Origin of the sequence: Microbacterium lacus, from assembly GCF_002812805.1 — a bacterium.
Lineage (GTDB): Bacteria > Actinomycetota > Actinomycetes > Actinomycetales > Microbacteriaceae > Microbacterium > Microbacterium lacus_A.
The window spans coordinates 280,419-326,028 of sequence record NZ_NMUM01000023.1; the positions used below are offsets into that span (position 1 = coordinate 280,419).

The 45,610-nt window shown below is 67.5% G+C and carries 53 protein-coding genes (1 of these 53 running past the window's edge); 41 read left to right on the plus strand and 12 right to left on the minus strand.

Going from position 1 to position 45,610, the window contains the following annotated elements:
• The 4 genes in view from CGU34_RS09160 to CGU34_RS09175 are tightly spaced (at most 15 nt apart) and all read left to right on the plus strand, a layout consistent with a single transcriptional unit that may run on beyond the window.
• On the plus strand, positions 1 to 149 hold the end of the coding sequence (locus CGU34_RS09160; protein ID WP_036296350.1) for a YraN family protein. It extends 214 nt beyond the left edge of the window; only the last 149 of its 363 coding nucleotides appear in the window; its start codon lies off the left edge, out of view; it ends in the stop codon at positions 147 to 149.
• Positions 146 to 1,672, plus strand: coding sequence for a YifB family Mg chelatase-like AAA ATPase (locus CGU34_RS09165; RefSeq protein WP_036296348.1), 1,527 nt, complete (start codon positions 146 to 148; stop codon positions 1,670 to 1,672). The genes CGU34_RS09160 and CGU34_RS09165 overlap by 4 nt, the downstream gene beginning before the upstream one ends.
• Positions 1,669 to 2,943, plus strand: coding sequence for a DNA-processing protein DprA (gene dprA / locus CGU34_RS09170; protein WP_232711613.1), 1,275 nt, complete (start codon positions 1,669 to 1,671; stop codon positions 2,941 to 2,943). The genes CGU34_RS09165 and dprA overlap by 4 nt, the downstream gene beginning before the upstream one ends.
• 15 nt (positions 2,944 to 2,958) lie before the next feature.
• Complete coding sequence (locus CGU34_RS09175; protein WP_100813903.1) at positions 2,959 to 3,909, plus strand: tyrosine recombinase XerC; 951 nt, start codon at positions 2,959 to 2,961, stop codon at positions 3,907 to 3,909.
• Between the two features lie 127 nt (positions 3,910 to 4,036).
• Here CGU34_RS09175 and CGU34_RS09180 read toward each other — a convergent pair whose 3' ends face one another.
• Positions 4,037 to 4,585: a murein hydrolase activator EnvC family protein gene (locus CGU34_RS09180; RefSeq protein ID WP_036294374.1), complete on the minus strand. Its 549-nt coding sequence runs from the start codon at positions 4,583 to 4,585 to the stop codon at positions 4,037 to 4,039.
• 326 nt (positions 4,586 to 4,911) lie between these two features.
• On the opposite strand from CGU34_RS09180, the gene rpsB reads away from it, so the two are divergent.
• The 9 genes from rpsB (at position 4,912) to CGU34_RS09225 (ending at position 11,768) form a co-directional block, all read left to right on the plus strand.
• On the plus strand, positions 4,912 to 5,895 hold the full coding sequence (gene rpsB / locus CGU34_RS09185) for a 30S ribosomal protein S2 (RefSeq protein ID WP_036294325.1): 984 nt from the start codon (positions 4,912 to 4,914) through the stop codon (positions 5,893 to 5,895).
• Positions 5,896 to 5,986: 91 nt separating this feature from the next.
• Positions 5,987 to 6,814 (plus strand): translation elongation factor Ts, encoded by an 828-nt coding sequence (gene tsf, locus CGU34_RS09190; RefSeq protein ID WP_100813904.1) that lies wholly within the window; start codon positions 5,987 to 5,989, stop codon positions 6,812 to 6,814.
• 119 nt (positions 6,815 to 6,933) lie between these two features.
• Positions 6,934 to 7,653 carry a UMP kinase gene (gene pyrH / locus CGU34_RS09195; protein WP_036294332.1) on the plus strand — a complete coding sequence of 240 codons (720 nt, stop codon included), beginning with the start codon at positions 6,934 to 6,936 and terminating at the stop codon, positions 7,651 to 7,653.
• Positions 7,654 to 7,706: 53 nt separating this feature from the next.
• The gene (frr, locus tag CGU34_RS09200; protein WP_036294335.1) at positions 7,707 to 8,261 is read left to right on the plus strand and encodes a ribosome recycling factor; all 555 of its coding nucleotides are present in this window, start codon (positions 7,707 to 7,709) and stop codon (positions 8,259 to 8,261) included.
• 14 nt (positions 8,262 to 8,275) lie between these two features.
• On the plus strand, positions 8,276 to 9,298 hold the full coding sequence (locus CGU34_RS09205) for a phosphatidate cytidylyltransferase (protein WP_198517730.1): 1,023 nt from the start codon (positions 8,276 to 8,278) through the stop codon (positions 9,296 to 9,298).
• Positions 9,295 to 9,951, plus strand: coding sequence for a DivIVA domain-containing protein (locus CGU34_RS09210; protein WP_081766083.1), 657 nt, complete (start codon positions 9,295 to 9,297; stop codon positions 9,949 to 9,951). Before CGU34_RS09205 ends, CGU34_RS09210 begins: the two co-directional genes overlap by 4 nt.
• Positions 9,952 to 10,168: 217 nt before the next feature.
• Positions 10,169 to 10,765: a lytic transglycosylase domain-containing protein gene (locus tag CGU34_RS09215; protein WP_232711614.1), complete on the plus strand. Its 597-nt coding sequence runs from the start codon at positions 10,169 to 10,171 to the stop codon at positions 10,763 to 10,765.
• A 5-nt stretch (positions 10,766 to 10,770) separates the two neighbouring features.
• Entirely contained in the window at positions 10,771 to 11,052 is a 282-nt protein-coding gene (locus tag CGU34_RS17380) for a hypothetical protein (protein ID WP_036294344.1), read from the plus strand.
• Positions 11,049 to 11,768 (plus strand): alpha/beta hydrolase, encoded by a 720-nt coding sequence (locus tag CGU34_RS09225; RefSeq protein WP_081766084.1) that lies wholly within the window; start codon positions 11,049 to 11,051, stop codon positions 11,766 to 11,768. The genes CGU34_RS17380 and CGU34_RS09225 overlap by 4 nt, the downstream gene beginning before the upstream one ends.
• Positions 11,769 to 12,160: 392 nt before the next feature.
• On the opposite strand, the gene CGU34_RS09230 is transcribed toward CGU34_RS09225, so the two are convergent.
• On the minus strand, positions 12,161 to 13,213 hold the full coding sequence (locus tag CGU34_RS09230) for an AI-2E family transporter (protein ID WP_036294350.1): 1,053 nt from the start codon (positions 13,211 to 13,213) through the stop codon (positions 12,161 to 12,163).
• A 171-nt stretch (positions 13,214 to 13,384) separates the two neighbouring features.
• Here CGU34_RS09230 and CGU34_RS09235 point away from each other — a divergent pair, with 171 nt between their 5' ends.
• A complete protein-coding gene (locus CGU34_RS09235; RefSeq protein WP_198517732.1) occupies positions 13,385 to 15,271 on the plus strand; it encodes a glycosyl transferase in 1,887 nt (628 codons plus the stop codon).
• Positions 15,268 to 16,236 (plus strand): tetratricopeptide repeat protein, encoded by a 969-nt coding sequence (locus CGU34_RS09240; protein WP_036294356.1) that lies wholly within the window; start codon positions 15,268 to 15,270, stop codon positions 16,234 to 16,236. Before CGU34_RS09235 ends, CGU34_RS09240 begins: the two co-directional genes overlap by 4 nt.
• A gap of 125 nt (positions 16,237 to 16,361) precedes the next feature.
• Here CGU34_RS09240 and glgB read toward each other — a convergent pair whose 3' ends face one another.
• The 3 genes from glgB to glgX form a co-directional block, all read right to left on the minus strand.
• Positions 16,362 to 18,524: a 1,4-alpha-glucan branching protein GlgB gene (gene glgB / locus CGU34_RS09245; RefSeq protein ID WP_036294359.1), complete on the minus strand. Its 2,163-nt coding sequence runs from the start codon at positions 18,522 to 18,524 to the stop codon at positions 16,362 to 16,364.
• A complete protein-coding gene (locus tag CGU34_RS09250; protein WP_051512833.1) occupies positions 18,521 to 20,488 on the minus strand; it encodes an alpha-1,4-glucan--maltose-1-phosphate maltosyltransferase in 1,968 nt (655 codons plus the stop codon). The genes glgB and CGU34_RS09250 overlap by 4 nt, the downstream gene beginning before the upstream one ends.
• 178 nt (positions 20,489 to 20,666) lie before the next feature.
• Positions 20,667 to 22,748, minus strand: coding sequence for a glycogen debranching protein GlgX (gene glgX, locus CGU34_RS09255; RefSeq protein ID WP_036294367.1), 2,082 nt, complete (start codon positions 22,746 to 22,748; stop codon positions 20,667 to 20,669).
• Positions 22,749 to 22,850: 102 nt separating this feature from the next.
• Between glgX and CGU34_RS09260 the strand changes: the two genes are divergently transcribed.
• From CGU34_RS09260 to CGU34_RS09275, 4 genes are all read left to right on the plus strand, one after another.
• Positions 22,851 to 24,050: a cysteine desulfurase family protein gene (locus CGU34_RS09260; RefSeq protein WP_036294370.1), complete on the plus strand. Its 1,200-nt coding sequence runs from the start codon at positions 22,851 to 22,853 to the stop codon at positions 24,048 to 24,050.
• A gap of 110 nt (positions 24,051 to 24,160) precedes the next feature.
• On the plus strand, positions 24,161 to 25,294 hold the full coding sequence (gene mnmA, locus CGU34_RS09265) for a tRNA 2-thiouridine(34) synthase MnmA (RefSeq protein ID WP_100813907.1): 1,134 nt from the start codon (positions 24,161 to 24,163) through the stop codon (positions 25,292 to 25,294).
• 274 nt (positions 25,295 to 25,568) lie between these two features.
• A complete protein-coding gene (gene ligA / locus CGU34_RS09270) occupies positions 25,569 to 27,755 on the plus strand; it encodes an NAD-dependent DNA ligase LigA (RefSeq protein WP_373457218.1) in 2,187 nt (728 codons plus the stop codon).
• A 46-nt stretch (positions 27,756 to 27,801) separates the two neighbouring features.
• Entirely contained in the window at positions 27,802 to 28,293 is a 492-nt protein-coding gene (locus tag CGU34_RS09275; RefSeq protein WP_036294389.1) for a DUF4262 domain-containing protein, read from the plus strand.
• A gap of 14 nt (positions 28,294 to 28,307) precedes the next feature.
• On the opposite strand, the gene CGU34_RS09280 is transcribed toward CGU34_RS09275, so the two are convergent.
• The gene (locus CGU34_RS09280; protein ID WP_036294392.1) at positions 28,308 to 30,011 is read right to left on the minus strand and encodes a long-chain-fatty-acid--CoA ligase; all 1,704 of its coding nucleotides are present in this window, start codon (positions 30,009 to 30,011) and stop codon (positions 28,308 to 28,310) included.
• 68 nt (positions 30,012 to 30,079) lie between these two features.
• Here CGU34_RS09280 and gatC point away from each other — a divergent pair, with 68 nt between their 5' ends.
• The 6 genes from gatC to CGU34_RS09310 all read left to right on the plus strand — a co-directional run bounded on the left by gatC (position 30,080) and on the right by CGU34_RS09310 (position 35,730).
• Entirely contained in the window at positions 30,080 to 30,379 is a 300-nt protein-coding gene (gene gatC / locus CGU34_RS09285) for an Asp-tRNA(Asn)/Glu-tRNA(Gln) amidotransferase subunit GatC (RefSeq protein ID WP_036294395.1), read from the plus strand.
• On the plus strand, positions 30,376 to 31,899 hold the full coding sequence (gatA, locus tag CGU34_RS09290; RefSeq protein WP_100813908.1) for an Asp-tRNA(Asn)/Glu-tRNA(Gln) amidotransferase subunit GatA: 1,524 nt from the start codon (positions 30,376 to 30,378) through the stop codon (positions 31,897 to 31,899). Before gatC ends, gatA begins: the two co-directional genes overlap by 4 nt.
• On the plus strand, positions 31,899 to 33,401 hold the full coding sequence (gene gatB / locus CGU34_RS09295) for an Asp-tRNA(Asn)/Glu-tRNA(Gln) amidotransferase subunit GatB (RefSeq protein WP_100813909.1): 1,503 nt from the start codon (positions 31,899 to 31,901) through the stop codon (positions 33,399 to 33,401). The genes gatA and gatB overlap by 1 nt, the downstream gene beginning before the upstream one ends.
• Before the next feature lie 119 nt (positions 33,402 to 33,520).
• Positions 33,521 to 34,780 carry a DNA polymerase IV gene (locus CGU34_RS09300; RefSeq protein ID WP_100813910.1) on the plus strand — a complete coding sequence of 420 codons (1,260 nt, stop codon included), beginning with the start codon at positions 33,521 to 33,523 and terminating at the stop codon, positions 34,778 to 34,780.
• A 52-nt stretch (positions 34,781 to 34,832) separates the two neighbouring features.
• Positions 34,833 to 35,153 carry a hypothetical protein gene (locus tag CGU34_RS09305; RefSeq protein ID WP_036294406.1) on the plus strand — a complete coding sequence of 107 codons (321 nt, stop codon included), beginning with the start codon at positions 34,833 to 34,835 and terminating at the stop codon, positions 35,151 to 35,153.
• Positions 35,128 to 35,730, plus strand: coding sequence for a hypothetical protein (locus CGU34_RS09310; protein ID WP_100813911.1), 603 nt, complete (start codon positions 35,128 to 35,130; stop codon positions 35,728 to 35,730). Before CGU34_RS09305 ends, CGU34_RS09310 begins: the two co-directional genes overlap by 26 nt.
• Positions 35,731 to 35,788: 58 nt before the next feature.
• Here the strand turns inward: CGU34_RS09310 and CGU34_RS09315 are convergent, their stop codons facing one another.
• The 5 genes from CGU34_RS09315 to CGU34_RS09335 form a co-directional block, all read right to left on the minus strand.
• Positions 35,789 to 36,307, minus strand: a complete 519-nt coding sequence (locus CGU34_RS09315; protein WP_100813912.1) for a DUF2017 family protein — start codon at positions 36,305 to 36,307, stop codon at positions 35,789 to 35,791.
• On the minus strand, positions 36,304 to 36,609 hold the full coding sequence (gene clpS / locus CGU34_RS09320) for an ATP-dependent Clp protease adapter ClpS (protein WP_100813913.1): 306 nt from the start codon (positions 36,607 to 36,609) through the stop codon (positions 36,304 to 36,306). The genes CGU34_RS09315 and clpS overlap by 4 nt, the downstream gene beginning before the upstream one ends.
• Positions 36,600 to 36,950: a metallopeptidase family protein gene (locus tag CGU34_RS09325; RefSeq protein ID WP_036294415.1), complete on the minus strand. Its 351-nt coding sequence runs from the start codon at positions 36,948 to 36,950 to the stop codon at positions 36,600 to 36,602. Before CGU34_RS09325 ends, clpS begins: the two co-directional genes overlap by 10 nt.
• Positions 36,951 to 37,096: 146 nt before the next feature.
• A complete protein-coding gene (locus CGU34_RS09330; RefSeq protein ID WP_100813914.1) occupies positions 37,097 to 37,492 on the minus strand; it encodes an ImmA/IrrE family metallo-endopeptidase in 396 nt (131 codons plus the stop codon).
• Positions 37,493 to 37,507: 15 nt separating this feature from the next.
• Positions 37,508 to 37,945 carry a hypothetical protein gene (locus CGU34_RS09335; RefSeq protein ID WP_100813915.1) on the minus strand — a complete coding sequence of 146 codons (438 nt, stop codon included), beginning with the start codon at positions 37,943 to 37,945 and terminating at the stop codon, positions 37,508 to 37,510.
• A 163-nt stretch (positions 37,946 to 38,108) separates the two neighbouring features.
• Between CGU34_RS09335 and CGU34_RS09340 the strand changes: the two genes are divergently transcribed.
• The 16 genes from CGU34_RS09340 to CGU34_RS17200 all read left to right on the plus strand — a co-directional run bounded on the left by CGU34_RS09340 (position 38,109) and on the right by CGU34_RS17200 (position 43,923).
• Positions 38,109 to 38,354 (plus strand): helix-turn-helix domain-containing protein, encoded by a 246-nt coding sequence (locus tag CGU34_RS09340; protein WP_100813916.1) that lies wholly within the window; start codon positions 38,109 to 38,111, stop codon positions 38,352 to 38,354.
• Positions 38,351 to 38,572 carry an excisionase family DNA-binding protein gene (locus CGU34_RS09345; protein WP_100813917.1) on the plus strand — a complete coding sequence of 74 codons (222 nt, stop codon included), beginning with the start codon at positions 38,351 to 38,353 and terminating at the stop codon, positions 38,570 to 38,572. The genes CGU34_RS09340 and CGU34_RS09345 overlap by 4 nt, the downstream gene beginning before the upstream one ends.
• Complete coding sequence (locus tag CGU34_RS09350; RefSeq protein WP_100813918.1) at positions 38,569 to 38,748, plus strand: hypothetical protein; 180 nt, start codon at positions 38,569 to 38,571, stop codon at positions 38,746 to 38,748. Before CGU34_RS09345 ends, CGU34_RS09350 begins: the two co-directional genes overlap by 4 nt.
• Before the next feature lie 444 nt (positions 38,749 to 39,192).
• Positions 39,193 to 39,471 (plus strand): hypothetical protein, encoded by a 279-nt coding sequence (locus CGU34_RS09355; RefSeq protein ID WP_100813919.1) that lies wholly within the window; start codon positions 39,193 to 39,195, stop codon positions 39,469 to 39,471.
• Positions 39,468 to 39,767 carry a hypothetical protein gene (locus CGU34_RS09360; protein ID WP_100813920.1) on the plus strand — a complete coding sequence of 100 codons (300 nt, stop codon included), beginning with the start codon at positions 39,468 to 39,470 and terminating at the stop codon, positions 39,765 to 39,767. Before CGU34_RS09355 ends, CGU34_RS09360 begins: the two co-directional genes overlap by 4 nt.
• Positions 39,764 to 39,961, plus strand: coding sequence for a hypothetical protein (locus tag CGU34_RS09365; RefSeq protein ID WP_100813921.1), 198 nt, complete (start codon positions 39,764 to 39,766; stop codon positions 39,959 to 39,961). The genes CGU34_RS09360 and CGU34_RS09365 overlap by 4 nt, the downstream gene beginning before the upstream one ends.
• A 505-nt stretch (positions 39,962 to 40,466) precedes the next feature.
• Positions 40,467 to 40,595 (plus strand): hypothetical protein, encoded by a 129-nt coding sequence (locus CGU34_RS17535; protein WP_269800299.1) that lies wholly within the window; start codon positions 40,467 to 40,469, stop codon positions 40,593 to 40,595.
• Positions 40,592 to 40,747 (plus strand): hypothetical protein, encoded by a 156-nt coding sequence (locus tag CGU34_RS17185; RefSeq protein ID WP_198517733.1) that lies wholly within the window; start codon positions 40,592 to 40,594, stop codon positions 40,745 to 40,747. Before CGU34_RS17535 ends, CGU34_RS17185 begins: the two co-directional genes overlap by 4 nt.
• Positions 40,748 to 40,774: 27 nt before the next feature.
• Entirely contained in the window at positions 40,775 to 41,425 is a 651-nt protein-coding gene (locus tag CGU34_RS09375) for a hypothetical protein (protein ID WP_100813923.1), read from the plus strand.
• Positions 41,422 to 41,832 carry a hypothetical protein gene (locus CGU34_RS09380; protein ID WP_100813924.1) on the plus strand — a complete coding sequence of 137 codons (411 nt, stop codon included), beginning with the start codon at positions 41,422 to 41,424 and terminating at the stop codon, positions 41,830 to 41,832. Before CGU34_RS09375 ends, CGU34_RS09380 begins: the two co-directional genes overlap by 4 nt.
• A 471-nt stretch (positions 41,833 to 42,303) precedes the next feature.
• Entirely contained in the window at positions 42,304 to 42,702 is a 399-nt protein-coding gene (locus CGU34_RS09385; protein WP_157811268.1) for a hypothetical protein, read from the plus strand.
• A complete protein-coding gene (locus tag CGU34_RS09390; protein WP_100813926.1) occupies positions 42,686 to 42,958 on the plus strand; it encodes a hypothetical protein in 273 nt (90 codons plus the stop codon). Before CGU34_RS09385 ends, CGU34_RS09390 begins: the two co-directional genes overlap by 17 nt.
• The gene (locus CGU34_RS09395) at positions 42,955 to 43,230 is read left to right on the plus strand and encodes a hypothetical protein (protein ID WP_100813927.1); all 276 of its coding nucleotides are present in this window, start codon (positions 42,955 to 42,957) and stop codon (positions 43,228 to 43,230) included. The genes CGU34_RS09390 and CGU34_RS09395 overlap by 4 nt, the downstream gene beginning before the upstream one ends.
• Positions 43,227 to 43,397 carry a hypothetical protein gene (locus CGU34_RS17190; RefSeq protein ID WP_198517734.1) on the plus strand — a complete coding sequence of 57 codons (171 nt, stop codon included), beginning with the start codon at positions 43,227 to 43,229 and terminating at the stop codon, positions 43,395 to 43,397. The genes CGU34_RS09395 and CGU34_RS17190 overlap by 4 nt, the downstream gene beginning before the upstream one ends.
• Entirely contained in the window at positions 43,394 to 43,600 is a 207-nt protein-coding gene (locus tag CGU34_RS17195; RefSeq protein ID WP_198517735.1) for a hypothetical protein, read from the plus strand. Before CGU34_RS17190 ends, CGU34_RS17195 begins: the two co-directional genes overlap by 4 nt.
• Positions 43,597 to 43,923 (plus strand): ATP-binding protein, encoded by a 327-nt coding sequence (locus CGU34_RS17200; protein ID WP_198517736.1) that lies wholly within the window; start codon positions 43,597 to 43,599, stop codon positions 43,921 to 43,923. Before CGU34_RS17195 ends, CGU34_RS17200 begins: the two co-directional genes overlap by 4 nt.
• 136 nt (positions 43,924 to 44,059) lie before the next feature.
• Here CGU34_RS17200 and CGU34_RS09405 read toward each other — a convergent pair whose 3' ends face one another.
• On the minus strand, positions 44,060 to 45,529 hold the full coding sequence (locus CGU34_RS09405; protein ID WP_036294992.1) for an IS1182 family transposase: 1,470 nt from the start codon (positions 45,527 to 45,529) through the stop codon (positions 44,060 to 44,062).
• Between the last annotated feature and the right edge of the window lie 81 nt (positions 45,530 to 45,610).

A 45,610-nucleotide genomic window follows, 5' to 3' on the forward strand; every position in this document is an offset into this window, starting at 1 on the left:
AGTTCGCGCGCCTGCATCGTCTGGCGATCGCGTGGATCATCGCTCACCCGGGTTCCGGGTGGGGACGCAGCATCCGCATCGACGCGATCGGCATTGTCGGCGACGATCCCGCGACGGGAACACTCGAGCACCTCGAGGCGCTCCGATGACCATTGCGCGCACGTGGTGCGTCGCGCTCAGCGGCATCGACGGATCGCTCGTCGAGGTCGAGGCAGACCTCTCGAGCCAGCTTCCGGAATTCCGGCTCATCGGACTGCCCGACAAGGCCCTCGGTGAGGCACAGCTGCGGGTCCGGAATGCCACGGCGAACTGCGGAATGCCTTTGCCCGCGCGCCGGCTGACGGTCAACCTGTCTCCCGCCAGCCTTCCGAAACACGGATCCGGTTTTGATGTCGCGATCGCGGTTGCCGCGCTTGCAACGGCTGGAGGTTTTGATGCGGCGTCGCTCGCCGAGACGGTGCACCTCGGCGAGCTGGGGCTCGATGGCCGCCTGCGGCCCGTGCCCGGGATACTGCCGGCGGTGTTGGCGGCTGCCCGGGCAGGCATCCGGCGTGTGGTCGTGCCCCACGCGAACGCTGACGAGGCACGACTGATCGATGGTGTCGAGGTGCGCGGGGCGGTCTCGCTCGCCGACGTGGTCCGATTGCACGGTGTCGATGCCCCCGAGTTGAATCTCGAGCCGGTGCCGCGCGCGGCAATGCCGGTGGCCGTGAACCGTTCTCCTGAGCTCGCCGAGGTGGTCGGGCAGCGTGAGGCCGTCGAGGCCCTGATCGCCGCCGCGGCCGGCGGCCACCATCTCTTGATGTCTGGTCCGCCGGGGGCCGGCAAGACGATGATCGCGGAGCGCCTGCCGGGCATCCTTCCTCCGCTCGATGACGCCGAGGCTCTCGAGGCCGCGGCGCTTCGCTCGCTGTCGGGCGAGGCGATCGATGCGCTCAGCCGCATCCCACCCCTCGAGGCACCGCATCACAGCGCGTCTATGGCTGCGCTGGTCGGAGGAGGCAGCAGGCTGGTCCGTCCGGGGGCGATCGCCCGGGCTTCGGGCGGCGTTCTGTTTCTGGACGAGGCTGGTGAATTCCCGGCATCCGTTCTGGATGCGTTGCGGCTTCCGCTCGAGAAGGGTGCGATCACGATTCACCGCTCGGGGGTGTCCGCCACGTTCCCCGCGCGGTTTCAGCTGGTGCTCGCGACCAACCCGTGTCCGTGCGGGAATCACGGCGTACCGGGTGGGGCCTGCACGTGCCCTCCCCAGGCGATCCGCCGCTATGTCGGGCGACTCTCAGGCCCGCTGCTGGATCGAGTCGACATCCGCTTCGGGCTGATGCGGGTGTCCCGCGTTCCGGGGCTTGCCGAGGCTGGCACGATCTCGACCGCGGTCGCGCGGGAGCGAGTGGCCGAGGCCCGTGACCGCGCCCAGCGACGTCTCAGCGATACGCCCTGGCAGACGAACGCGCAAGCGTCGGGGGCATGGTTGCGTCAGGGTCCCCTCGCCCTCGCGCCGGACTTGCGTCGCCCTCTCGACACCGCGCTGCAACGCGGGGCGCTGACACTGCGCGGCTACGATCGCACGCTCCGGGTTGCTTGGACTCTTGCCGACCTCGGCGGGCGCGACCGGCCCGCGCTCGAGGACATCGGGCGGGCCCTGTTCCTCCGTAAGGGGGTGAATGCGTGAACCTCGAGCTACCCGACCGCGTGGATGATCGCCGTGCTCAGCTCGAGGGAATCGTTCCCGCAAGGTTGGCGGACGAGGATGTTTCGGATGCGTGGGCGCGGGCGATCTGGAGCCTCATCTCGGAACCCGGCGACGGTGTCGCGGGCCACTTGGTCGCTGCCCTCGGGGCTGAGGAAGCGTTGCGCGAGATCCGGTCCCAGGCATCCGCTCGGAGGGGACCGCGGTCATTGGCGCTGACGGCGGGACTCAAACGGTGGTTACCTCGTTTGAACGGCATAGCGGTGGAAGGCATGTTCAGGACAGCCCGGTTCGCCCGTTTGCGAGTCCTGACGCCGGAGGATGCCGACTGGCCGCGTGGCCTGGCCGATCTCGGTGCCCACGCCCCGCTGGTGCTGTGGGTGCGCGGCGCGGGGATCGCGCTGTCCTCGGCAGGTCCGCGCGTGGCGCTGGTGGGGGCCCGAGCATCCAGTGCCTACGGCGAACTCGTCGCCGCGGACCTCGCGGCGGATCTCTCTGACCGCGGCGTATGCGTTGTTTCTGGGGCCGCGTTCGGGATCGACGCGGCGGCCCATCGCGCGACGCTCGGGACGGGTGGGGCCACGATTGCCGTCCTGGCGGGGGGTGTAGATCGGCCTTATCCGTCGCGGCACTCCGACTTGATCGCGCGAATAGCGGAACGAGGCGCGGTTATCGGAGAGATCGCGCCGGGCGCCGCGCCGACCAAATCCCGCTTTCTTGAGCGCAACAGAGTCATCGCCGCAATGTCGGACGCGACGGTCGTCGTTGAGGCAGGTTGGCGGAGCGGATCGCTCAACACAGCGGGTCACGCCGCGGCCCTCGGGCGCCCCCTCGGCGCGGTGCCCGGTCCGATCACCTCCGCTACTTCGGCGGGCTGCCATCGTTTGCTGCGTGAGTTCGACGCGACATGCGTGACCTCGGTTGCGGACATCATCGAGTTGACCGGCTGGGCGACGAACACCGCCCGCTCCGCGGCGCAGGGCGAGGCGGGCGGACGGGTAGCCGGCGGCGGGGGGCCGGAAACGACTGGGGCGGGGATGGTCTCGACCGCAGGTGGATCACTCGGCGCGGACACGAACGTGCTCGAAGCGGTCGGTACCCGCGCGCGGCGATCCAGCGATGAGATCGCGCGACGAGCGGGATTGGTCCCGGCACAGGTCGAGGCTCAACTCGGTCTGTTCGAGCTCGAAGGGCTCGTTGTGCGGGAGGACGGTGGCTGGCGGCGTGCCGCCGCACGCGGGGACCGGGGATGAGCGCATGCTGGATTCGTGGACTGGCATGAGGCATCCGAGGCGTTCGACACGCATCTCCGGACCGTGCGCCGTCTTTCGCCCGCGACAACGCGGGCCTACCGCTCGGACCTCCGAGACCTGATCGAAGTCGCGCTGATGACCGGTGTGCAGACGCCCGCCGAGACCGACCTCGAACTGCTCAGGGAATGGCAGGGGCAGGCGAGTGAACGCGGCGACGCGCGCGCCACCCTCGCGCGTCGCACCGCGGCCATTCGGGCGTTCTTCGCATGGGCACTCGAAACGGAGATCGTGACGCAGGACCCGAGCCTGCGTCTCGTCGCCCCGAAGCGCGGCCGCACCTTGCCGACCGTGGCGACAGCCCCGGCCGTGGCCGAGATGCTCGACGGGCTGCACACTCTCGCGGCCGGTGGCGACCCGCTACCGCTGCGTGACCGGGCGATGCTCGAACTGCTCTACGGTGCGGGCATTCGTGTGTCCGAGTTATGCGGCCTGGACGTCGGTGACCTCGACCTCGACCGAGGCACGGCTCGCGTGCTCGGCAAGGGATCGAAGGAACGCGTGGTGCCATTCGGTGCTCCCGCGCGCCGCGCGATCGACGCCTACCTCACGGCGGGACGTCCCGGGCTGGTGGTGGAGCGCGGGGGCGCTGGCGCGGCCACGACGGGAGGCCCGGAAACGCGAGGGAGCGGCAGCGCGCTGTTCCTCGGCTCGCGCGGGGGCAGGATCTCGCCGCGGGCGGTGTACGCCGTCGTGTCGCACAGACTGGCACCTGCCCTCGGCGTCGAGCACGTCGGCCCGCACGCGCTTCGGCACTCCGCCGCGACACATCTGCTGGACGGTGGCGCAGACCTGCGGACCGTGCAAGAGATCCTCGGGCACGCGAGCCTCGGCACGACCCAGATCTATACGCACGTCTCGAGCGAGCGGCTCCGCGCCGCCTACCGCCTGGCGCACCCGCGCGCGTAGGGATTCCGGTCGCTGAGCTCGTCGAAGCGACCAGCCGGGGTCGGGCTGGTCACTTCGACAGGCTCAGTGACCGGGTTGGGTCGTCAGTTCGACGGGCTCAGTGACCGGGGCGCTCAGTGTGACCGGTTCACCCGGCGGCGTAGGGAAGGAGCACGGCACGGGGCATCGCCCCCAGCAGGACGAGCGGGTTCAGATACTCCCCGTCCATGCGTGCGCCGAGGTGGAGCGTCCCGGGCGTCGCGTGCCCACCGGCCGCCAGCAACCCGACCACCTCACCGCGCAGCACCCGCTCGCCGGCTGCCACAGTCGCTTCGACCGGTTCCAACGTCGAGACGATGCCGCCGCCGTGATCGATCGTCACAACAGCCCGGTCGACCACCCGGCCCGCGAAGGCCACGACACCGTCGTCGGGAGCGCGGACGGATGTCTCGCCCCGCACCACGATGTCGATGCCCCGGTGGCCCGGGCCATAGGCGTGCGCGGGCGCCACGAAGTCCCGGACGATTGCGAACGGCGGCGCCACCGGCCACGACCAAAGATGCGCACCGTCACGGCCCGTTCCGCCATTCCCCCTCTCGTCGGCCAGCGCGGCGGGGCCGAGCGAGCCCGCGAGCAGCACCGTGGCGAGGACGACCGCGACAGCCCGCGCGAAGCGGAAACGTGCGGCACGAGGCATCCGATCAGCATGCGTCCCGCAGGGCAGCGTCGCCCGTCGTTCACCGATGTCGGGGGAGATCACGCGCCGTTCGGATGCGGGGGAGGAGCCGTGTGCGAGGGCCACCATGTCGCTGTCTGCGGCTGATACACTGGCAGAGCACCTCGTTTACGGGGTGACTTCGCGTGCCCAGAGCGCTGCGATCCGAGGATCGCGCGTGGCACACCCTCCCCACGGTCCCGCCTTACGGCGGGTGGGAGTGTGCCGGGCACCAGGCCCGTCGCCCAACCGGAGCGACGAATCACAACCGCAAGAGGCACCGCGTAGTGCCAAGACAGGAGTCGGCCATGGCCGTCGTTACCATTCGCCAGCTGCTCGATTCGGGCGTGCACTTCGGACACCAGACGCGTCGGTGGAACCCGAAGGTGAAGCGCTTCATCCTCACCGAGCGCAGCGGCATCCACATCATCGACCTGCAGCAGTCGCTGTCGTACATCGACAAGGCGTACGACTTCGTCAAGGAGACGGTCGCCCGTGGCGGCACCGTGCTCTTCGTCGGCACGAAGAAGCAGGCCCAGAGCGTCGTCGCCGAGCAGGCGACCCGTGTCGGCCAGCCCTACGTCAACCAGCGTTGGCTCGGCGGTCTGCTCACCAACTTCCAGACGATCTCGAAGCGTCTTGCTCGTATGAAGGAGCTCGAAGAGCTCGACTACGAGGTTCCCGCGAACAGTGGCTTCACCAAGAAGGAACTGCTGATCAAGAAGCGCGAGCTCGACAAGCTGCACAAGTCGCTCGGCGGAATCCGCAACCTGACCAAGACGCCCTCGGCGATCTGGGTCATCGACGCCAAGCGCGAGCACCTCGCGATCAACGAGGCAAAGAAGCTCGGCATCCCCGTGATCGGCATCCTCGACACCAACGCCGACCCGGACGAGTTCCAGTACCCGATCCCCGGTAACGACGATGCGATCCGCTCGGTGGGCCTGCTCACCCGCATCATCGCCGACGCCGCTGCCGAGGGTCTGATCCAGCGCCACCAGCCCTCGGGTGAGGCCGAAGCGGCCGAGCCCCTCGCTGACTGGGAGCGCGAGCTGCTCGAGCAGGCTGCTCCCGAGCAGTCCTCCGCGGACACCGCGAAGGTCGCCGAGCTCCCGCTCGCCGCGGCCATCGCGGGCGAGCTCGTCGCCGACGAGCAGGCCATCGAGGGCGGTTCCGCCGCTGACGCCGAAGGCGCCGCCGGTCACGACCAGACGATCGCCGAGGCCGCGGGTCTCGACGCCGCTGATGTGAAGGCCGCCGAAGACGCAGCCGCGCCGGCCTCCGCCGAATAAGCGCGTCGGCTCGCCGGGCGGGATCCCGTCCGGCGAGCCTTCACCCCGACATCCACGACACACCAGAGACACCGCAAGGGGTTCACACACCATGGCAAACTTCACGATCGCCGACATCAAGGCGTTGCGCGAGCAGCTCGGCACCGGCATGGTCGACACGAAGAAGGCGCTCGAAGAGGCAGACGGCGACGTCGAGAAGGCCGTCGAGATTCTTCGTCTCAAGGGAGCGAAGGGCAACGCCAAGCGTGCCGACCGCTCCACCAGCGAGGGACTCGTCGTCGCCCGCGAGGTCGGCGGCAACGTCACGCTCCTCGAGCTGGCCTGCGAGACCGACTTCGTTGCCAAGAACGAGCGCTTCATCGCCCTCGCCGACAAGGTCGCGGATGCCGCGGCCGCCGTTTCGGCCGACTCGGTCGAGGCCGCTCTCGCCGCGCCCGCGGGCAACGGAACCGTCGACCAGCTCATCTCGGACGAGGCTGCGATCATCGGTGAGAAGGTCGAGCTGCGCCGCGTGCGCACGCTGACCGGAGATCACTTCGAGATCTACCTCCACAAGACGAGCAAGGACCTGCCCCCGCAGATCGGTGTCGTCGTCGCCTACTCGGGTGACGACGCCGAAACGGCGCGCAGCATCGCCCAGCACATCTCGTTCGCGAACCCGTCCTACCTCGCGAAGGCGGACGTTCCCGAGGCCGAGGTCGAGCGTGAGCGCGACATCGTCACCAAGATCTCGCTCGAGGAGGGCAAGCCCGAGGCGGCCCTGCCCAAGATCGTCGAGGGTCGCGTGAACGCGTTCTTCAAGCAGGTCGCCCTGCTCGAGCAGGACTACGCGAAGGACAACAAGCTCTCCGTCGCGAAGGTTGCTCAGGAGGCGGGCATCACCGTGACCGACTTCGCTCGGTTCAAGGTCGGCGCCTGACGCTGTGAAAAAGGGGCCTGGTGCGATTGCACCGGGCCCCTTTCCTCTGCGCGCTTCACACGCGGCGCGCGGTGACACGACCTCTGCCGTTAGGTTGGAGGCAGACGGAAGGATGCTGAGTGATCGATGAGGCTACCGGGCGCCGACGCGTCCTGCTCAAACTTTCGGGTGAGGCGTTCGGCGGAGGGGCTCTCGGGGTTAATCCCGACGTCGTCAGCCAGATCGCACGCGAGATCGCCGAGGCGGTGGATCGCGTCGAGATCGCGATCGTCGTCGGTGGCGGCAACTTCTTCCGGGGTGCCGAACTGAGCCAGCGCGGCATGGATCGTGGGCGCGCTGACTACATGGGCATGCTCGGCACGGTGATGAACGCTCTCGCGTTGCAGGACTTCCTCGAGCAGGCGGGTGCCGCTACGCGCGTGCAGTCGGCAATCTCGATGATGCAGGTCGCCGAGCCCTACATCCCGCGTCGCGCGGAGCGTCACATGGAGAAGGGTCGCGTCGTGATCTTCGGCGCGGGTGCAGGCCTGCCCTACTTCTCGACCGACACCGTGGCGGCACAGCGCGCTCTCGAGATCGGCGCCACCGAGGTACTGGTCGCGAAGAACGGTGTCGACGGCGTCTACACCGCCGATCCGCGAACCGACCCCACGGCCGTCCGCCTCGACCGGCTGACTTACAACGACGCGCTGCAGCGCGGCCTGAAGGTGGTCGACTCGACCGCATTCAGCCTCTGCATGGACAACCACATGGACATGCGTGTGTTTGGAATGGAACCCGCCGGCAACGTCACTCGAGCGCTTCTCGGCGACGAGATCGGCACGCTCGTCACGGTCTGACCGCGACCCCGCGGCTAGACTGGGCGAACGCTCTACCCCCTGAAGGAGTCAACGTGATCGCGGACGTCTTGGCGGATGCCGCCACCCGCATGGACCGTGCCGTGGAGGCCGCGAAGGATGACTTCGCGACCGTACGGACGGGTCGTGCGAACCCCCAGCTCTTCCAGAAGATCCTGGTGGATTACTACGGCACGCCGACCCCGCTCGCTCAGCTCGCGTCGCTGAACAACATCGAAGCGCGCACGATCGTCGTCACGCCGTACGACAAGTCCGCGCTGAAGGCGATCGAAGAGGCCATTCGCAACACGCCGAACCTTGGCGCAAACCCGACGAATGATGGCAACCTCGTGCGTGTCACGATGCCCGAGCTGACTGAAGAGCGTCGCAAGGAGTTCGTCAAGATCGTCCGAACGAAGGGCGAAGATGCGAAGGTGCACGTACGCGGCATCCGTCGTAAGGCGAAGGATGACCTGGATTCGCTCAAGAGCGATGTCGGCGAGGACGAGATCTCGCGCGGCGAGAAAGAACTGGACGCGCTGACGAAGGCACACGTCGATCTGATCGACGAGGCACTCAAGCGCAAAGAAGCAGAGCTGCTCGAGGTCTGAGCCGCATCCCCACCATGAGCGACGCACCCGACGAGTCAGAGCTTCGAAAAGCGCCGTCCCCGACGACGCGCGCGGGGCGTTCGGGTAGCGATTCCAGTGCCGCGTTCCAGGAGCACGTGCGTCAGGCGCGCAGCGACCTCGAACAGCAGGTTGCACACGCTCGAGACCAGTTCGGTGAGGCGAACGAGCGGATCAAGCAGCGGACTGGTCGCGACCTGATCGTCGCGATCATCATCGGCCTTGCTATCGGCGTCGTTGTGATCGCATCCCTGATCTTCTTCAAATGGGTTTTCGCGATCTTCGCGCTGGCCGTCGCGGTGTTCGGGACATTCGAACTCTGTCGTGCGCTGCAGGTTTCCGGTCGCAAAGTCGACATCGTTCCGCAGGTCGCCTTCGTATTCGTTTTCGTACCCGCCGGATTCTTCCTCGATCTGTGGGCCCTGTGGGTGCTCGTCTTCGTCGACATCGCCGTGGTGATCGTCTGGCGGGTGCTGGGGCAGATGACGGCGCAGGACGGTCGACGATACGGCGACGTTTTGTCGGATGTTTTGATCGGCGCCCTCGTTCAGTTGTACGTGCCGTTCCTCGGCAGCCTGGCCATGGTTTTGCTGCGCCAAGACGGTGGGCAGTGGTGGGTGCTGTCGTTCATCATCATCGCTGTCGCCTCCGACACCGGTGCGTACGCGACCGGCCTCGCCTTCGGACGCACGCCGATGGCGCCTCGGATCAGCCCCAAGAAGACCTGGGAAGGATTCGCCGGTGCGGTTGCCGCGGCCCTCATCGCCGGAGTGCTTCTTGCCTGGCTCATGATCGGGCTGCCCTGGTGGGCGGGCCTCATTCTCGGCGCTGTCATCGTCGTCACGGCGACGGCGGGCGACCTCGGCGAGTCCATGCTGAAGCGCGATCTCGGCATCAAAGACATGAGCTCGTGGCTTCCTGGTCACGGTGGCGTGCTCGACCGGCTCGATTCGATCCTTCCGTCGGCCGCTGCGGCGCTCGCGCTCTTCTATCTGCTTTCGCCCCTGGGAGTGGCATGACCGACCCGACTTCACCGACCACCCACGCCGATCTCACTCAGCCCGACGACCGGGATGATGTCGATGGCAGCAGTACGCGTGAAGAGTCTCGAGCGACTCCCGCGCTGTTCCCGGAGGCGCCGCGCCGAGTACTCGGCTATGACAAGGGCGCGGTCGATGCGTTCTTGGAGCGGGCCCGTCAGGAGTTCGAGGGCGAGCCGGCGGCGGACGGCACTCCGTACCTCGACGCGGCCGCGGTTCGCACGGCGGCGTTCCCGCTCGTCAAACGCGGTTATGCGATCGATCCTGTGGACGCCGCCCTCGCGCGAATCGAGGACGCTTTTGCGGCGCGCGATCGCGAAGCGGCCGTCGCGTCCGCGGGGACGAAAGTCTGGGTGGAACGCGCTCGCGATGACGCACAGGTTCTGCTCGACCACCTCTCCCGGCCGCGCCGGCGACGTTTCGCCCGAGCCGGGTGGCTGCGATTCGGGTACCGCACGGACGAAGTCGACCTGGTCGCCGACCGGTTGGTCGAGTACTTCGAAACGGGTCGCCCCATCACGGTGGACCAAGTGCGTGCGGTTGCGTTCCGGATGCAACGGCGCGGGTACCGCGAAGAGCAGGTCGACGCTGTGCTCGACGCGGTCATCGACGTCATGCTCGCTGTGCGCTGACGATTCGACTCGGATCCGCGCCGCAAGCGTCTGGAACGTGGCAGCCGGCCGGGGTCGCGGCTAAGCTCGAAGAACTGTGAGCCAGGGCAACGAGATCATCCCGACGCCGACTTCCACGTCTGTGGGTCGCGTGTCGTCGACGAGTTCGTCGAATCTCGCTCGTCGCGTCCCCCCGCCTCAGCCGGTGCGATGGTCTCGACGTCGTGGAGTACTCGGGGTGTTCGCGACGGTCGCAGCAGTCGGCTTTCTCGGTGCGTACATCGTCGTTCCGACCGGGGCCGCCCTGGCCGAGGCGTCCGCTGAGGACACGAGCGTGACGACGTTGTACGCCGCGGCCCAGAGTGACGCCCAGTCGCTCGTGATCGACATCGCGGGCGAAACCAGCGCTCCGGAGTTGTCGCGCGGCAGCTACCAGGTCTACGTGAAGCCCAAACCGAAGCCCGTTGTCCCGGCCGCGGCGGCCAGCACGAAGGCGGCGAGCGGGTGGGCGCCGCCGAGCGTCGTCCCCGACCCGGGATCCGCGCAGGCAATCGCGTTCGACATGGTCGCCGCCCGCGGGTGGGGCACCGGCGAGTTCGACTGCCTCGTGGCGCTGTGGAAGAAGGAATCGGGTTGGCGCGTGAACGCGCACAACAAGTCCAGCGGTGCCTACGGCATCCCACAAGCTCTTCCCGGCACCAAGATGGCATCGGCGGGTGCGGACTGGGAGACGAACCCGGCCACGCAGATCGCCTGGGGACTCGGATACATCGGCGGCCGATACGGCACGCCGTGCGGTGCGTGGGGCCATTCCCAGGCCCGCGGGTGGTACTGACCGCGATGCCGCGGTCAAACCGACGCAGACCCGACCCGCCCGGTGACGGGCTCGAGCGCCTCATGGCGGGCTGGAAGAAGTCCGAGTCGAGGCGCGGCATCGAGTACACGGTTCAGCCGGTCGCGGCCCATCGCGCCGTGAAGTCCTACACCTGTCCCGGGTGCGGCCGGCCGGTCGCCGCGCACACCGCGCACCTCGTTGTCTGGCGTGCGGACGGCGTGCTCGGTGAAGCCGCTGATCTCGCAGCTCGGCGGCACTGGCACACGCACTGTTGGAGGATCGCTTGACCGAGATACGTGGACCGCTCCAGCTACCCGCTCGTCGCGAAGACATCGAGTTGCGCACATTGGACGGGCTGACGCTGGTGGGGGAGTTGGCGCTGCCGCTGTCGACCGAACCGGTGGCGACGCTCGTGACGCTGCATCCGCTTCCCACCGCGGGCGGGTTCATGGACTCGCACATTCTGCGGAAGGCGGCGGGTCGTCTGCCCGCGCTTGCCGATCTGGCCGTGCTGCGATTCAACACCCGCGGCACGACATCGCCGCGTGGGACGAGCGAGGGATCGTTCGACGGTGGACACGACGAGGCTTTCGATGTTGCCGCGGCGATGGACTTCGTGCGCGAGCGCGGGTTGCCGAATCCGTGGCTGGTGGGCTGGTCGTTCGGTACCGAGCTCGCGCTGAAGTACGGCCGCGATCATGACATCGCGGGTGTCATCCTGCTCTCGCCGCCCCTGCACCGCACGAGCGATGACGAGCTCGCAGCGTGGGCGGGGGATGACCGCCCGCTCATCGCCGTGATCCCCGAACTCGACGATTACCTGCGTCCGGATGCGGCAGCGGAGCGTTTTGCGCCGATCCCGCACATCGTGGTGATTCCCGTCGAGGGCGGCCGGCACCTGTGGGTCGGCGAAACGCAGACCCGGCGTGTGCTGACCGAGATCGTGGCGGCGGTCAATCCGGAGGCGCTGCCGCTGGCGACGGAGTGGGACGGCCCGCTCTAACCTTGCTGGCGCGGCTTGTTGTTCAGACGCACGTGGGTGGGCGCGCCCGTTTGGAGCCGCCGCATGTTCGCCATTCAGTCTGGTCGAGCGGCGGAACGGCCCGTTCCTGCGGATTTCTGCGGAGGAGTCGCGTCACCATGCTCGGATCGACTGAATTGTGAACCGGATACGGCGCAGCCGGGATCCGTCCCCGACCGAAGTCATGAGCTGCAGACCTACCGTTTGACGTGGTCATGCGTCGCAATCCTGTTCGCAATTCAGTCCCGCGGTTGTCGAAAGAAGCGGGTCTGCCCGGAACTCCAGGGCGCGGTCGCGCGCTCGGTACCGAATTGACTGAATTGTGAACGTGGACGGGCGGGAACCGGACGAGCAGGTTGCGCGTCCGCGCCGCTCTACAGCTCGTTCATCCGCGGAATGACGACCTGGCGGTAGATGATCAGGATGCTTGCGGCCACGGGGATCGCGACAAGCGCGCCGAGCAGCCCCAGCAGTGAGCCACCGGCGAGAGCTGCGATCACGACGACGGCGCCCGGCACGGAGACGGCACGGTTCATGATGCGGGGCGCCAGCACGTAGGCCTCGACCTGCATGTAGATCAGGTAGTAGATACCGGCGATCAATGCCGTTCCGGGGCTTCCGAGGCCGGGGATCAGGCATGTGAGCACGATGATCGCCGAGCCCGTGAGGGTTCCCACGAGGGGGATGAGGGAGAAGAAGAAGGCGACGACCGCAAGCACGGCAGGGAACGGAGCCCCGATGATCGTGAGCAGGATCGCACTCAGGATGCCGTTGATGATGCCGAGTGACCCCTGCCCCATGACGTAGTACCCGACGGAGTCGGTGATCTGCTCCGACAGGTCGATGAATCGCGCGCGCTTCGACGCAGGCACGAGTTGGTAGACGGCGGCCTTCAGGTTCGGCGTCGACGCGGTGAAGTAGATCGTCAGGATCAGGACGATGAACGCTCCTGTGAGCCCTGCCACGACGGCCGCTCCGAACGCCAGCACGCTCTCACCGATGGCGGCGAAGTCCAATGAGGCGAGCCAGTCGTTGACGTAGTCGAAGACCACGTCCACCTGCAGGGTCGGGAAGGTGGTCTGCAGCCAATCCCGCAGATCGTCGATGAAGGTGCCGCGCGTGATGATCGTCTCGACGGTCGACACCAGCTGGCTGATCTGTGACGCGAGGACGGGCAGCACCGTGAGGACGATGCCGGCGAAGGCCGCGAGCACCACGAGGATCACGATGAGGACCGCGATCCACCGCTTCATCCTGCGGCGCTCGAGGAAGGAGATCGCGGGCTCGAGGCCGAGTGAGAGGAACAGCGCCGTGCCGACGTACAACAAGATCGTCGAGAGAGTCTGAATGCTCGAGATCAGAACGATCCCGAGCCCCACGCCAAGCGTCGCGATGAATGCGACGCGGAACGGGTTGTGAATCTTCACGTGCACCTCCGGCTGCGACGCGCCCGACGCGCGTCACGTCAGACTACGTGCGGAGCGCCCGAATCCCGCGCTTCACGCGCGTGCGGCTGACATTCAGGCGTACTTCGGTAGTCTGGGATGTCCGCTTCCGCGCCGAAACTCTCCCGGGCGCGTCGATGGAGGAGTTTTCGTTTGCGTTTTGTCTGGGCTGTCGCGGCATTCGTGCTCGCCGCCGTATTGATCGGTGCTGGTATCGCTCAACGAACGGTTTTCGTTGGTGCCGAGACCACAGAGACCGAGATCAGTACCGAGGCCGGGCTTCCCTACGTGCTGGTCGATGGGGCGGTGCTCACGAGCATTCCCGGTTCCCAGACGTTGACGGCAACGGCCGACTCGGGTCCTGTCTATGCCGCTTACGGTCGCACGGCGGACGTCACGGCTTGGCTTTCGGACGTGTCCTACACGCGCGTCACGCTCGATGACAGCGGCGAGATCGTGACCGAGGTCGTCGAACCCGTGCAGGTGGAGCCGAGCGAGGAGGCGCCCGCAGAGGGCTCGTCCGAGGGCGACGCCGCGGGGGATGCATCCGCGGACGGGACGAGCACCGAAACGACAGCCGAGACACCCGCTGGGCGCAATCCCGCGGGCTCCGATCTGTGGCTCGATGAATTCACCGACGAGGGCACCCTCACGACTCAGCTCCAGCTGCCCGCCACGATGAGCGTTCTGCTCGCGTCGGATGGGACGGCCGCGGCCCCCGAGACGCTGCAGATCCGCTGGCCGCTTGACAACTCCACGCCCTGGGCCGGGCCGCTGATCGTGGCGGGAGGCATCCTGATGGCGCTCGGAGTTCTTCTCTACCTGCTCGGAATCAGGCATGCGCGGCGCTCGCGGGGTCCGCGACGCAAGGGCATCCCGCAACCCGTGACGCAGCCACTCGACACTATTCCCGCGGGCGACGCCGAAGCGAAGGGCGTGATCAGCTCGGGAACTCCGTCTCGGCGAGCCCTGCGCGGCGGCACTCGGGGCTTCATCGTGATCCCGAGCCTCGCGCTCGCGGGTCTGCTCTTCACGGGTTGTACCGCCGCGTCGTGGCCCCAACTCGGGCCCTCGGCGACCCCGTCACCCACCGCGAGCGTCGTCGACGCGGCCGAGCAGGACGCTCCGGCCGTGACCGAGACCCAGGCGAAGCGCATCCTCGCGAAGGTCGCCCAGACTGTCTCCGAGGCAGATGTTGCGGCGGATGGAGATCTCGCGGCCACGCGCCTCGCCGGCGCGGTCCTGGACGAGCGCAAGGCGAACTACCTGATCCGCAGCAAAGTCGCAGATCACCCCGCGCTGCCGGCTATCCCGACCGAACCCCTGCAGATCGTCCTTCCGCAGGCCTTCGACGATTGGCCGCGGACGATCATGACCGTCGTCGGCGAAGAGGGGGAGACGACCGTCGCCCCCACGGTCGCCGTGTTGACGCAGAACGACCCCTGGTCCGAATACAAGCTGACGTACCTGGCGAGCCTCGCGGCATCCGCCGAGTTCCCGGGGGGCGTCGCTCCTTCCACGATCGGCGCGGCGCTCGTTCCGCCCGACTCGCCGTTCCTGCTGCTCGAGCCGCAGGAGCTGGCCGCGGCCTACGCGGACGTCCTCAACAACGGTGACAACAGCTCCTTCTCGTCGCTGTTCGAAGAAGAGGGCGACCAGTTCCGCGTCAAGGTCGCGGAAGATCGACGCACGCGTCTGGAGCAGTTCAACCAGACCGGTGCCGAGACCGGAAGCCTGACCTTCTCGTCCGCCGCCGGTGCGTATCCCGCGGTCGGGCTCGCCACACTCGAGTCGGGTGCGATCGTCGCGGTGAGCCTCACCGAGACCGACACCGTCAAGCCGACCAACAGCGACGCCGTGATCAAGCTCGACGGTAACCCCACGGTCGAGGCCCTTGCGGGCACGGCGAGTTCGGCCTCGGGTTTCCAGACGAACTTCTCCGACCAGCTCTTCTTCTACGTGCCGAACCAGGCAGACGGCGGACAGATCCGCCTCCTCGGCTACGCCTCGAACATTCTCAGCGCAGGAGTCATCCAATGAGTCAGAACGCCAATCCGGGTGCCGTCCTCCGCGGAGCCGTCGACCTGTCGTCGCTCCGCAACCGTCCGCAGCCGCCCGTCCCCGGCACGGCTCCGGCCCCCGCTGGAGTGCAGGCCACGACCGGAGCGGCGGGCCTTGTGCGGGATGCGACGGACGAGACGTTCGGCGAGATCCTGGAACTCTCGCGAACGGTTCCGGTCGTCATCGATCTGTGGGCCGAGTGGTGCGGACCGTGCAAGCAGCTGAGCCCGATCCTCGAATCCGTCATCACCGAACTCGCGGGTCGACTCGTGCTCGTCAAGGTCGACGTGGATGCGAACCCCCAGCTCACGCAGGCCTTCCGCGCCCAGTCCATCCCGATGGTCGTGGCGCTCGTCGCCGGGCAGCCCGTGCCGTTGTTCACGGGCGCGGTGCCCGAGCAGCAGGTTCGCGAGGTCTTCGCCCAGCTCCTGCAGCTCGCGGCGCAGAATGGCGTCACGGGAACGCTGGCCGTATCGGACGCGGACGCCGGTGAATCGGATGCCGAGAGTGCCGAGGCATCCGAGCTGCCGCTTCCCCCGCTGCACGCGGCCGCGTTTGCCGCCATTGAAGAGGGCGACTACGACGCGGCGATCGCGGCGTACGAGCAGGCGCTCGTCGAGAACCCGAAGGACGAAGACGCTCGCGCCGGTCTCGGGCAGGTTCGCCTGCTCAGCCGGGTCACGGGGCTCGAACTCGAAGCGGCGCGCGCTGCCGCTGCCGCTGCGCCGACGGATGTCGCGGCCCAGTTCGCGGTCGCCGACCTCGATATCGCCGGGGGACACGTGGACGACGCCTTCGGACGCCTGCTCGACCTGTTCGCCGCGTTGCCCGACGACGAGCGTGCGCCCGTCCGGGAGCGATTGCTCGAGCTCTTCGGCTTGATCGGCGACCCCGACCCCCGCGTCATCCGCGCGCGCAGTCGTTTGGCCTCGTTGCTCTTCTGACGAGCCTGTATCCGCGAGGGTGCCCGTTTCATCCGCGAGGGTGCCCGTTTGCGTTCAGAACGGGCACTCCCGGGGTCCGGAACGGGCACTCTCGCGCCCAGAACGGGCACCCTCGCGAAGGCGGGTCAGCGGTTGTGCTGCAACCAGATCACGCCGAGCGGCGGCAGGGTGACCGTGGCACGCGCGGCACCATCTTCAGTCGCCGAGGCGTTGACCGCTCCGAAGTTACCCACCCCGGACCCGCCGTACTCGACCGCGTCCGAGTTGAGGATCTCTGTCCACACCCCGGCTTCGGGCATCTCGATGTCGTAGTCGTGGACCGGCACGCCCGAGAAGTTGCAGAGCACGGCGACGGTGTTGCCGTGCCAGTCGGTACGTGAGAACGCCACGACGTTCGGGTTGTGATGTGACCCGAACAATCGGCGGAAGGCCGCACCGTCGTGATCGCGTGCCCAGAGCGGAGCGTGCTTTCGATACGTTTCGTTGAGCACCGACACGTAGGCCTGAAGCTGCGCGTGCAACGGCTGGTCGAGAATCCACCAGTCGAGCGAACGTCCCTCGGACCATTCGGAGATCTGCCCGAACTCCTGCCCCATGAACAGCAGTTGCTTACCCGGGTGTCCCCACTGGAATCCGAGGAACGCCCGAGCATTCGCGAGCTTCTGCCAGTGGTCACCAGGCATCCGTGACACGAGCGTGCCCTTGCCATGGACAACTTCGTCGTGGCTGATCGGCAGCACGAAGTTCTCACTGAACGCGTAGACGAAGGTGAAGGTGATCTCGCCCTCGTGGTGCTCGCGGTACATGGGATCGCGCCCGAAGTACTGGAGCGTGTCGTTCATCCAGCCCATGTTCCACTTGAGCCCGAACCCGAGGCCACCCTGGTCGGTCGGGGCCGTTACGCCGGGGTAGCTCGTCGACTCCTCGGCGATCATCGCGATCCCCGGGTAGCGCTTGTACGCCGTCGCGTTGACCTCTTGCAGGAACCCGATGGCTTCGAGGTTCTCTCGTCCGCCGTGGATGTTGGGGGTCCACTCACCCTCGTTGCGCGAGTAGTCGAGGTAGAGCATCGAGGCGACCGCATCGACGCGCAGCCCATCGACGTGGAACTCTTCGAACCAGTACAGGGCGTTCGCGACCAGGAAGTTACGAACCTCGCGGCGTCCGTAATCGAAGATGTACGTGCCCCAGTCCTTGTGCTCGCCGCGGTGGGGGTCGGGGTGCTCGTAAAGGGGACGCCCATCGAACCGGGCGAGGGCGAACTCGTCCTTCGGGAAGTGGCCCGGCACCCAGTCCATGATCACGCCGATGCCGGCCTGGTGCAGTCGGTCGATCAGGTATCGCAGGTCATCGGGCGTACCGAACCGGCTGGTCGGCGCGTAGTACCCGGTGACCTGATACCCCCAGGATCCGCCGAACGGGTGCTCGGCGAGCGGAAGGAACTCGACATGGGTGAAGCCGAGGGACGTGACATGTCCGATGATCTCGTCGACCGCGGCGCGGTAGGTCAGGCCCGGACGCCATGATCCGAGGTGGAGCTCGTAGACCGACATGGGCTGGTCGACGGGCGTCGTGCGGGCGCGTCGCTCCATCCATACGTCGTCCTGCCAGAGGTGGCGAGCCTTCGTCACGACGGACGCGGTCGCGGGTGGCACCTCGGCCCAGCGCGCCATCGGGTCGGCTTTGACGATCCAGCGTCCGTCGCTCGTGAGGAGCTCGTATTTGTAGGCCGAGCCTTCGCCGACCCCGGGCGCAAAGAGCTCCCATACTCCTGAGCCCCCCATGGAGCGCATCGGATGACTCTGGCCGTCCCAGCCGTTGAAATCGCCGACGACACGCACCGCCTGTGCGTTCGGGGCCCAGACGGCGAAGGAGGTGCCCGACGCGCCCTGGTGGTCACGCAGGTGAGATCCGAGCACACGCCAGAGCTCTTCGTGCCGGCCCTCGGCGATCAGGTGCAGGTCGAGGTCGCCGACGGTCGGGGTGAAGCGATAGGGGTCGTCGGCGGTCCACGTCGGCGCAGACGCGTAGGTCGCCTCGATGAGATAGGGAACCGGGGCTCCCTGATGGGTACCTTCCCAGATCCCACTGCGGACGTGCTCGAGCGCTGTTCGTTCACTACCGTTCGTGATGGCGGTCACGGTCTCGGCGAGGGGACGACGAACGCGAATGGTGGTGATCGCGCGGCCCGAGGCATCCTGACCCGCGTGCTGACCGAGCACGCTGTGGGGCGAGTAGTGGGATCCCGTGGCAACAAGATCCAGATCGTTCTGAGATACGACAGTCATCGCGGGCTCCTCACCTTCAGAATGTGTACCGGCTCGGCGAAGGCATCGAGGCGGACATAGTTGCGGTCGGTCCAGGTCCAGACGGCACCGGTGACAAGGTCTTCGACCTCGAAGGGCGCCCCGGGTTGGACGCCCCAGAGGGTCGTGTCGAGATAGACCGTCGTCTCGCGGGCGGAATGGGGATCCACGTTCGCGACGACGATGATGGTGTCTGCCTGCCCGGCCGGTGAGAGGGCAGCGTCGAGGTGCTTCGAGTAGACCAGGATCGCCTCGTCGTCGCTCCAATGGGTGCGGAGGTTGCGCAGCTGCTGCAGCGCAGGATGCTCGTTGCGCACGCGGTTGAGCATCCGCAGATACGGCGCGAGAGAGTCACCGGATGCCTCGGCACCGGCCCAGTCGCGCGTCTTGTACTCGTACTTCTCGTTGTCGAGGTTCTCTTCCGACCCCGGTCGGGCCACGCTCTCGTAGAGCTCGTACCCGGCGTAGACGCCGTATGTGGGCGCAGCCGTCGCGGCGATCGCGGCACGGGTCTTGTAGCCGGCCCTGCCGCCGTACTGCAGGTATTCGGTCAGGATGTCGGGGGTGTTGACGAACAGGTTCGGACGCAAGAAGTCGGCCGTCTCGGTCGCCAGCCCGGTCAGGAACTCCTCGAGCTCTTCCTTGGTGTTGCGCCAGGTGAAGTACGTGTAGCTCTGCTGGAATCCCGCCATCGCGAGACCCTGCATGATCGCCGGGCGCGCGAACGCCTCGGCAAGGAACACAACCCCGGGATGCTCCGCGTTCACGGTGCGGATCAGCCACTCCCAGAACTTCAACGGCTTGGTGTGGGGATTGTCGACGCGGAAGATCTCGACGCCTTGAGCGATCCAGTGCCGGATGACCCGCAGGGCCTCCGAGCGGATGCCCTCGTAGTCGTTGTCGAAGTTGATCGGGTAGATGTCCTGATACTTCTTCGGAGGATTCTCGGCATACGCGATCGAGCCATCAGGAAGGGTCGTGAACCATTCGGGATGCTCAGTGACCCAGGGGTGATCCGGCGACGCCTGCAGGGCGAAATCGATCGCGACCTCGATGCCCTCGGTTCGCGCAGCCTTCACGAATGCGCGGAAGTCGGACAGCGTCCCCAGGTCGGGGTGGACGGTGTCGTGCCCGCCTGCGGCGCCGCCGATCGCCCAGGGCGACCCGGGGTCGCCGGGCTCGGTGACGAGCGAATTGTTCCGTCCCTTCCGGTGCGTCTCGCCGATCGGGTGGATCGGGGGCAGGTACAGCACGTCGAAGCCCATCGCCGCGACCTCCGGCAGCCGCTTCATCGCCGTGCGGAAGGTGCCGCTCTTGACGCGTCCGTCCTTCAGCCGTTTGGCGCCTTCCGAGCGCGGGAAGAACTCGTACCAGGCGCCGACGCCCGCTCGGCGACGTTCGACGAGCAGTTCTCGTGTCGCACCGACGGTGACGAGCGAGGCGACCGGGCGGGCCGCGAAGGACGCGGCGATCGCGGCGTCCTGAACGATCAAGAGCGCGTCTTCGTCCGACACCTCGGGGTCGAGCAGACGAGCAGCGGATGCCTGGAGCAGACGTCGCTCCGCAGCCGGTCGGGTGCGCTCGCGCCCCGCACCCTCGAACAGGTCCGAACCGATCCGGCGCATGAGCGGCGCATCCACGCCCGCGGCGATCTTGAGGCTCGCGGCGTGCCGCCACGTGGCGTACTCATCCGCGAACGCTTCGAAGTGGAACGTCCACACACCCTCTTCGAGCGGGGCGACAAGCACCTGCCAGCGATCGAATCCGTCCTCCAGCGCCGTGAGCCGGTGCAGCGATTCGTCGCCGCTCGGCGAGAAGAGGCGCAGGTGCACGCCGATGCGGTCGTGTCCCTCACGGAACGCCGTGACGATGAACGGAACGACCTCGGTCGCGTAGGCCCTCGGCCGGTACTGATCACCCGGCACGGAAGGTCGCGGCTGGAACATCGGGATGCGGCCGGCGGCCGTGATGTGCTCATCGGGCCACGCGCTGGCGGGGCGGACGGGGAGAGCGGCGGCACTGCGCCACGCTCGGGGGACAGCATTCACAGAAGGGGCAGCCACACCCCGAACCTACCTTGCATGCCGAGGTGAGGATACGCCTTGCGCGGCCCGCCGAACGGTGTTATTCGGCGCGGAAGAGCCGCATCGAGGTGCCCGGCAGAGGCACGATGTCGCCGGGTTCGAAGGTCTGCTCGACGTCGCTCGGCCGCTCGTCGATCGACGACCACATTTCGACGTAGCGGGTGACGCCGTCGATGTCCGGCAGCGTGACATCGATGGGGGACTCATTGCCGTGCACCATGAGCAGGATTCGGTTGAAGGCCTCGTGTTCCGGGGTGGACGCCGCGACGTACTGGATCGTCCTGTGCGCCGGATTCGTCCAGCGGTCGATCGACATCATCGCGCCGCTCTCGTCGTACCAGTCCATGACGGATGCCGAGGGTGTCGGCCGGTCCTGAACGGCGAACCGGCTGGGCCGGAGGGCAGGGTTCTCGCCGCGCAGGGTGATGAGCCGGCGGACGTGCTCCTGCAGATCCTTCTGCCACTCGGCGTGGTCCCACGACAACCAGGTCAGGGCCGAGTCGTGGCAGTACGCGTTGTTGTTGCCGCGCTGCGTGCGACCGAATTCATCCCCGGCCGTAAGCATCGGGATCCCCGACGAGAGCAGCAGGGTTCCCAGCAGATTGCGCATGGCCTTGCGACGCGTGGCGAGGATCTGCGGATCGTCGGTCGGGCCCTCGGCACCGTGGTTGAACGAGCGGTTGGTGTCCGCGCCGTCACGGTTCTGTTCGCCGTTTGCGAGGTTGTGCTTGACGTCGTATGAGACGAGATCTCGGAGCGTGAAACCGTCGTGGGCGGTGACGAAGTTGACGCTCGCGAGTGGTCCGCGCTCGTGCGAGAACGTGTTCGACGAGCCGGCGAGGCGCGTTGCGAAACCGCCGATCCCGACCGGGGCAGTCGAGGCCCGGCGCGCGTAATCGACGTCGGAGAGCCAGAAGTTGCGGACGCGGTCGCGGTAACGGTCGTTCCACTCGCTCCAGCCGGTCCCGAAGTTGCCGGTCTGCCAGCCGCCCATGCCGACATCCCAGGGCTCGGCGATCATCTTCACGTCGGCGAGCGCCGGGTCGTCCATGATCGTCTGCAGCAGGGGATGGTCGGGGGTGAAGTGGTGCTGCGCGTCGCGGCCGAGGGTCGCAGCAAGGTCGAAGCGGAACCCATCGATCTGCAGGTCGTTCGCCCAATACCGGAGCGAATCGAGGATGAGTCGCGCCGCAGCATCCGTCGCTGTGTTCACCGCGTTGCCGCATCCGGTCTCATCGACGTAGGTGCCGTCGTCGAGTTGGCGGTAATACGAACGGTTGTCGATGCCGCGGAAGCTCGAACGCGGACCCCCGACACCCTCTTCGGCGGTGTGGTTGTAGACGACATCGAGGATGACCTCGAGACCGGCCTCGTGCAGCAACCGAACCATGCCCTTGAACTCGCGCAGGATCGCCTCGGGGCCCTCACGCCTGCTCGCCTCGGTGGCGTAGGCGGCGTGCGGGGTGAAGAAGTTGAGGGTGTTGTAGCCCCAGTAGTTGCTGAGCCCGAGCTGGTGCAGCCGCGGTTCGCTCGCGAATGCGTGGACCGGCAGCAACTCGACGCTCGTCACGCCGAGCCCCACGAGATACTCGATCATCGCCGGGTTGGCGAGCCCGGCGTAGGTGCCGTGCAGCGCAGGCGGAACCGCGGGGTGACGCTTCGTCAGGCCCTTGAGGTGCCCCTCGTAGATGACGGTTCGATCGAGGGGAACGCGTGGTTTTGCGACTCCGCCCCAGTCGAAGGATCCGTCGAGAGCAACAGAGCGCCAGTCGCTGAAACCACCCGACACCAGGCCGCGAGCGTATGGGTCGAGCAGAAGGGTACGGGGGTTGAAGGTGTTGCCGGGCCCGGCAGGACCGCTGACCCGAATGGCATAGCGCGTGCCGGGGCGGAGCAGCGGTGTCGTGACCTCCCACACCGACCCGCCGGCAAGGCGCAGGGGGAGGGTCTCGACGATCCAGTCGAGGTCTGTGTCGTCGAACACGACGAGGTCCATGCCGTCGGCGTGACCCGACCAGACGCGGAGGCGACCGCCCTCCGAGGTGTAGGTGACGCCGAGGTCATCGAGCGCGGGCGAGAGGAGCCCAGCGGGCGCGTCGGTCGTCGGTGTCGGGCTGACCATGGGGATAACCCTAACCAGCACGTGAGTCCGGCGGGTTACGCGGGAGGCGGGTGGCGGCCCCTGAGCCTGTCGAAGGGTCCGACCGTGTGTGAGAGTTGTGGGGTGAACGCCTACCTCGACCACGCGGCGACGACCCCTCTGCGGGCCGAGGCGCGTGCGGCGTGGATCGATGCATCCGAGATCGTCGGCAACGCGTCGTCGATCCACGGCGCCGGTCAGGATGCGCGGCGGCTGCTCGAGGACGCTCGCGACCGTCTGGCGACCGCTCTGGGGTGCGAACCGATCGAGGTCGTGTTCACGTCGGGTGGCACCGAGTCGATCAATCTGGCTCTCGTCGGCTTGCTGCGCGCCCGCCGCGCGGCGACGGGGCGGAACCTGATGGTCGTGCCCGACGGCGAGCACCACGCCACGCTCGACACCGTCCGCTGGCTCACGTCGAGCGGCGAGGCAGAGGTCCGTTGGGTGCCGATCGATGCGAATGCCCGGGTCGACCTGGCGGCCTGGCGTGCGGCACTTGCGGACGAACGCGCCGCCGTGGTCACCCTCCTCGGGGCCAACAACGAGGTCGGCTCGCTACAGCCCGTGGCCGAGGCATCCGCGATCGCCGCGGATGCGGGAGTCCCGCTGCATATCGATGCGGTCGGCACCTTCGGGCACGTGCCCCTCTCGTTCCACGAGCTGCGCGCGGACGCTCGCGGAGGCGCCGGGCTCGTGGCGCTGAGCGTTTCGGCCCACAAGGTCGGCGGGCCGGTCGGCGTCGGGGCGCTCGTCGTGTCGCGCCACGTCACGCTCGAGGCGCTGCTGCACGGAGGCGGGCAGCAGCGGGGTCTTCGCGCAGGGACCCAGGATGTCGCGGGCGCGGTTGCCTTTTCGGTCGCCGCCGAGCTCGCCGTGGCGGAGTTGGCAGCGGAGGCCCGGCGGGTCGCGTCGCTCCGCGACACGCTCGAGGAGGGTCTGCGGGCGGCGATCCCCGACCTTGTGGTGTCTGCGGCCGACGTGGATCGTCTGCCCGGACACCTGCACGTCGTTCTTCCCGGTGCACAGGGCGATTCACTCTTGTTGCTGCTCGATGCGGCCGGTGTAGCGGTGTCGACCGGATCGGCCTGCCAGGCGGGTGTGCCCGAGCCATCCCATGTGCTTCTTGCGATGGGCATCGCGCCCGACGTCGCCGCGGGCGCCCTGCGCTTCACCCTGGGGCGGACGTCGACGCGGGCCGATGTGGACGCGCTTCTCGCCGTCCTCCCCGCGGCGTACGACCGTGCCCGGCGCGCGGGTCTGTCGTCCCGCACCCCGCGCGCCTGAGCCCGCAGGCGACGCTCGGCTGTCGCACATCGATGCTCCCGACCCGGCTGCGCGTCGATGTGCGACAGCGGAGCGGACCCGTACGGAGGGGCCCCGCGTAGAATCGACGGATGCGTGTTTTGGCGGCGATGAGCGGCGGGGTGGATTCCGCGGTGGCTGCCGCGCGCGCGGTCGACGCGGGCCACGAGGTCACCGGCGTGCATCTCGCTCTTTCCCGGGCCGGCGGAACGCTCCGCGCCGGAAGCCGCGGATGCTGCACCATCGAGGACGCGATGGACGCCCGCCGCGCGGCCGACCGCCTCGGCATCCCGTTCTACGTGTGGGACTTCTCGGAGCGCTTCCGGGACGACGTCATCGAGGACTTCGTCAACGAGTACGCCGCGGGCCGCACACCGAACCCGTGCATGCGCTGCAACGAGCGGATCAAGTTCGCCGCGGTCCTCGAGAAGGCGCTCGACCTCGGCTTCGACGCGGTGGTCACGGGGCATTACGCGATTGTCGGGCCGGGAGCATCCGGCGAACTCGAGCTGCACCGCGCCAGCGACGCGGCGAAGGATCAGTCCTACGTGCTGGGCGTGCTGACGGCCGAACAACTGCCGCACACACTCTTCCCGCTCGGCGAGACCCCCACCAAGGCGCTCGTGCGGGCCGAGGCTGAGGCACGAGGGCTGACCGTGGCTCAGAAGCCGGACAGTCACGACATCTGCTTCATCCCGGACGGCGACACGCGCGGGTGGTTGGCCGATCGGGTCGGCACGGCTCCCGGCGACATCGTCGACGCATCCGGTGCCGTCGTCGGTGCTCACGAGGGGGCGCATGCCTTCACGGTCGGGCAGCGTCGCGGACTCGCGCTCGGCGTGCCCGCAGCGGACGGTAAGCCCCGGTTCGTTCTCGAGGTGCGTCCGGTGTCCAACACGGTCGTCGTCGGGCCGCGCGAGGCGCTCGCGATCGCCGAGATCTCGGGCGACCGCTTCACGTGGGCGGGTTCTGCAGCTCTGTCCGTCGGCTCGGATCTGGCGTGCCACGTTCAGATCCGCGCGCATGCGGATCCCGTGCCCGCGACGCTGAGTTTCGTGGCGAGTTCCGACGTGGACGGCGATGGGATGCCGCGACTCGTGGTGCGCCCGGACGTGCCCCTCGATGGTGTCGCCCCTGGCCAGACCGCGGTGCTGTACGCCGGCACGCGCGTGCTCGGACAGTTCACGATCGACCGCACGGTCTCGGCGGTGCCGGCGGGTGTCTGACCCGCTGCAGCCGCACCGTGCTGCATCCGCTCGCGCCGTAGCGCGCGCTGCCACGGCGCTGGCGGGCAAGCGGACGGATGTCGGGGGCCGAACCTAAACTGAACCGGTGGCAGCTGAAGCACCGGTGGATTCCGAAGCATCCGAACTTCCCGACCTGACGCTTGAGCAGGCGCGCGATGAGGTGCGGACCCTGTCCGAGCAGATCCTCGGGGCGCGGGACGCCTACTACGGACGCGACGCCGAACTGGTGGACGACGCAACGTATGACGCGTGGATGCATCGGCTCGAGGCGATCGAGCGGCTGTACCCCGAACTGCAGGGGCAGGATTCACCGACACTGACGGTCGGTGCCGCTCAGGGGACGCAGTTCGCGCCGGTCGAACACGCCGAGCGGATGCTGAGCCTCGACAACGTCTTCTCGCTCGATGAGTTGCGGGAGTGGTGCGCGAAGGCTCAGGCCGGTGCCGGCCGAGCCGTCCGATGGCTGACCGAACTGAAAATCGACGGACTCGCGATAAGTCTCCGCTACGAGAACGGCGTGCTGACGTCGGCGGCCACGCGCGGTGATGGACGCGTCGGCGAAGACGTCACATTCAATGCGGTTCGGGTGACCGGCATCCCGCAACGCTTGGCGGGCACGGGGCATCCGCCGATCGTGGAAGTACGGGGCGAGGTCTTCATCCCCGTGGCTGCCTTCGCCGCACTCAACGCGCTGCAGGCGGACATGCGGGATCGTGCGGTCGAAGAGACACGCGCACGCTCACGCGCGTTCGACGAGGACAAGGCGCGGATCAGCGCCGAGCGTCGTTTTCCCGCGTTCGCGAATCCGCGGAACGCCGCGAGCGGAGGCCTGCGCCAACAACTCGACAAAAAGGACGGGCTCGAGCTTGAAGCCGGCCAGGCCCGCCTCGACTCGCTCCGCCTGTTCGTACACGGCATCGGGGCGTGGGAGCGCCCACCCGTCGACTCGCAGAGTGAAATCTACGCGCTGCTGAAGGAATGGGGTCTTCCGACGAGCCCGTATTACCAGACGACGGACACCATCGACGGGGTCACGGCGTTCGTCGAGCACTACGGCGAGCACCGCCACGACGTCGAGCATGAGATCGACGGAATCGTGGTCAAGGTCGATGAGCTCGCCCTGCACGACGAACTCGGTGCCACGAGCCGCGCGCCGCGCTGGGCGATCGCATACAAATACCCGCCCGAGCAGGTCAACACCAAGCTGCTCGACATCGTGGTGTCGGTGGGACGGACCGGAAGGGCCACCCCCTTTGCCGTCATGGCCCCCGCCCGCGTCGCGGGGTCGGTCGTGCGCCAAGCGACCCTCCACAATCAGGATGTCGTGCGCGCCAAGGGTGTTCTCATCGGCGACACCGTGGTGCTGCGCAAAGCGGGCGATGTGATCCCCGAGGTGCTCGGACCGGTGGTCGAGTTGCGAGACGGCACCGAGCGCGAGTTCGTGATGCCGACGGAGTGTCCGGAATGCGGGTGGACGCTCGCTCCCGCGAAAGAAGGCGACATCGATCTACGCTGCCCGAATACGCGCGCCTGCCCCGCGCAGGTTCGCGGCCGGGTCGAGCACATCGGATCGCGCGGCGCCCTCGACATCGAGGCGCTCGGCGAAGTGACCGCAGCGGCGCTGACGCAGCCATCGACCCCCGCGATCCCTCCCCTCGAGACCGAGGCCGGACTCTTCGACCTGACGATTGAACAGCTCGTTCCGATCGAGGTCATCGTGCGCGATTCCGAAACGGGTGAGCCTCGCGTCGACGAAAAGACGGGAAAGCGGGTCCGCCGGGCGCCGTTCCGGCGCAATCTGTCACCGGCTGAGAAGAAACAGGGGCTGACGGGCCCACAGCCATCCGCTCAGGCGATCACGCTCCTCGAGGAGCTGCAGAAGGCGAAGACGAAGGACCTCTGGCGCTTTCTGGTCGCGCTCAACATCCGCCACGTCGGTCCGGTCGCGGCACGGGCGCTGGCGCAATGGTTCGGCTCGGTTGACGAGATCCGACGGGCCTCTCGTAAGGACCTCGCCGCCGTCGAGGGCGTCGGCGGCATCATCGCGGACGCCCTGATCGACTGGTTCGAGGTCGACTGGCATCAAGAGATCGTCGAGCGTTGGATGGCCGCGGGCGCGCAGCTCGCGACCCCTGGGCACCCCGGTCCGGGCGCCGCGGTCGTCGAGGGCGGGGTGCTCGAGGGCATTACCGTCGTCGCCACCGGGTCCCTCGAGGGCTACACCCGCGAGGGTGCGCAGGAGGCGATCATCGCGGCGGGCGGAAAGTCCGCCTCGAGTGTTTCGAAGAAGACGGACTTCGTTGCGGCGGGCCCGGGCGCGGGTTCGAAGCTCGGCAAGGCGGAAGAACTCGGCGTGCGCATCATCGACGCCGCACAATTCCGTCTGCTCGTGACCGAGGGACCCTCGGCGCTCGAGGCGTTGGATCCCGACGCGGACTGAGTGTCGTACCTATGTTCTACTCTCGTCGAAACGAGAGGGGAACAACATGTCATCGAATTCGGATCTCGAGATCCAGGCATGGCTCGACCAGGAAGACGAGCACACGGCACAGATCATTCGTGCCCACGGCGTCTACCTGCAGTACGTCGGAGGCGACAGCAAGCATCGCGAAGCATCGTTCGCCTACACAGTGGGACTCTTCGGCGTCGGTCATCCGGAGTTGCTGATCGTCGGAGTAGGACCGAACACGGCATCGGGGGTCCTGAACGAGGTGTCGGCGATGATCAGAGGCGGCCGCAATATTGTCGCGGGCGAGATGCTGTCATTCACGGATTGGCCGCATCGGGTCGTGGCCGAGGTCGTGCCCAACCCGGGTGAGATCGCATTCGCGGCCAACCGCTTCTATCAGCGGCCCGCGGAAGCATCCGTGCCTCTCCTGCAGCTCACCTACGACGACAAGAGCGGGCGATTCCCCTGGGAAGACGGCTACGCGAATGCGCCGTGGGTTCAGCCGCGTCCGGGGGAGCTCCGCGCGTAGCGGCGAATTTCGAGCTAGCGCCCGGTCGTGAGCTGGAGCAGCGATTCGCGCACCTGTCGGCGCAGAACCTTGCCGATCAGGGACTTGGGGAGCTCGTCAACGACGAAGATCCGGCGGGGAACCTTGTAGGGCGTCAGGATGCCGCGGGCGAATTCGCGCACGGACTCCTCATCCAGAGTGGCACCCGCTACAGGGACGATCGCGGCGACGACCTCTTCACCCGAGTGCTCGCTCGGAAGACCCACGACCGCGGCATCCTCGACCTGGTGGTGCTGGCGGAGCGCAATCTCGACCTCGGTCGGGGCGACGTTGAACCCACCCGTGATGATGAGCTCCTTGATGCGATCGACGATCCGGACGAACCCCGCATCGTCGATCGTGACGATGTCTCCGGTGCGGAACCACCCGTCCACGAACACCTTGTCGGTCTCTTCGGGCTTGCCGTAGTAGCCGCCGAATACCTGGGGACCGCGGACGAGCAGTTCGCCCCGCTCACCGGCGGGCACATCACGGGTGGGCTCATCGGGGTCGACGACCCGGCACTCGGTACCGGGGAGCGGCAGACCCACGGTTCCCGGCACCCGGTTGTCGGCGACGGGGTTCGCCATCAGAACGGGGGAGCACTCGCTCAGACCGTACCCCTCGACGAGGTATCCACCCGAGGTGGCCTCGAACGGCACCACGAGGTCATGGGGCAGCGCCATCGCGCCGGAGATCGCGACCTCGGTTCCGTCGAGCGAGACTCCCTGCTCGAGTGCGGCCTTCAGCAGGCGATCGGCGATGGGCGGCACGAGGGGGAGGAACGTCGCCGGATGCTTCTTGGTGACCGCAAGCACCATGTCCGGGTCGAAACGCGGGAACAGCACGAGCCGCGCGCCCATCGACATCGCGAAGGTCAGGCACAGGGTGAGGCCGTAGGCGTGGAACATCGGAAGGACGGCGTAGACAACGCATCCTTCACCTCGCCGGATCGACGGGACCCAGGCCCGCGATTGTGCGGCATTCGAGAGCAGATTGCGGTGAGTCAACGAGGCGCCCTTCGGGGTTCCCGTCGTGCCACTCGTGTATTGGATGATGGCCAGATCGTCGGTCTCGGGTTTCGCGACGGTCGCGGGGAGGGGGGCGGCCGCGACGATGCTCTCCCACGGCACCGTGCCGCGCACCCGTGTGGTGAGCGCGGCGCGCGCCTCGCGTGCCCTGCTGATCGGCAGCTTGAGCGCGAATCGCGTGCGCGCGGGCATGGCGCGCGTGACGTCGACCGAGACGATCGTCTGCACCGCCAGGTCGGCGGGGAACTCCTGAACGGACTGCACGACCTTGTTCCAGACGATCGCGTGCACGGCGCCGTGGTCTTCGAACTGTTTGCGCAGTTCTCGCGGCGTGTAGAGCGGGTTGTGTTCCACGACGACGGCCCCGAGCCGCAGCACGGCGTAGAACGCGACGATGTGCTGCGGACAGTTCGGCAGCACGATCGCTACCGGATCACCGCGCTTGACGCCCTGTGCGCGCAGGCCCGCAGCCGCACGCTCGATCTGCTGCTGAAGGTCGCGGTATGACGTGGTGCGTCCGAAAAACTGCAGGGCCGGAGCATCCGGATAATCGCGTGCGGATGCCTCGACGATGTCGACGAGCGAACCGCTCACCGGGTCCAAGTCGCTCGGAACTCCCTCGGCGTAGCTCTGAATCCACGGTCTGGGCGGCTCATACGTCGTCGTCATGTTGTCAGCCTATTGCCGTGCACCAGGCGCGGACGGGGCGGGGCGAGGGCGCCGCCTAGAATAGGGCAGTGTCTGAAATCACCCCCGAACTCGTGCGCCATCTGGGCGTGCTCGCCCGGATCCAGCTGACCGACGAGGAGGTGAACCGTCTCACCGGAGAGCTCGACGTCATCGTCGACAACATCGCCAAGGTGTCGCAGGTCGCCACCCCGGATGTCCCCGCGACGAGCCACCCCGTGCCCCTCCAGAACGTCTTCCGTCCCGACGTCGTCGGCGAAACCCTGACCCTCGAGCAGGCACTGCAGAATGCCCCGGATGCTGCAGACGGACGATTCCGCGTCACCGCGATCATGGGGGAGGAACAGTGACCGATCTCACGCGCCTGAGCGCCGCAGCGCTGTCCGAGAAGCTCGCGAAGGGCGATGTCTCGAGCGTCGAGGCCACCCGCGCGCACCTCGACCGCATCGCCGCCGTCGACGGCGACGTTCACGCGTTCCTGCACGTCAGTGACCACGCCCTCGACGTCGCGGCCGACATCGACCGCCGCCGTGCCGCGGGCGACGAGCTCGGCCCTCTGGCCGGTGTGCCCCTCGCGATCAAGGACGTGCTCGTCACGACCGACATGCCCTCGACGAGCGGCTCACGCATCCTCGAGGGGTACATGTCTCCCTTCGACGCAACCGTCGTCGCGCGCTCGCGCGCCGCGGGACTCGTGCCGCTCGGCAAGACCAACATGGACGAGTTCGCCATGGGCTCGTCGACCGAGCACTCGGCGTACGGGCCGACGCACAACCCGTGGGATCTCGACCGCGTCCCGGGCGGCTCGGGTGGCGGGTCCGCTGCGGCCGTCGCCGCCTTCGAGGCGCCCCTCGCGCTCGGCTCCGACACGGGCGGGTCCATCCGCCAGCCGGCGCATTTGACCGGCACTGTCGGCGTCAAGCCGACGTACGGCGGCGTCAGCCGCTACGGCGCGATCGCGCTCGCCTCGAGCCTTGACCAGGTCGGTCCCGTCACGCGTTCCGTGCTCGACGCGGGCCTGCTGCACGATGTCATCGGCGGGCACGACCACCGCGACTCGACGTCGCTCACGGACGTCTGGCCCTCGTTCGCCGAGGCCGCCCGCGACGGCGCCCGCGGTGATGTGCTGAAGGGTTTGCGTGTCGGCGTGGTCCGCGAACTGCCCGATAGTGGATTCCAGGCCGGTGTCTCTGCATCCTTCCGTGCCTCGCTCGCGCTGCTCGAGGCGAACGGCGCCGAGATCGTCGAGATCAGCGCCCCCCACTTCGAGTACGGCGTGGCCGCGTACTACCTGATTCTGCCCGCCGAGGCATCCAGCAACCTGGCCAAGTTCGACTCGGTGCGTTTCGGCATGCGGGTCACGCCGAGCGGCAATGCGACGGTTGAGGATGTCATGGCTGCGACCCGCGAGGCGGGTTTCGGCGACGAGGTCAAGCGCCGCATCATCCTCGGCACCTATGCCCTGTCTGCCGGCTACTACGACGCGTACTACGGCTCGGCGCAGAAGGTCCGCACGCTCATCCAGCGCGACTTCGACGCCGCTTTCGAGGCCGTCGACGTCATCACGACGCCGTCCGCACCGACGACAGCGTTCCGCCTCGGCGAACGGGTCGACGACCCGCTCCAGATGTACCTCAACGACGTGACGACGATCCCGGCGAACCTTGCCGGTGTGCCCGGCATATCGATCCCGTCGGGGCTGGCAGAAGAAGACGGCCTGCCCGTCGGCATCCAATTCCTCGCGCCCGTTCGCGAAGACGCGCGCCTGTACCGGGTCGGGGCGGCGCTCGAAACACTGCTCGAGGATGCCTGGGGCGGACCACTGCTCGACCGAGCGCCCGCTCTCACCACCCGAGGAGGGGTTTCCTGATGGCCAAGGCCCCGCTGATGGACTTCGACAAGGCGCTCGAACTGTTCGAGCCCGTGCTCGGTTTCGAGGTCCACGTCGAACTCAACACCGCGACCAAGATGTTCTCCGCCGCACCGAACTCGTTCGGTCGTCCCGCGAACACCGATCTGGCACCCGTGGACCTCGGTCTGCCGGGCTCGCTGCCCGTCGTGAACGAGCAGGCCGTGCGCTTTTCGATCAGCCTGGGTCTCGCCCTCGGCTGTCAGATCGCGCCGTCCAGCCGCTTCGCTCGGAAGAACTACTTCTACCCGGACCTCGGCAAGAACTATCAGATCTCGCAGTACGACGAACCCATCGCGTTCGAAGGCAGCGTGACGGTCGAGCTCGAGGACGGCACCGAGGTGGTCGTGCCGATCGAGCGCGCGCACATGGAAGAGGATGCCGGCAAGCTCACGCACGTCGGCGGCTCGACCGGGCGCATCCAGGGCGCGGAGTATTCGCTCGTCGACTACAACCGTGCCGGCGTTCCCCTCGTCGAGATCGTCACCAAGCCCATCTACGGCGCCGAGCACCGCGCGCCCGAAATCGCCAAGGCCTATGTGCAGACGATTCGCGACATCGTGCTCGCGCTCGACATCTCGGACGCCAAGATGGAGCGCGGCAACCTGCGTTGCGACGCCAACGTGTCGCTGCGCCCCCGCGGGCAACAGAAGTTGGGCACCCGCACCGAGACGAAGAACGTCAACTCGATGCGTTCGGTCGAGCGTGCCGTGCGGTACGAGATCCAGCGTCAGGCGGCGATCCTCGCCGCCGGTGGCACGATCACGCAAGAGACGCGGCACTGGCACGAAGACACGGGCACGACGTCGCCCGGTCGTCCGAAGTCCGACGCCGACGACTACCGGTACTTCCCGGAACCCGATCTGCTGCCCGTGGTGCCCGCACCCGAGCTGATCGAAGAGCTGCGCGCCGCGCTTCCCGAGGCGCCGCCCGCTCGTCGCCGTCGCTTGAAAGCCGAGTGGGGTTTTACCGATCTCGAGTTCCAGGACGTCGCCAACGGTGGTCTGCTCGCTGAGCTGGCGGCAACTGTCGCTGCCGGCGCATCGCCCGCGGCCGCGCGGAAGTGGTGGACGGGCGAGATCACCCGACTGGCAAACGCCGCCGGGCGCGAGGCATCCGATCTCATTTCGCCGACGGACGTCGCGGCGGTGCAGGCCCTCGTCGATGCCGGAACCCTCAACGACAAGCTCGCGCGCCAGGTGCTGGAGGGCGTCATCGCGGGGGAGGGCACGCCGCAAGAGGTCGTCGACACTCGCGGACTGGCGGTCGTGTCGGACGACGGACCGTTGATCGCCGCGATCGATGAGGCGCTGAAGGCTCAGCCGGACGTGCTCGAGAAGATCCGCGACGGCAAGGTGCAGGCCGCCGGCGCGGTCATCGGTGCCGTCATGAAGGCCATGCGCGGGCAGGCCGACGCGGCCCGCGTGCGCGAGCTGGTCCTGGAGCGCGCCGCGGCATTGTAGGGATCCATAGAGCCGAGAGTGCACGTTCGCTGCGCGAAAGTGCACTCTCGGCTCTCGGATCCCGAAGGGATCGAGACCTCGGGCCCGGCAATGTCGGTGCCCCGGGTCACAATGGATGCATGGGACGCGGCGACGGGAGTGGGCGGATCGTCTCCGCCGACGACGCCGACGACGCGGGCACCGGAATCCTGCACGTCGACATGGATGCGTTCTACGCCGCCGTCGAAGTGCTCGATAACCCGTCGCTCCGCGGCAAGCCGATCATCGTCGGCGCGCCCGAAGGTCGCTCGGTCGTCTCGAGCGCGTCCTACGAGGCTCGCCGTTTCGGTGTTCGCTCGGCGATGCCCGTCTCGCAGGCCCTCCGGCTCTGCCCCGCGGCGATCGTCGTCACACCGCATTTCGACCGCTATCTTGCGCTCTCGTCCGAGGTCATGAGCATCTTCCACGACGTCACGCCGCTCGTCGAACCGCTGTCGATCGACGAGGCGTTCCTCGACGTCCGCGGCGCGCGCAGGCTCTGGGGTAGTCCGGGAGCGATCGCTCGGATGCTCCGGCAGCGCGTCCAGGATCAGACCGGGCTGACGTGCAGCGTCGGAGTCGCAGCGACCAAACATGTTGCCAAGATGGCCTCGACCATCAGCAAACCCGACGGCATGTTGATCGTGTCGGCCGCAGAGACGGAGGCATTCCTCCGCCCGCGCTCCGTCCGCGCGATGTGGGGGGTTGGGCCGAAGTCCGCCGAGTCTCTCGAGGCGCGAGGCATCCGCACGATCGCCGACATCATCGAAACGCCCCGGGACGTCCTCGATCGCATCGTCGGGCCCGCATCGGGCGAACGGCTCTCGCAACTCGCTCGCGGAATCGATCCGCGCGAGGTCTCTACGACGCGTGTCGAGAAGAGCATCGGGCACGAAGAGACGTTTCATGAGGACGTCTGGGACCCGGCGTTCCTGCGCTCTGAACTTCTGCGACTATCCGACCGGGTCGCGAGGCGCCTGCGCAAGGGTGGTTGGGACGCCGCGACCGTCGCGATAAAGGTCCGTTTCGCGGATTTCACGACGATCAGCCGGTCGCGCACCCTTTCAGAACCGACGGACGTCGGCCAGCGCATCGGCGATGAAGCCCGCGACCTTTTCGCATCGATCGAGGCCCGCCAGCCGATTCGTCTGCTCGGGGTACGGGCCGAGAATCTTCGGCCGGCTGCACACGGGCAATCCCTCTGGGACGACGACGAAGACCGTCGCAAGCTCGAAGACACGCTGGATGCGGCGTCCGCTCGCTTCGGCGGCGCTGCGGTCATGCGGGCCACCTTCGTAGGCCGAACGGAGCGTCCGACGGCACTTCCGTCGCATCCGCGCCCGCCCGCGATCCGTGATTGATCGCGTCCGCAAGCCCCTCGTCACCGGCGGGATCGCGCGCTAGCGTGGGGGGATGCCCAACATTGCACAGGACCTCGCCAAGCAGTCCGTTCACTTCGGCGTCAGCAGCGCCTACGGCGATCAGCAGGACGTCGATGGTGTCCGTATCATCCCCGTCGCCGCAACGTGGCACGGCTTCGGCGGCGGCTCGGACGAGAAGGGTAACGAGGGTGGCGGCGGTGGCGGCTACTCGTTGCCGTTCGGCGCCTACATCCGCCGGGGCGACGATCTGCGCTTCGAGCCGAACGTGATCGCGCTGCTCGCCGTTGGGATCCCGTTCGTGTGGGTTGCCGGTCGGGCGCTCAGCCGTGTCATCCGCGCCCTCAAGAAGTAGATCCACGCCCGACGACCCCCTCGCCGCGGCGTCCCAGACCGCCGTCGCGCGCATCGTGCGCGAACTGCGCGGTCTCGACGCCCTGAACCCCGTCGTGCTGATCGACGGCCAGAGCGGGGCAGGAAAGACGAGGCTCTCGGAGGCGCTCGTGCGGCAGTGGCCGTCGTCGGGTCGGGTTCAGCTGGTCGCGCTCGACTCGATCTATCCCGGCTGGGACGGACTGGAATCCGGCGTCGAGATCGCCCGTCAAGACATCCTCGTCCCGCACGCGCGCGGCTTGATGGGCGTGTGGCGCAGGCATGATTGGGAAACGCATGCTCCGGCCGAGGCGCATGCGGTCGATCCGTCGCTGCCGCTCATCGTGGAAGGCTCGGGCATCATCACGGCCCAGACGCTTCGGTTGAGCGACATTGCCGTGTGGGTGGAAGCGCCCGAGGAGGCACGGAAACGCCGTGCCCTGCTGCGCGACGGCGACACCTATCGTCCCCACTGGGACCGCTGGGCCGCTCAAGAGCGAGCGCACATCCGGGCTGACGAACCCGCACAGCACGCGACGATCGTGGTCGCGATGCCCTGATGCACGATGCCCTGATGCGGCCTGACCGCGCGGCCGCACCGTGGTCTGGCGGGCGGTTTCAGTCGGCGGTTTCCATCGCTCGAACAATCCCGTCGAGTCGGTAACCGATCCAGTCGTAGACGGCGAAACGGTCGTCTTCGGGGTCGTGATCGTCGTCCTCGCCCGAGATACCGAGGCGCGTGGCAATGACGAGACGGATTGCGGTGAGTGTGCGCATCCAGGCCCATCCCGCGTCCCCTTCGATCGCCAGGTCGATCGTGTCCGCCGCCGGATCAGGGTCAGCGGGATCGCCGGACGCGAATGAGGGCGCGAGATCGGCGAGCACGCGCAGGGCGTCGTGCTGCCGGCGCTCGAGCAGATCGTGTCGCGTTGCGTCATGGAACTCTGCTGCGGCGTCCGCGTCATCGGGGTACGGGTTCGGCGCGAGACGCGCGAGTGCCGGATCGTTCGAAGCGTCGGATGCATCGGCATCGGCGACCGCGTGCGGTTCGAGCAGTTCCGAGAACTGGGCGACGAGGTCGGCGAGTTGCTGAGCCTCCAGACGCGAGATCGTGAGGATGAGCGCGTTCTCAGTCATCGGGGGATCCTCCGAACGGTGGCCCACAGGCCGTAGTCGTGCATGGCCTGCGCATGCAGTTCCATCTGTTCGCGCGGCCCTTCCGCCACGACCGCGTGACCGTGTTCGTGCACATCCATCATCAGCGCTTTCGCACGATCGGTGGAGAAGCCGAAGTAGCTGCGGAAAACATGAACGACGTAGCTCATCAGGTTCACGGGATCGTTCCACACGACGGTCTGCCAGACGGCAGGATGTTCGGGGCTCTCGCGCTGTCGGACCTCGCGGTCGACGTCGGGTAGGGCGATCGACATCACGCCCATCCCAACTCGTGGAGGCGGTCGTCGTCGATCCCGTAGAAGTGCGCGATTTCGTGGACGAGGGTCGTGTGGATCTCGTCGCGCAGTTCGTCCTCGTTTTCGCACGCGGCGAGGTGCGGCTCTCGGTAGACGATGATGCGGTCGGGTAGCTCACCGATTCCGTAGCGGTCCCGCTCCGTCAGCGACGTGCCGTCGTAGAGGCCGAGCAGGTCGAGGCTGCCGTCCTCGGGGCGGTCCTCCACCACGAAGACGACGTTATCGAGTCCTTCGACCATCTCGTCGGGGAGCGCGTCGAGCTCCGAGACGACGAGCGCCTCGAACGCCTCAGCATCCAGTTCGATCATTGGGGTGAGTAACGGGGCTCGAACCTGTCACGCCCCATAGTCAACACAGCCTCATCTACCGCATAATCACGCGATTTCCTGCCAAACGGCCACTGCCGTCGACTAGGCCAGAATACGGGTAAAACGACCCACATATGTAGGCGTGCCTACACCGAGGCAGCCGTGTCGCGCTCCCGAAGGACCACGCGCCGGAACGCCTCGACCAGTTCGGCGGTCACGTTCAGGTCGAACGCCATCGACGCCGTGTGACCGTCGCGAAGTCGCTCGGCCTCCATGAACGCCTCGAGCTGGATCAAGTACAGAGCCGCCCACTCGTTCGCGCGCCGCTCCTGCCGCGCCCGGACCGGGCCGTGTGCCGCCGGCACGTCTCCGAAGATGTGGTGCGCGATCTCATGGGCCAGCACCGAGCGGGCCGTGCGCCTGGTCATGCCCGGGTCGAGCCGGATGCTCATGGTGCTTGCGTTGTAACCGCCGAGCTTGCGGCCGGCGCGTTCCACGACCGTGAGCCCAAGCTCGTTCGCGAGCGAAATCAGATCATCCATATGCCCTCCCTCGGCCTAGGAGTGATAGTCGCCGGTGTCCTCCGAGTGATCGACCTCAGCGTCGAACGCGACTTCCTCTAGCTCATCGTCCGTGTGAGCACCGACATTCGGCCGGATCGGGACCACAGGACGGTCGAACGCCGTGTCCTCGCCGCTTGCTTTCCCGAGCCGATCCATCACCTCGTCGACAAGCTCTTTGTCGGTCGCGCTGGTGAGAAGTTCCCGGATCGTCGGGAGTGAGGCTTGCTTCTCAGTGAGGAGGCCGATCGCCACGAGCGCCTGTAAAGGAGACGCGTCATATGCGACGGCGATCGCGACGGCGTTCTCGGCAGAGACCGAATCGCTCGCGAGCTGGCGAGCGAAAGTCGCCGTGGGGATGCTGGCGCGCGTCGCGATCTGCCGGGCGGATTGCCCACGCGTCACGACGGCCAGCCAGTCTTCCGTATTCGTCATGAGTCGAGTATGAGACAGGTGTGTCTCAAAAGCAAGACGGCATTTCTCAGGAATGGGTTGCGGCTCATGTCCCGGGTGTGATTCACTGTGTCTCAAGAGCGAGACACCCCGCCTCACTTCCCTCACCCCCAGACGTATCGCCCCCAGATACGAAAGGACGGACATGGCAACGGCAGCCCTCCGTGACGGTCTTCTGGACCGACTCAAGACGAACTCCGGCATCACGAGCGACGAAGCATTCGCTCGCACCATCGGCATCAGCCGGGCCACTCTCAACCGCGTTCAGGCGGGGGAGGAGCCCTCGATCCGAGTCATCGTCGGCATCGCACACGCTTTCGGACTCGGCCTCGGCGAAGTCGCTGTCGCCATCGAGGACGACGAGAGCGAGAACGCGAGTGCTGCAGCATGACGGACGAAACGGCCGTCGGCGTGGCCGAACTCGCCATCACTCTCAGCGCGTCGAAGGACAAGGTCTATCGCATGGCGCGGGCCAACGAGATCCCCGGATTTCGGATCGGCCGCGAGTGGCGATTCTTCACCTCGAAGGTGCTCGAGCATCTGAATCCCACCGCAGACCCGTGGGCGCAGTCCTCACAGTCGCGGCACGCACGCCGGAGGGCAGCATGAAGCGCCGCACCGTTCTCGCGCTGCTCGTGGCGGTCATCGCCGTTCTCATCGCGCCGGCAGCATTCAGCTACGCACCGATCAACAGCGCTGACCTCATCGTCTTCGTCGCGCCTATCGCGATCGTCGTCATCATGTGGCCCGCGCTCGTCGCTCGCCGGAGTCGCGCCGACCCCTGATTCCCCGTTTCTGATCCCGGTCTCGACCGCCGGGTCTAGCTACCGCATTGCCCGATTCCGGTCGGCAGCCCGTTCGAGACGGGCCAACGCACGATCCCCACACCCATCCGGTCACACGCAGAGGGTGCAGGGCCAACTCCATAGAGGTAGGCGTTACGTCGCCGGTATGCGGGCACGAGAGTGCCGCGCGGTCCCGAGCATGAGCTCTGGGACTAAGCAGTCCGTCCGAATGGTGGGACGGGATCAGAAGCGACGTGGTGCTGAGGACCCCAGGTATGTCCCTGGGGCGGGTCGGATCGTGAGTCCGGCTGCTTACAGCAGTGGGTTCGAAGGGAACCCCAGAATTTCTCGGCTACGGCCGGGGGCGCGACGTAGCAGACACCGGGGGAGCGAGTCCTCGGCGCGCACGCGAAGGGAATCGCATTCACCACGAGAGGAGCCGTCATGGCGAAAGTCAAGGGCATCAACCAGATCACCAAGGCCACCGAGCGGAGGCTGCGGGAGCAGAAGAAGCGAGAGCACGCCACCGAGCTCGGGTTCATCGACATGGAGCACTACGACATGTGGATCGCGCTCGAGAAGATGCGATCGAAGAACCTCGAGCTGCGCGCCGCACAGAAGCGCCCGACCGGCCCGTCCACGGGCACGTTGCCGACGCTGTATGGGACGGCCGGACATCAGCATGCACGACGCGTGTTCCTCGGTGCGGACATCTACGCATGAGCGCCGAACCAGGAGGCGTCGGCGGCGTGCGTCCGGCCGAGGTGACCGAGGACGGGGCGCGCATCGTCTACGTCGGCGTGCCAAGCATCGAATCCACCGAGGCGTGGCGGGAGGCACATGCGAAGGACAGCGCCGCGAACATCCGCGTTCAGGCGGTCAGCTTCGCCGAGCGCCTGAACTTCGCACCCCGCAGCGTGCATTCGTTGCTCGCCGACGCGGAGGTCATCGAGTCCTACCTCGCGAGCGGGACCGTTCCGGCGCTGCCTGCAGTCGAAGCGAAGGCGGTCGAGAAGTGAGCACCACGGCACGGAAGGCGCGCAAGCGCGCCAAGGTCAAGTTCGTCCGCACCCCGAAGACCCCGACACCGGTGCTCGAGCGTTCGTTCTTCGCTCTGCCCGTGCCGGGCGCCCCCGGCACGAAGCACGAGGGCCAGTTGCGCCCACGGTCGAAGGCCAGCGTCGACCGAGCGCTCGAACACCGCACGCTCTGATCTGGCAGCCGTGCCCCGGGTGGGGTTGACGCGTGTTCAAGTCACGCGCACGGCACGGCGCCTCCCCAGGGCGCTTCGCACGCATCCAGTCCCCAATGGCGCGTGCATCCCCCACAGAGCGCCCCGACCGGTCCCCACGGTCGGGGCGCTCGCCCCTTTCTGCGGAGGCACCGTGAAACGCACTGGCCGTCATGAGGTGGACGAGTTCCTGAAATCGGCGACCGCCCGCGGGATGACTTACTGCGGCACCGATGGAAGTGAACACCACGTACTCCGCGCCCCGAACGGCGCCACCGTGCGCGTCCCGTGCACCCCGAAACCTCACGGCCGGTGGAAGCGCATCGCCGAATCGAAGGTGAGGCGTGCGCTCGACCTGAAAGCCGCGGCCCCCGCGCACTCGCGGTCACGGAAACGAAGCGGCGGCACTGACTTCTCAATCGGACGCGCGCTTGCCGAGTCAGGACGCGGCCCCGGGATCTATTCAGTAGGCGGTGCACCGTCGGCGGTGGATCTCGCACGGGCCCACGCGCAGAGACTCGCCGACGCCTACAAGCGCGACCCGTCCGGCGTGAACGAGTGCCGACTCCGCGACGCGCTCGTGCGCCTGCAGCTCGCCAAGGAAGGCGTGACGTGACCACTGTCAGCTGCCCGGCGTGTGACGGCTGGGGTTTCTACAGCGTGAAAGACCCCGACGACGACCTCGAATGCGGCAACTGCCGCGGCACCGGTCGCCTACCCACAGACCCCGCCGACCTGGCGGACCCAAAAGAAAACGCCCCGCTGTAACGGGGCGCTCAACGAGACGAGGATCTCATGACCATCGTAAGTGAAGCAGCAGCCATCCAGATCGACCGGATCGGCACCGAAACACTCCTCGTGCCGATTGTCGGCACGTCTCCGCTGATCGTCCACAACTTCTCGGAGAAGTCCAAGCGGCAGATGCTCGAAGCGCAGCAGGGAAAGAAGAAGCTCAAGGCCATCCGCGATCCGGAGGCCGAATACGAGGCCGCGTTCTACCGCATCGCAGACCCGACGAGCGGTGAAGAAAAGTTCGGCTTCCCGGTCACGGCGTTCAAGGCCGCGACGACGGGCGCAGCGCGCTTCTACGACAAGAGCGTGTCTATGACGGCGCTCCGCCAGTTCATCTTCATGCGCGGCATCCTCACCGACGCTGACCCTCAGCAGCTCGTCGAGATCATCGGCGAGCCCCGCATGCGCGAAGACGTCGTCCGACTCGGTGGGCCCTCACGTTCCGCGGACCTCCGCTACCGGCCCGAGTTCCCGTCCTGGCGCGCACAGCTCGAGGTGACGTACATCACTTCGTCGATCAGCCGACAGTCGGTGCTTTCACTCATCGACGCCGGCGGGCTGGGCATTGGTGTGGGGGAGTGGCGCCCGGAGAAGCGCGGAGAGTTCGGCACCTATGCCGTCGATCAGGCCGCCGAGATCACGGTCCTCTCGTGAGCCTTCGCGACGAGATCCTCGCGGTCCGCGACAGGTTCGGGCGGATCACGCCCGCGAACGTCGTTGAAGCTGCGCGTGACGACGAATCGCCGTTGCATTCACGTTTTGAGTGGGACGACACCGTTGCGGGCGCCAGATACCGCGAGGTCCAGGCTTCCGAACTAATTCGCAAGGTGAAGATCACCTACGCAGCACCAGACGGCACAAACCGCGACGTGCGTGCGTTTCTCGCACTTCGCGAAACCGAAACGACCTCCGCATACGTCCCGACCGAAGAGGCGCTCTCTGACCCGTTCACAGAGAAGTTGCTCCTCCAGCAGTTCGAACGCGAGTGGAAAGCGTTCAGATCCCGCTACGAACACCTTCGCGACTTCGCAGCAACCATCGCGCGCGACATCGCGGCCTAGGCAGGTTCGGCTAGGCAGGTCCGGTCAACGCGGGGCGAGGCAGGGCGAGGCATGGCTGGCTAGGCATGGCCGGGCTCGGCAGGGATCGGCAAGGCGGGGCGAGGCAGGCATGGGTAGGCACGGCGGGGCGCGGCCCGTCTAGGCATGGCACGGCCGGGCTGGCATGGCACGTCAGGTCTGGGTCCGGTAGGGCTCGGCTGGGTGCGGTACGGCATGGCAGGCGTGGATTGGCAGGTTCGGGCAGGTTCGGGCGGGGCTTGGCGTGGCCGTCACGGCACGGCTGGGCACGGCTTGGTTTGGCACGTCGAGGTTTGGCAGGCGAGGAAACCACCGATGAACGAAGCGAGATGTGGTGAGCCCTGCGCACACGGCGGGCTCACCACAGAGCGGTATACGCGCCTCTGCCTCCGAAAGGTGAAGGCGCTCGGCGTGCGCTGCTGGCAGCACCGCACAGAGCGAAGGGAGAACCCCATGACAACACATGACCCACAAACGTTGTTCCACCTCGACGATCCCGCGGTCTCGAGAGAAGCAGCCATCAACCTGGACGGCACCGCGACAGAAAAACTGATGCACGCGATCGTCACGCTCATCCAGGAGCGCGGGCCTCTCGCACCCTGGGAATTGGAGCGCGCGTACCACGACGTCCGCGGCCGCCGCGACTGGCCGATCGTCGGGTTCTACGGAGTCCACAAGCGCGCCTCGCAGCTCAAGAAGCAGGTCGGGGTGCTCCAGGGCGCGGGTGACCGCGTGTCCCCGCCCGTCGGTAAGGCGGCCGAGCGCCTCGCGCTCACCGTTGAGCCGGTCGAGGCGCACCGCCGCATCACCGAGTACATGACGAAGCCGACGCCACGTGTCGACGCCGATTGATCTCGCGTCGCGCCGCCGGCGGACACGACCTCTGCGCGCGTCGCTCGCGACGTTCACCAAGAACGGTCCGATGCCGAAAGCGGGCGACTACCTCTACTTCGTGAACGGTTCTGGCCTGGCCTACTCGAGCGGCGACAGCGGCGAGATCAAGACCGTCATGACCACCCCGGACGGAAGCGTCCGATTCGTCCTCGTCGACGGCACTGTGCTCAGCATCGCGCCCGAAACCGTCATCAGCTGGGAGCCCAAACCGTGAATACCAAACCGATCTTCTCGTCGAGCGAGGCGAAAATCTCGCCAGACAGAGCGAAGGCAGCCGGAGCGTTCCTCGGTGGATGCCTCGTGGTCGCGCTGGCGATCTTCGGCCGCCTGCTCTTGCTCGCGATCATCCTCGGCGCCGTGACGCTCTGTCTCCTCTGGGCGGGCACCCTCATTGCGGCCGATGGCCTGTCCTTCTGGCCGGTGCTCCTCGCCGTCGCGGCGCTGTGGGTGCTCATCGTCTACTCGACGGCAGGTCGCAAGCGATGAGCGCCGACACGTACGAACCGAAGACCGTCCTCGAGCAACCAACTGTCATGCCGTGGGCCGAGGACCATGCGCGCGCGATCATCGTCTCCGGAACCATCCTCACGGGACTGCTGGTCGTCTCGACGGTCGCGATCCTCGTCGCATTCCTCGCGGCCGGCGGTCGATGAACGAACCCGTCGTCGACCGGTACGGCCACGTCTACCGCAACGGCCACTTCATCGGCACCGTCGGCCGCTTCAAGAACCGTGCCGACCCCTGGTACGCACACACCCCCGCGGGCGAGCCCGTTCCGGGCCTCTGGCGCACGCGCGCCGACGCGCTCCGCGAGCTCGCCGGATTCACGTCTTCCCCCACCGAAGGATCATCATGACCAAGACATTCACCGTCCGCGGCTACAAGGGCGTCAAGGAGATCACACTCTCGCCCGCCGGCTCACTCGTCCTCATCGCCGGCGCGAACGGCGCAGGAAAGTCGTCCTTCATCGACGCCTTCGTGGAGCTGTTCGACCCGAAGGGCACGCGCCTCACGCCGATGCCGATCCACGACGGCGAAGACGAAGCCCGCGCCGAGTACACCGATACGGAACTCGGCATCCGCGTCGTCCGCACCTGGCGGAAGAACGACGCCGGGAAGCTCGAGGTCTTCGCCCTAGGTGCGCGGGTCAGAATCGGGTGGCGTGGCGCGCGGCGTTGACTCTGGCATCGCGCGCTGACGGTCGCGAACGGGAACGGGCGGGCCGTTGCGGTGTGAGAGCGTGCGGGATCGCACGGCGAGGGGCTCGTGGCGACTGTCGGTGCGTGCTGTGACGCCCAGGGACCCCTGGGGAGGCCTATGCGGGCGCCAGCCCGGCGGCTGTAGCGACGCGGAGCTTGCGGAGGTTGTGGCAGATCGTGTGGAGTAGCCATTCGCCTTGGGCGCCGGCGAGTCCGCGTAGCCGGAGCTGTCCGGCGTTTTGCCGGGTCTTCATCTGCCCGAACGCGGGTTCAACGATGGCTTTGCGGCGCGCGTAGTCGGTGCGGCCCTGCTCGGTGCGCAGCGCGTGCGCCATCCGCTCCCGCCGGCTCGCGTCCTCTGGGGCCGGGTCCGGGGCGCCGGCGGTAGGGAAGCTCTCGCCGTGACGTTGCCGTCCCGTCGCGATCAACACCTGTGCGTCCAGATCGTCGGCGGCTTCGAGGTTGGCTTCCGAGCAGTAGCCCGCGTCAGCGAGGACGACCTCTGGGGAACGCTCGATTCCTGCCGCGTCGAGGTTCCGTAGGGTCTGCTCGGCCATCGGGACGAACTGCTGGATATCGGTGGCCTGCTGGGTGACCTCGGCGCTCAACACGATCTGGTGGCCCTCATCGACAACGGCCTGCGCGTTGAACGCGTAATCGAAGCCGCGGACCGTCTTCATCATCCGCGCCTCAGGATCGGTGAAATTGCGTTGCGCTTTCGGCTTCGGCGCCGCCGTGTCCACCGCAGTCGCGACGGCCGCGTCGGCCTGCTCAGGGGGCTGACCGGCGGCGTCGGCCTTCTTCCGCGCCACGGCTGCCGCCTTCTCGGCGGCGTCGGCCTCGATCGCGTCCTTCGCGGCACGTAGTTTTGCCAGGCGCCCCTCACGGCGGGCCAGCTCCGGGGCGACCTCGTCCCCGCGCCGGTCCTGGCCGAACTGCTGATCCTCGGCCTCATCGACCGCCTCCGCCTCGGCGAGCAGCGCAGCGACCTCGGCTTGGAGCTGATCGATCTTCGGCACGATCCGGTCATAGCTCATCGCCTTATGCCGCGACGCGTTCGCAGCCAGCTTCGTGCCATCCAGCGCGACCCGCCCCAACCGCACCAGCCCCGCCTCCGCGCAGACCCGCAGCACCTGCAGGAACAACCCCGGCAGGGCATCCAGGTGACGCCGACGAAACCGGGCCAGCGACCGGTAGTCGGGCGCCTGGTTGCCCGACAGCCACCGGAAGGCGATATCGCGCTTGCAGCGCCGCTCCAACTCACGAGACGAGGTCACGCCCGTCGCGTACGCGAACAGCAGCAGCTTCAACATCATCCGCGGGTCATACGGAGGCGCACCCGAGGCGGACGCGTACGACGCGTAGACCGGCGTCAGATCCAAGAGCTCTTCGACGACCTCGGAGATGAACCGGGCCTCATCATCCTCGTCCAGCCAGTCATCCAGACTCGGCGGGAGCAGGAAACACTGCCCCTGGTCATACCCACGGAACGTCTTGCCCGCACCCGCCGGTGCAGCCGATCCCGGCGCCCGCGCCTCACCCGGCTCGACCTCGAACAGACCCTCCAGGCTGGCAGTCACCGTCATGAATCGATTCTCCCAGCACCCCGCGCTATCCACCGGATTCACCCCGGCGCGTTAACGGAAGGATCTGACCCACGCACCTAG

Coding starts and splice junctions, on each gene's coding strand:
- CGU34_RS09165 (WP_036296348.1), top strand. CDS start 146: ATGACCATTGCGCGCACGTGGTGCGTCGCGCTCAGCGGCATCGACGGA.
- CGU34_RS09180 (WP_036294374.1), bottom strand. CDS start 4,585: ATGCCTCGTGCCGCACGTTTCCGCTTCGCGCGGGCTGTCGCGGTCGTC.
- rpsB (WP_036294325.1), top strand. CDS start 4,912: ATGGCCGTCGTTACCATTCGCCAGCTGCTCGATTCGGGCGTGCACTTC.
- tsf (WP_100813904.1), top strand. CDS start 5,987: ATGGCAAACTTCACGATCGCCGACATCAAGGCGTTGCGCGAGCAGCTC.
- CGU34_RS09205 (WP_198517730.1), top strand. CDS start 8,276: ATGAGCGACGCACCCGACGAGTCAGAGCTTCGAAAAGCGCCGTCCCCG.
- CGU34_RS09210 (WP_081766083.1), top strand. CDS start 9,295: ATGACCGACCCGACTTCACCGACCACCCACGCCGATCTCACTCAGCCC.
- CGU34_RS17380 (WP_036294344.1), top strand. CDS start 10,771: ATGCCGCGGTCAAACCGACGCAGACCCGACCCGCCCGGTGACGGGCTC.
- CGU34_RS09240 (WP_036294356.1), top strand. CDS start 15,268: ATGAGTCAGAACGCCAATCCGGGTGCCGTCCTCCGCGGAGCCGTCGAC.
- glgB (WP_036294359.1), bottom strand. CDS start 18,524: ATGACTGTCGTATCTCAGAACGATCTGGATCTTGTTGCCACGGGATCC.
- CGU34_RS09250 (WP_051512833.1), bottom strand. CDS start 20,488: ATGTTCCAGCCGCGACCTTCCGTGCCGGGTGATCAGTACCGGCCGAGG.
- glgX (WP_036294367.1), bottom strand. CDS start 22,748: ATGGTCAGCCCGACACCGACGACCGACGCGCCCGCTGGGCTCCTCTCG.
- mnmA (WP_100813907.1), top strand. CDS start 24,161: ATGCGTGTTTTGGCGGCGATGAGCGGCGGGGTGGATTCCGCGGTGGCT.
- ligA (WP_373457218.1), top strand. CDS start 25,569: ATGCATCGGCTCGAGGCGATCGAGCGGCTGTACCCCGAACTGCAGGGG.
- CGU34_RS09275 (WP_036294389.1), top strand. CDS start 27,802: ATGTCATCGAATTCGGATCTCGAGATCCAGGCATGGCTCGACCAGGAA.
- CGU34_RS09280 (WP_036294392.1), bottom strand. CDS start 30,011: ATGACGACGACGTATGAGCCGCCCAGACCGTGGATTCAGAGCTACGCC.
- gatB (WP_100813909.1), top strand. CDS start 31,899: ATGGCCAAGGCCCCGCTGATGGACTTCGACAAGGCGCTCGAACTGTTC.
- CGU34_RS09300 (WP_100813910.1), top strand. CDS start 33,521: ATGGGACGCGGCGACGGGAGTGGGCGGATCGTCTCCGCCGACGACGCC.
- CGU34_RS09305 (WP_036294406.1), top strand. CDS start 34,833: ATGCCCAACATTGCACAGGACCTCGCCAAGCAGTCCGTTCACTTCGGC.
- CGU34_RS09315 (WP_100813912.1), bottom strand. CDS start 36,307: ATGACTGAGAACGCGCTCATCCTCACGATCTCGCGTCTGGAGGCTCAG.
- clpS (WP_100813913.1), bottom strand. CDS start 36,609: ATGGGCGTGATGTCGATCGCCCTACCCGACGTCGACCGCGAGGTCCGA.
- CGU34_RS09325 (WP_036294415.1), bottom strand. CDS start 36,950: ATGATCGAACTGGATGCTGAGGCGTTCGAGGCGCTCGTCGTCTCGGAG.
- CGU34_RS09330 (WP_100813914.1), bottom strand. CDS start 37,492: ATGGATGATCTGATTTCGCTCGCGAACGAGCTTGGGCTCACGGTCGTG.
- CGU34_RS09335 (WP_100813915.1), bottom strand. CDS start 37,945: ATGACGAATACGGAAGACTGGCTGGCCGTCGTGACGCGTGGGCAATCC.
- CGU34_RS09340 (WP_100813916.1), top strand. CDS start 38,109: ATGGCAACGGCAGCCCTCCGTGACGGTCTTCTGGACCGACTCAAGACG.
- CGU34_RS09345 (WP_100813917.1), top strand. CDS start 38,351: ATGACGGACGAAACGGCCGTCGGCGTGGCCGAACTCGCCATCACTCTC.
- CGU34_RS09350 (WP_100813918.1), top strand. CDS start 38,569: ATGAAGCGCCGCACCGTTCTCGCGCTGCTCGTGGCGGTCATCGCCGTT.
- CGU34_RS09355 (WP_100813919.1), top strand. CDS start 39,193: ATGGCGAAAGTCAAGGGCATCAACCAGATCACCAAGGCCACCGAGCGG.
- CGU34_RS09360 (WP_100813920.1), top strand. CDS start 39,468: ATGAGCGCCGAACCAGGAGGCGTCGGCGGCGTGCGTCCGGCCGAGGTG.
- CGU34_RS09375 (WP_100813923.1), top strand. CDS start 40,775: ATGACCATCGTAAGTGAAGCAGCAGCCATCCAGATCGACCGGATCGGC.
- CGU34_RS09385 (WP_157811268.1), top strand. CDS start 42,304: ATGACAACACATGACCCACAAACGTTGTTCCACCTCGACGATCCCGCG.
- CGU34_RS17190 (WP_198517734.1), top strand. CDS start 43,227: ATGAGCGCCGACACGTACGAACCGAAGACCGTCCTCGAGCAACCAACT.
- CGU34_RS17195 (WP_198517735.1), top strand. CDS start 43,394: ATGAACGAACCCGTCGTCGACCGGTACGGCCACGTCTACCGCAACGGC.
- CGU34_RS17200 (WP_198517736.1), top strand. CDS start 43,597: ATGACCAAGACATTCACCGTCCGCGGCTACAAGGGCGTCAAGGAGATC.
- CGU34_RS09405 (WP_036294992.1), bottom strand. CDS start 45,529: ATGACGGTGACTGCCAGCCTGGAGGGTCTGTTCGAGGTCGAGCCGGGT.